Origin of the sequence: Amaricoccus tamworthensis (assembly GCF_049800875.1) — a bacterium.
GTDB lineage: Bacteria > Pseudomonadota > Alphaproteobacteria > Rhodobacterales > Rhodobacteraceae > Amaricoccus > Amaricoccus tamworthensis.
Genome location: NZ_JBNAFV010000018.1, coordinates 1 through 57,671, shown reverse-complemented (window position 1 = coordinate 57,671; position 57,671 = coordinate 1). Strand labels below are relative to the sequence as shown.

Below are 57,671 nucleotides of genomic sequence, written 5' to 3'. Positions count from 1 at the left end.
CGCACAGGTGGCGGCGGTGACGAAGTCGCTGGACATCATTCAGTCGGAGGAGGGTGCCACGCTGCGCAACCGGCTGATGTACAACATCTGCACGCTGCGCGAGCAGCTTCGTGAGCGTGGCATGGATGTCTATGGCGATCCGTCGGCCATTGTCTGCGTCAAGACGGGTGATGAGGCCCTGGCGCGCATGGCGGCGCGTGAGCTGCCCGAGCTGGGCCTGGTGGCCAATCTCGTGGAGTTCCCGGCTGTGGGCAAGGGGCTCGCCCGTTTCCGTCTTCAGGTCATGGCCGCGCATACGGAAAACGAGATCGAAGCCGCTGTTGAGCGGATCGGTACGGCCATGGAAACCGGTCGCCGTCTGCTGGAGGAGAACAACCACGTCTCCGGCGGCGTTCGGGAAATCCGGAAACTGGCCGGGTAAAATATCGCTGTTCGCCACGGCCCATCGGGGTCGTGGCGGGTCTTACGTTAACATTGCATACGGGAATTCGCTGTGTCCGGGCAAATCGACATGAATGATCAGAGGGTCATCGACCGTATTGTCGGTTGGTTTATCCCTGACGACGCGGTTCGCGGACGGACGCAGCGTGAGATGGCGCGGACCTTCGTGTTCACTCATCTGTTCGGACCGGCCATCGCTCAGCCGATGTGCCTGTATCTCTATTATGTCTCGCCGGAGATGAACTACCCTCTGGTGGTCATGCTCCTTGGCGTGTGCAGTTTCTGGCTGCTGCCGTTTGTCCTGCGCTGGACGAGCAGTATTGAGCTGGCGGCGTTTCTGTCGTTCCAGGCACTGGCGGGGACGTCGCTGTTTGGGGCGTTTCATTATGGCGGGTTTTCCTCGCCGTTTTTGCCGTGGTTTGTGGTCAGTCTTCTGCTGGGGCTGTTTTATCTGTCGAAGCGGTCATCCGCGGTGCTGGCGCTGTTTGCCTTCGACATTGCGGTGTTCCTGGCGCTGATCCTGTGGAAGGGTCTGGAACACCAGATCCCGATTGATGACCTCCAGATTATTGGCTGGCTCTCGATCACCTCCGCGACGGTCTACATGACATGGATGGCGCTCTACTATTCGCGCATTATCGGGCTGCGGTCGGAGCTTGAGGTGGAAAGCGCGCGGCAGCGGGCGACGGCGGTGGAGCTGGAAAAGGCCCGTGCGATTGCGGAGGAGATTGGCCGCAACAGGTCGCAGTTCTTCGCGAAGATGAGCCATGAGCTGCGCACGCCCCTGAACGCCATTATCGGCTATTCCGACATTCTGCTCGAGGACTGCGAGGACAGCGGTCCGGAGATGGAGCAGCGGAGCCGCGACGTGAACCGTATCAACGCGGCCGGGCGGCATCTTCTGTCGCTGGTGGCGGAAGTGCTCGATGCCAATGAGATTGAGAATGACGTGATGAGCGTCGATATCGGTCAGTTCACCATTGGGCAGCTTTGCGACGAGGTGGTCGCGACGGTTGCGCCCATGGTCGAAAAGAACGGCAACACGTTCAACTTCGTCTGCCAGAACCGCGACTACGTTCTGAATACCGACGCCAAGAAGCTGCGGCAGATCCTGCTCAACCTGCTGAGCAATGCGGGCAAGTTCACGCAGAGCGGAACCGTGCGGCTGGAGCTTTATGTGGAGTTCCATACCCATGACGATCACCTCTGTGCGGTGGTCAGTGATACGGGGATTGGCATTTCGGCGGAGGCCCTGCCGCGTCTGTTCAAGGATTACGAGCAGGCCGAACAGTCCACGTTCAACCGGTTCGGCGGCACCGGGATTGGTCTGGCGCTGAGCCGCAGGCTGGCCATTCTGCTGGGCGGCGACATCTCGGTGACGAGCCGACTGGGGCAGGGGTCGCGGTTTGCACTCTCCGTGCCGGCGCAGATCCATGAGGTGAGCGACGACGACGAGGATGACGACCCGGACGGCGAGACCGCCAAGAATACGGGCGGGATGGCAGCATGACGATTTGTTATCAAACATCCCGTATGAAGACGAACACTGTACCGCTTTGGGTAGAAGGTGGACTGAAATGATACCGAATAAAGGCACCTCTTCGGCCGAACCGGCCGCCGCTCCGACACCGGCGGGTGATGCGCAGACCAAGCCCAGGGTCCTCGTTGTGGATGACGTGTTCGACAACCGCGACATCCTGACCCGGCGGCTGGTCCGTCGTGGCTTTGACGTGGTTGAGGCCTCGGGCGGTCATGAAGCCCTGGAGAAAATTGATGCGGAGGAGTTCGATATCGTTCTTCTCGACATCATGATGCCGGACATGACCGGCAACGAGGTCCTTGAGACCGTGCGGAAGAAGAAATCCGCGCGGGATCTGCCGGTCATTATGGTTACGGCCAAGAGCCAGAGCGAGGACGTGGTGCAGAGCCTGAGCCTCGGCGCGAATGACTATGTCACCAAGCCGGTGGATTTTGTTGTTGCGCTTGCACGGATCAATGCGCAGCTTGAGAGCAAGAAGCAGGCGGACAGCGAGCGGGCCGACAGGATCAGGCTGGAGGCCGAAGCGAAAGCGCAGAAACGGGAAACCGACGAGAAGCTGCATTACCTGGCGTATCACGACGCCCTCACCGGTCTGATGAACCGCACGGCATTTCGGGAGATGATCAGTGATGCGCTGCTCGAAAGCGGCAAGCCGGATCAGGAGCCGACGGTTCTGTTTATCGACCTGGACCGCTTCAAGGCGGTCAACGACGTGCACGGGCATGAGATCGGCGACAAGCTTTTGATGGCCGTGGCCGAGCGGTTGAGCGAAACCGCCGGGACCGGTGCGAAAATCGCGCGGCTGGGTGGCGATGAGTTTGGCGCGTTTCTGTTCGAGGACAGGGTGAACAGCCCGAATGCCGGATTTGATCTGGCCGAGCGGATCGTTGAGGCCGCTACGCGTCCGTTTGTGGTGGACGGCTCACCGTTCCAGATCGGCGCAAGCTGCGGCGTGGCGCGGGCGTCGGACTGTGAGAACTCGCTTGAGCAGATGCTCAAGGGCGCGGACCTTGCGATGTACGAGGCCAAAGCGGCGGGCCGGGCGCGCCCGGTTGTGTTTGAGCCGCGGATGCTGGAGGAACAGCGCGAGCGCAACGCCCTGGAGGTGGATCTGCGCAGGGCGATCGAGACCGATGAGCTGGAGATTCACTATCAGCCGCTGGTCAACACCGAGACCAACGCGATCACGACCTTTGAGGCTTTGGTGCGCTGGAACCATCCGGAGCGGGGTCTGATCGCGCCGGACCGGTTTATCGGGATCGCGGAGGATACCGGGATCATCATTCCGCTTGGTCGGAAAATTTTGCGCATGGCCTGTACGGAGGCGCTGACCTGGCCGGAGGAGATCCGGGTGGCGGTCAACCTCTCGCCGTTGCAGTTCCGGGACCCGGAGCTGATTTCGAGCATCGAGGCCGTGCTGGAGGAAACCGGGCTTCCGGCGGAGCGTCTGGAGCTGGAGATTACGGAAACGGCGCTGCTGGAAGCGGGAGAGACCAACCTCGATATCCTGCGCAACATCCGGGGCATGGGCATTCGCGTGTCGATGGATGACTTCGGGACCGGCTATTCCTCGATGAGCTATCTGCAGAATTTTGAGTTTGACAAAATCAAGATAGATCAGCGGTTTGTCCGGGATCTCAAAAACGGTCACAACGGGGCTGCGATCATCAAGGCCATCATTGATCTCGGCGTGAATGCAGGCATAGATACCTCTGCGGAAGGCGTGGAGACCAATGACGAGGTCGAGTCGATCAAGTCACAGGGCTGCGTTGAGATGCAGGGTTATTTCTTCAGCCGACCGGTAAATTCCGCCGGGGTCGCCGGGTTTATCGAGAAGTATCTCGGCTGGGGCTGGAAACCGTCCGGTAAGGACTGACGTCACGCTCCCAGGCGGTGCCGCGTCCCGTCCGGACCGGCGCGACGCGGGGGGTGGTGCGGATGGCTGCACATTCAGGCTATGACGTGGTGATTGTCGGCGGGGCCATTATGGGCGCCTCACTGGCCTGGTTTTTGTCGGGCGATCCGGATTTTGACGGGCGTATTCTGGTCGTGGAGCGGGACCCGACCTATGCAAACTCCTCAACCATGCACACGACGAGCTGCATCCGGCAGCAGTTTTCCCATGCGCTGAACGTGCGGATTTCGCAGTTCGGGGCAGAGTTCATCACGGGTCTTCGCGGGTTCATGGGCGGGGATGAGCGGGTGCCGGAGATTGCGATCCGGAACTTCGGCTACATGTATCTGGCGGGCACGGAGGCGCGGGCGGATGAGCTGCGCCGCGACCAGGCCGTGCAGGTGGCGGCCGGGGCGGCGACGCGGCTGATGACGCCGGAGGAGATCGCGGCGGCGTATCCGTTTTACCGGGTCGATGACGTGGCGCTGGGGTCGATCAATACGGTGGATGAGGGCTACTGGGACGCGACGGCGGTGTTTGACTGGCTGCGCCGCAAGGGTCGGGAGCAGGGGGTTGAGTACCTGACCGGCGAGGTTGTGGCGATGACGCGCGGGGCCGGGGGGCGGCGGGTTGAGAGTGTGACGCTGGCCTCGGGTGAGGTGATTTCCTGCGGACAGGTGGTGAATGCCTCGGGGCCGCGCGCCGCGCGGACGGCGGCGATGGCGGGGATTGATCTGCCGGTGGAGCCGCGGAAACGCTATTCGTGGATTTTCCAGGCCGAGAAACCGCTCGACCGGGAGCTTCCGCTGACGGTGGATCTGTCCGGGGTGCATGTGCGCGAGGCCGGCGGTGGCACGTATCAGTGTGGCGGCCACGGGGCGGAGGACCCGGCGGTGGATCCGGATGATTTCACGATGGATGAGGATCTGTGGCAGGAGCATGTCTGGCCCGCTCTGGCCTGGCGGATACCGAAGTTCGAGGCGATTAAGGTGACGGCGGAATGGGCCGGGCATTACGCGTGGAACGTGCTCGACCGGAATGCGGTTCTGGGGGCGCATGATGAGGTCGGGAATTTCTGGTTCATGAACGGGTTTTCAGGGCACGGGCTGCAACAGGCCCCGGCGATGGGACGGGGCCTGGCGGAGCTTTTGGTGCATGGGGAGTTCCGGAGCCTCGATCTGTCGCCGTTTGGGTTTGGGCGGATACGCGAGGGGCGGGGGATCGTGGAGGCGGCGATTATTTGAGGGCGGACCCATTGAAACGCCTTCGCCCGGCGGCACCGCCGGGGAATGTGCGGGACGCGAGGCGCTTTCGTTCACACGGACCAAAAAAGTGTTTTTTTAAGCGCTCGGCCGGGTATTGGGCAGAGGTCCGGCAACCATCCCCGGCGTGTCGGCACGACACGCCATGCCCGACTTTCCCCCCGGGAGGGCATCCGCGACGTCGGCCCCTGCTCAATGGTTGTGGGAGTTGGGGCGACCCGCGTTGGCCGCCCGGTTCGCAGCCCTCCCAAAGTCGGGCATGGCGCGTCGTGCCTCGGGTAAGTGACTCCCCTCAGGGACGGGGCGGAACGTAAATGGGATGGCGCACGCGCTCACCGGACACCACCCATGTCAGTTTTGCCTCAGCTCTCCGGGCGCACCACGTAGACGGAGCACTCGGAGTGGCGGACGATGCGCGAGGCGTTGGGGCCGAGGAGGTAGTCCTCCAGGTCGGCCTTGTGCGCGCCCACAACGATCAGGGACGCGCCGGAGACCTCGGCGGTTTTGATGACCTCCTCATAGGCGCGGCCCGTAGAGATGACGTGGCGCACCTTCGCGTTTGCCTCCGGGCCGATGGCCTGAGTGACAAGATTGTTCAGGAGCACCTTCGCCTGGTTCACCATTTCCTCATGGTGACTTTCGGAGAAGAAGGTCGCCACGGGGCTGAGGCCGAAATCGGGAACAACCGCAATGACATCGAGCTGCACCCCGTCGAGATCCGCCAGTTTGGCGGCTCTCTGAATGGTGGGGAGATCGTCGGTGCCGTTGCTGATGTCGACGGCGCAGAGAACGGAACCGCTCATGCGGGAACCTCCTGACGGGTCATGCGGGCGCGTTGCAGCATGACGACAAGGGCAAGGGCGATCAGGGCCGGAATGAACATGAGTTCCTTGGGCATTTGATCGGCCGGGGCCTGGACCTGCGTGATCTGAACCGGCTCGTCGAGATAGAAGTCGAAGCTGCTCAGGGCGTCGGCATAGGGGGACGAGAAGGAGGGTTCATCCATCCTCATCACACCGTCCTCCGGCAGCAGGAGCAGTCCGGATGCTTCCAGGCGTTCCTCGGGCGTGGCGCCCTCGGGACGGACCACGAGGGTCGTCTCAACAATGTCGCCGGTGTCGAAATCCGGGCCGGCAATGGTCAGACGCAGGCGTCCGTCCTCCGGGGCGTTACCCAGGGCCTCGGCAAAGTTGACCGGGTCGATCTGGTCAAACGGCGGCTGGATGCGGTCCATGAAGAAATCGGGACGGAAGAGCGCGAAGGAAATCAGCACAAGTGCAACACTCTCGTAGATCCGGTTTTTCGTCAGGAACCAGCCCATTGTGCCGGCGGTGAAGATCAGAATGGCGATGGACGCGGTCACGAAGACCAAAATCCCCTGCGCCCATCCAACATTGATCAGCAGAAGATCGGTGTTGAAGATGAACACGAAGGGCAGGGCCACTGTGCGCAGCGAGTAGAAGAACGCCACGAAACCGGTCCGGATCGAGTCGCCACCGGACACGGCAGCGGCCGCGAAGGAGGCGAGACCCACGGGTGGGGTCACGTCCGCCATGATGCCGAAATAGAACACGAAGAGGTGCACGGCGATCAGCGGCACGATCAGACCGGACTGCGCGCCCAGTTCAACCACCACGCCCGCCATCAGCGACGAGACCACGATGTAGTTCGCGGTGGTGGGCAGGCCCATGCCGAGGATGAGGCTGAGAAGCCCCACCATCACGAGCATCAGGATCAGGTTGCCGCCCGAGAGGAACTCGACGAGGTCGGCCATGACCTGGCCCACGCCCGTGAGCGTCACGGTGCCCACGATCACGCCCGCCGTGGCGGTGGCAAGACCGATGCCGATCATGTTGCGCGCGCCGTCGATCAGACCCTGGATGAGGTCCAGCACACCTTCGCGGAAAGCGTTGGCGGTCTGGTTCTCACCACGGAAGATGGACTTCAGCGGCTTCTGGGTCAGCAGGATGACAAAGAGCAGCATGGTCGCCCAGAAGGCCGAGAGGCCCGGGGATTTCTGCTCGATCATCAGGAAGTAGACCAGAACCACTATGGGCAGCAGGTAGTAGAGACCGGATTTGTAGATCTCGCCCACAACCGGCAGTTCAACGTTTTCGGCGTTGGGATCATCCGGCTCCAGATCCGGCACACCGGCGGCGAGCCAGAGCAGGGCCACATAGGCCACGAAGATCAGCAGGGCCAGAACCCAGCTGGCGCTGTCGCCCACGGCGGCGGAAATCCAGCCGACCGGGTATTTGACGCCGTAGCAGAGCAGGGCAAATCCGACGAAAAACGCGGCCATGCCACCGATGGTCTTACCCATGGAAACAACGCGGTTGCCCAGCGTCGGCATGTTGTTTTTCACGGCCTCAAGATGAACGATGTAGACCAGCGCGATGTAGGAGATCGCGGCGGGCAGGAAGGCGTGGGTGATGACCTCCACATAGGAGATGCCCACATATTCCACCATGAGGAAGGCCGCGGCGCCCATCACGGGTGGCATGATCTGGCCGTTCACGGAGCTGGCCACCTCGACGGCGCCGGCTTTCTCGGAGGTAAAGCCCACACGCTTCATCAGCGGGATGGTGAAGGTACCGGTGGTCACCACGTTGGCGATGGAGGAGCCTGAGATAAGCCCGGTTGCGGCGGAGCCGACCACGGCAGCCTTGGCCGGGCCGCCCTTGAGGTGGCCGAGCGCGCCGAACGCCATCTTGATGAAGTAGTTGCCCGCGCCCGCCTTGTCGAGCAAAGCGCCGAAGAGCACGAAGAGGAACACGAAACGGGTGGACACGCCGAGCGCGATACCAAACACGCCCTCCGAGGTGATCCACATGTGGCTCATGGCCTTTTGCAGCGACGCGCCTTTCCAGCGGATCACGTCGGGCACCCAGGCGGAGGAGCCGAAGAAAACATAGCACAGGAAAATGGTCGCGATGATCGCCATGGCCGGGCCGAGCGCGCGGCGGGCGCCCTCAAAGAGCAGGATCAGGCCGGCAAGGGCGAACCATTTGTCGACATTGTCCGCAAGGCCACCGGCGGCGACGATTTTTTCGTAGAAGATAAAGCCGTAAAGCGAGACAAAGACGCCGAAAATGGCGAAGACCCAGTCCTGGATCGGAATGTAGTCGCGGGGGCTCGATTTGAGCGCGGGGTAGGCCATGAAGGCCAGGAATACAGCAAAGGCCAGGTGGAACTGGCGGGAGTTGTTGACCACGTCGCCTGGCAAAACGTAGTTCGCGAGCGGTGATGCAAGCAGCACCTGAAAAATGGACCAGACCACGGCCACGACCGCGAGCAGCAGTCCGACCGATCCGGTGGGATTACGGGAGCCGGCGTCGGAGGAGGAAACGAGCTCCTGGAGCTCCTCCTCGCTGAGCGCGCGGTTTTCCTTGTTGTTACTGGCCATGCTACCCCCTGTGGCGCCGACTGAGTTGGCCGGTGGGTTTTCCCATCCGGTGATAATTGGGAAGGAGGGGCGGTTTGGCCGCCCTCTCCCTGCGGTTATCGAACCTTATTCGATAATTCCGGCTTCCTTGTAGTACTTTGCCGCACCGTCATGCAGCGGAGCCGACAGACCGGCCGTTGCCATCTCGTTCGGGTCGAGATTTGCGAAGGCGGGGTGCAGGCCCTTGAAGTCCTCGAAATTGTCGAAGACGGATTTCACCACGGCGTAAACCGCGTCCTCGGACACGTTGGAGGAGGTCACGAAGGTTGCGCCCACACCGAAGGTGGTCACGTCCTCATCGGTGCCGCGATACATGCCGCCGGGGATGGTTGCCGTACGGTAGAACGCATTGTCGGCGATCAGCTGGTCAACCTCGGGGCCGGTGACGGAGACGAGGTGGCTGTCGCAGGCGGTGCTGGCTTCCTCGATGGAGCCGGACGGGTGGCCAACGGTGTAAACCATCGCGTCGATCTGGTTGTCGCAGAGTGCTGCGGACTGCTCGGCGGCCTTGAGCTCGGTTGCGAGTTCAAAATCGTCCGTGCTCCAGCCCTTGGCTTCGAGAAGGACTTCCATTGTGCCGCGCTGACCGGAACCGGGGTTGCCGATGTTGACGCGCTTGCCCTTGAGGTCCTCGAAAGTCTCAATCCCGGAATCCGCACGGGCCACGACCGTGAACGGCTCGGGGTGTACGGAGAACACGGCGCGAAGCTCTTCCATCGGGCCATCGGGCTCGAAGTCGGAGGTACCGTTATAGGCGTGGTACTGCCAGTCGGACTGGGCCACACCGAACTCAAGCTCACCCGCGCGGATGGTGTTGATGTTGTATACCGAGCCGCCGGTGGATTCGGCGGAGCAGCGGAAGCCGTGCTCCTTGCGGCCCTTGTTCACGAGCCGGCAGATGGCGCCGCCCGTGGGGTAGTAAACGCCGGTCACGCCGCCGGTACCGATTGTGATGAACTGTTCCTGGGCCTGTGCGAAGGGGGCCACCATGGTCCCTACGGCCAGTGCCACTGCGGACATTGTGAGTTTCGAATACATCAATAAGCTCCCATATCTGATGCGGTTGATTGTGTTTTCAGCCTTCCCAGACCTCGCTGAGACTGCGGTTTCGATCCTCGACCTCCCGTATCCGTCTTCGGGCGGGTGGTCCCGCCCGACCCGCCAGCATCCCGATAATGATCTCACACAGTACCAGTGTCGAGGCGTAAGACGAGAAGAAATGTCGACTGTCCGTGGGCACGACGAAACTTGCGCTGGCATGGGCCAGCGCGGGGCACGACCAGGTGTCCGTCAGAACCAGCACATATGCTCCCGCCGCCTGGGCCTCGCGCGCGGCACGGATGGCCCGGCTCGCGAAGGGAGGCTTGGTGATGACGATGAGAACGTCCGTGCCGGACATGCCGACGAGTTTGCTGGCCAGTGATGCGCCGGTGGGATTTGCCATCGACCATTTTTCCGTAAGGAAACTGGCCATGTAGACAAGGTATTCGGCAACGCCGGTGGACCCGAGCGCACCAAAGACAAGCACGCGACGGGCCCGGTGCAGGCGGTCGACGCAGGCCTCGAGCCGGTTGGGGTCGATGCTGCGCTCCATGAGCTGCACGTTGGTCGAGCAGTCATGGACATGCCGGGTCAGGAACCCGGTATCGCCTTCGTCGTGGTCCTCCTGAAGCGCCTCCATCCGGTCGGAAAAGGAGTTGACGCGGTGCTCCACGCTGCGGCGAAGGGTATCGCGCAGTTCCTCGTAACTGTCGTAGCCAAGGGCCGTGGACATGCGGGAAAACGTGGCGGGGGAGAGGTTTGCGTCCTTTGAGACGGCCCGAAGGCTGCGGGTTGCGACGTCAACAGGGTGTTCGAGAACGAATTCCGCCGCTTCGCGAAGTTTGGTGCTGAGACCGGAATACTTTGTCGAAAGCTGCTGTTCAAACGAACGCTGCAAACATCTGCCCTCCCCAAGGCGTTCAGTACGGCAAAAAGTGTTTCATCTGTTTCAAGCCTAGTCAACCGGAGAATCGTATGTTTCAATAAGGGCATATGGGGCGGCATAAGGACGGGGTTGATGTCTCACGTATTTCCCAGACACACCAAAGCGGTATTGCCCGAAGTGGCCCGCGGTGAGGGTGTCTATCTGTTTGATACCGATGGTAAATCCTATTTCGACGGATCGGGCGGGGCGGCCGTGTCCTGTCTGGGTCACGGGGACGCGGACGTGATTGCGGCGATCAAGGACCAGCTCGATTCCATCGCCTATGCCCATACCAGTTTTTTCACGTCGAAACCGGCGGAGAGGCTTGCGGACATGCTGGTGGCGCTGGCTCCGGAGGGAATCGACCGGGTTTATCCGGTGTCGGGCGGATCGGAGGCCGTGGAGGCCGCCCTGAAACTGGCGCGGCAGTATTTCGTGGAGATCGGCAAGCCACAGAGGCGGCATGTGATCGCCCGGCGCCAGAGCTATCACGGCAATACGCTTGGCGCCCTGGCCACCGGCGGGAACGAGTGGCGGCGGGCGCCGTTTGCGCCGCTGATGGTGGAGACCACGCATATCTCGCCCTGCTACGAGTACCGGGGACGGCGCGATGATGAAACGCCTGCGGAGTACGGTCTGCGGGTTGCGAACGAGCTGGAGGAGGAGATCCTAAGGCTCGGCGGCGACACGGTTTTTGCCTTTGTGGCCGAGCCGGTGGTGGGTGCCACGGCCGGGGCGGTGCCTCCGGTGGAGGGGTATTTCAAACGCGTCCGCGAAATCTGTGACAAATATGGTGTTCTGCTGATCCTCGATGAGGTCATGTGCGGCATGGGCCGGACCGGGACGCTGTTTGCCTGTGAGCGGGACGGGATTTCGCCTGACATCGTGACCATCGCCAAGGGTCTGGGCGCGGGGTATCAGCCGATTGGGGCGATGCTGTGTTCCGGGAAGATCTATGAGGCCATTGAGAACGGAAGCGGATTTTTCCAGCACGGGCACACCTATATCGGGCACCCGACCGCCTGTGCCGCCGCGCTTGCCGTGCTGGGCAAGCTGACGGATGGCGGTCTGGTCGAACGCTCGGCCATGATGGGCGAGCGGTTGCAGTCGGCTCTGGAGGAGGCGTTTGGGCAGCATCCGCATGTGGGTGACATTCGCGGACGGGGTCTGTTCCGGGGTATTGAACTTGTCGAGGACCGGGAGACGAAGAAGCCGTTCGATCCCTCAAGAGGTGTCAACAAAGCCCTGAAAAAGAAGTGTTTTGAGGCCGGGCTGATCTGTTACCCGATGGGCGGCACGATTGACGGGAAGGAGGGCGACCACATCCTTCTTGCCCCGCCGTTCATCCTAACGGACGACCATGTGGGCGAGATCGTGGACAAATTGTCGGTGGCGTTTGACGCGGTTTTGTGAGGGTCGGGGGGCCTTAGCCTTGCAACCGTCCCGCCCGACGGCGACGTCGGGCAGCGCCGAACCTCCCCCAGGAGGCGCTATCGCGCCACCAGGTTCACCGCTGCCCTCAGAGGAAGGGCGGAAAGCTCAGTCCAGACCCGACGCCAGATCCGCGACCAGGGTGCTGATGCGGGTCAGGCGGGCGCCCGGGGGGCGGCCGTGGCGGGTGATTGACCAGAGCTCGTGGTAGCGCGGGGCGGGCAGGGTGGCGATGCGCACCTGTTCCGACCCTGGAAAGGCGGCGAGGCCGCTGCGGGGCAGCAGGGTGTAGCCCACACCAGCGGCGACCGGAGCGGGGATCTGGCCGATCTGGTTGACATGGGAGCGGACGCGCAGGCGGTCGGCGCCGGTGAAGGCATCGGGAAAGTTGCGCGGAAACAGGTCGTCGGCGTAGCTCCAGACATCCGGGTGGGCGATGAGGCCGAGACTTTCAAGGTCATCGAACCGCACCGGGTCGGGCTGGCCGGCTGGGAGGACGAGGCAGAGTTCCTCCTGACCGATATGCCGCGCGGTGATGCGGGGGTGGCGCGGGTCATCCGCGATGATGCCAAGGTCGAAACGGCCCTCCAGCACGCCGGTCAGAACCTGAGCCTGGGGCGCGGCCTCCACATGGATCGAGAGGTGTCGATGCGCGCGCATCAGGGCGATGGCGCGGGGATAGAAGAGCATCGCGAAACTGCCTGAACAGGCGACGCGAACCTCGCCCGCATCCGGGTCGTCGCGGCCAATGGCGTCGCGCAGGGCGCGTTCCTCGGCACGGCGGGAGAGCCCGAGGTCACGCACGGTCTCGCCAGCCTCGGTCAGGGAGAAGGTTTTGCCGTCCTGGACGATGAGTTTCTGACCAAGCTGCCGTTCCAGTTTGCGCAGATGCTGGGACACGCCGGGCTGGGTCATGTTGAGACGCCCGGCGGCGCGGGTGAAGTGCCGCTCCTCGGCCAGCGTGGTGAAGGTTTCGAGCCAGGTGGCGTTCAGCATCATAACGTATCGTTCTCATTTATATGATACATGATAATTTCACATTCGGGTCCGGACTGTCCATATCTCCCTCAAGACAAACGCAAAGGAGATCGAGATGACACCGACACCGCGCACCTTTTCCCATATTGGCCTGTCCGTTCCGGATCTGGACGAGGCCGTGAAGTTTTACTCCGAAGTCATGGGTTTTTATGTACTTATGCAGCCCAGCGAGGTCGTTGAGGATGACAGCGCCATTGGCGTGATGTGTACCGACGTGTTCGGACCGGGCTGGAAGCATCTGCGCATTGCGCATCTGTCCACCGGGGACGGTATCGGCATTGAACTGTTTGAATTTGCGGGCAACCACCCGCCGGAGAACAACTTCGAGTACCGCCGCCATGGCACGTTCCATTTTGCGATCCAGGACCCGGATCTGGAGGGACTGCTGGCGAGGATCGTTGCGGCGGGCGGCAGGCAGCGGATGCCGGTACGGGAATACTTCCCCGGCGAGAAGCCCTACCGGATGGTTTATGTCGAGGATCCGTTTGGCAACATCTTCGAGCTTTACAGCCACAGCTATGAGCTGACCTACTCGGCAGGCGCGTATTCCTGAAGGACCGGACGGCGGGGACTGTCAGAACCGCAATGAGTAAAGGGCTGCCATGGCGGGATCATGGCGGCCTTTTTGCATCTGATAATTCCGGATGTGCGGCAGGGGTCCGCAGGATGGAAAAAATGCTGTCGATACCGCAAGCCACTCGCCCGGAACGGGAATTTTCGCCCGTGGCCATGTAATGGGTTGCCAAGGTGTATTCGTGCGGTAACACTCGACATGACGGTTGTGTGAAAGCGGGCTTGAAGGCGTCGGATTAATCGTGTTGTTCTCAGTTAGCGCGTCCGGGCGGGACAGAATACAGGGGTTTGGCCCGGGTGCCGATCTGATGGAGTACCAAAGTATATGACACCTTTCGCGATTGCCGGCATTCAGATGCATGTGGGCGCTCTGGAATCCAATGTGGACGGGATGCTGCACCGGCTGGACATTCTGATGGCCAGATTCCCCTGGACGCAGATGGTTCTGTTCAGTGAGCTGGCCCCGTATGGGCCGCTGCACAAGTTTGCAATGCCGTTTGAGAACGATGCGCTGAACCGGTTTCGGGATGCCGCGCGGCGGCACGGGATCTGGCTGATCCCCGGCTCGATGTTCGAGCGGGCGGAGGACGGCCGGATTTTCAACACATCGCATGTGATCAATCCGGATGGTGACCTGGTCAACAGCTACCGCAAGATGTTCCCGTTCCGGCCATATGAGGCTGAAATCTCCGCCGGGACCGAATTCTGTATCTTCGATGTGCCGGATGTGGGACGCTTTGGCCTGTCGATCTGTTACGACATCTGGTTCCCCGAAACCACGCGGCATCTGACCTCCCAGGGGGTCGAGGTTCTGCTGCATCCGGTTTTGACGGGAACCACCGACCGGGATGCGGAACTGGCCATAGCACGGGCAACCGCGGCACAGTTCCAGTGTTTCGTGTTCGACGTGAACGGCCTTGGCGCGGGCGGCAACGGCCGGTCCTGCGTGGTCGATCCGGCGGGCATGGTTCTGCACCAGTCCGCGGGACAGGAGGACATGTTCCCGATCGAGATTGACCTGAGCCAGGTTCGGCGTCAGCGGGAAACCGGGCTCAAGGGCCTCGGTCAGGTTCTCAAGAGCTTCCGCGACCGGGAGGCCGAGTTCCCCGTGTACGACCGCGCCAGCGGGGCCGACGCGTATCTGCATACGCTTGGGCCGCTGGAACTGCCGCAGCAGGGATCGCGGGCCGGGTTGCATATCGACGTGCCGGCGGACACGCTTGCGGGGGCAACACAGGATACGGGGCCGGTCCATTTCGTGCCAAAAGGCCACGTGAAGACTTTGACGGGATAACCCCGGAGACTGCTGCTGGCGTCAGCGCCAGCAGCGTCAACGTCCGGGATACGGGGGAGGGACAGTATCATGCAGGACGTGAGTGACTACTACTCGGCGATCCAGCTGCGCGCGGATCGCTGGAGCAGTCTGCGCGAGAGGACAAGGAGCTTTGCGCGCAATCCGCAGGGCAAACGCGCCGCACAGGTGAAACAGGAAATCCATGACCTGTTCGAGTCCCTGGAGGTGATTGAACCCTACTGGGCGTTTCCAGGCATGCAGGCCTTCGACCACATCCGGCGGCAGTTCGATCACGGCAGCTATGACGATGTGGCCTATGCAGTGCACCGGGCCACGCGCGGTCTGACCACCGGCGCCTACCGGCGGCGGCACATTCCGCTCGACCGGGACGGGGCCGACAGTGAGGACCATGACGATGAGGCGATGCAGTCGCTCGAAAGCCGGGCCCTTCAGAAACCCTACTTTGAGGTTCTGATCGTCGATGACGTGAACGAGCACCAGGAACGCTGGATCCGCAACAACATCACCTCCATGCGCCGTGCAGAGGACGCGTTCACCTATGAGCCGGTGGTGGTGCCGAGTTTGCAGGACGCGCTGATCGCGGTTCTGTTTAACCACAACATTCAGGCAATCATCGTGCGGCCGGGCCTGCGGATGGAATCGAAATTCGATCTGCCGCTGCTGCACCGCTACATCAACCAGGCCGGATCGGATGAGGATCTGGACGCGATGGAGCCGGAGAATTACGGGCCGGAGCTTTGCCGCCTTGTGGCCAAGGTGCGCCCGGAACTGGACGCCTATCTGGTGACGGAGCGGTCGGTTGAGGCGATTGCGGGCATGGACCTCGGCATCTGTCGCCGGGTGTTCTACAACCAGGAGGATTTCCTGGAACTGCACCTGAATATCCTGCGCGGGGTTCAGGCCAGGTTCAAGACGCCTTTCTTTACCGCACTCAAGGAATACTCGAAACAGCCGACAGGCGTGTTTCACGCCATGCCGATCAGCCGGGGCAAGTCGATCTCGCGGTCGCACTGGATCCAGGACATGGGCGCGTTTTACGGGCCGAACATCTTCCTGGCGGAGACCTCGGCCACGTCGGGCGGGCTCGACAGTCTGCTGGAGCCGCACGGGCCGATCAAGGAGGCGCAGGAACTTGCCAGCCGGGCCTTCGGCTCGCGGCAGACGTTTTTTGCCACCAACGGCACCTCGACCTGTAACAAGATCGTGGTGCAGGCGCTGGTCCGGCCTGGGGATATCGTGCTGGTGGACCGGGACTGCCACAAGTCGCACCATTACGGCATGGTGCTGGCCGGGGCGCAGGTGCGTTACATCGACAGCTATCCGCTCAACGAATACTCGATGTATGGCGCGGTGCCGCTGTCGGAGATCAAGGAAAAGCTGCTGAAGCTGAAGGCCGCGGGCAAGCTTGACCAGGTGCGGATGCTTCTGCTGACCAACTGCACGTTTGACGGCATCGTCTACAACGTTGAGCGGGTCATGGAGGAATGTCTGGCGATCAAGCCGGATCTGATCTTTCTCTGGGATGAGGCCTGGTTTGCCTTCGCCCGCTTCGGTCCGGTCTATCGCCAGCGCACGGGCATGAACGCGGCCAACGTGCTGCGCGCGCGACTGAAATCCGAGGCCCATGCGAAAGCCTGGGAGGCGCAGCAGGCGGAACTGGACGGCGCGGATCACGAGACGCTCATCAACACCCGGCTGATCCCGCCGCCCGATGCGCGGGTGCGGGTCTACACGACGCAGTCCACACACAAGACGCTGACATCCCTGCGGCAGGGATCGATGATCCATGTGAACGACCAGGACTTTAAGGGCGAAGTGGAGCAGAGCTTCCACGAGGCCTACATGACGCACACGTCGACCTCGCCGAACTATCAGATTATCGCGTCGCTCGATGTGGGGCGGCGTCAGGTTGAACTGGAAGGGTTTGAGTTCGTCCAGCGTCAGCTTGAGGCGGCCATGTCCATGCGGCGGGCGATTGCGACCCATCCGCTGCTCGCGAAATACTTCAAGGTTCTGACCTCGGGCGACATGATCCCCGAGGCCCATCGCGAGACCGGGGTGGAGAGCTATTACAGCCAGGAGCAGGGCTGGACCGATTATTTCGAGTGCTGGGAGAAGGACGAGTTTGTGCTTGATCCCACGCGGGTGACGCTGGCGGTCGGGGGCACCGGCTGGGACGGTGACACGTTCAAGACCAAGATCCTGATGGATCGCTACGGCATCCAGATCAACAAAACCTCGCGGAACACCGTTCTGTTCATGACTAATATCGGTACGACGCGGTCATCGGTGGCGTATCTGATCGAGGTTCTGGTGGAGATCGCGAAGTCGCTCGACGAACTGGACGGTGACGCCTCGCTGATGGAGAAACGCGCCTTCGAGAACCGGGTCAAGAACCTGATGCACGACCTGCCGCCCCTGCCGGATTTCAGCCGGTTCCATCCGGCGTTCGAGGCCGATCCGGTCACCGGCGAGGGCGACATCCGGTCGGCGTTCTTCCTCAGCTATGATGAGGCGAACTGCGACTACCTTGAACTGAACGGTTCGGTCCGGCAGGCGATGGAGAGCGGGCGCGAGGTTGTGTCGGCGTCCTTCATCATTCCCTACCCGCCGGGCTTCCCGATCCTGGTGCCAGGCCAGGTCGTGAGCGAGGAGATTCTGGCGTTCATGCGCGCGCTGGACGTGAACGAGATCCACGGCTACCGGCCCGATCTGGGGCTGCGCGTGTTTACTACCGAGGCCCTGAACGGGCTCGTCGAAAAGAAAACTGCACAGACAGCAAGCTAGCAACACGGAGGGGTCGGAATGCCCAAAAAGGTACTCAGAAACATCTCGGAGATCCGTCGGTATTTTCATACCAACTCTGATCCGATCTATTTTATTTCCGCGACCAACTTCAATCTCCTTGGCCTTGACGAGTGGGCCAAGAACTTCAAGTACATCTGCTATATCGACTGCTATGACGGTCGGCATCCGAACACGTTCTGCCCGTCCGAGCAGCCCCATGCCGAATTCCAGTCGATCGAGGACATCAACAACTATCTGCTCCAGCACAAGGAGGTCATCGACCTCATCAAGCGGCGCGGCGGCAAGCCGAAATTTGTGTTCCTGATGTTCGACGAGGAGACCGAGCGGCTGTCGAAGGAACTGGGCGCAGAGGTCTGGTTCCCGAAGGCGAAACTGCGCACGAGCATGGACAACAAGATCGAGACCGTGCGGATCGGCAACAAGGCGGGCGTGCCGTCGGTGCCGAACGTGCTGGCCGAGGTCAAGGATTACGAGGATCTGCGCGCGACCTGCGAGAAGGCCGGGATCGGCCACGACCTGGTGTTGCAGTCGGCGTTTGGCGACAGCGGCCACACCACGTTCTTCATCAAGTCGGAGGCGGATTTCCGGCGGCATGAGCATGAGATCGTCGGAGAGGGCGAGATCAAGATCATGAAGCGGATCGACTGCCGCGGATCGGCCATTGAGGCCTGCGCCACCAAGGAGGGCACGATCGTTGGCCCGCTGATGACGGAGCTGGTGGGTTTCAACGAACTGACACCCTATCGCGGCGGCTGGTGCGGCAACGAGATTTTCTCCACCGCCTTCCCGCCGAAGACCCGTGCGAAGGCCCGTGAACTGACCTTCAAATTCGGTGAGCAGCTGCGCAAGGAGGGGTATCGTGGCTATTTCGAGCTCGACTTCCTCATTGAGAAGAAATCCGGCGAAATCTGGCTCGGAGAGCTGAACCCGCGCATCACGGGCGCGTCCTCCATGACCAACCATGCGGCCTTTGCCCATGCGGATGCGCCGCTGTTCCTGTTCCATCTGCTGGAATTCTCGAAGAAGCCGTTCAACCTCGATGTGGAGGAGCTGAACGCCCGCTGGTCCGACCCGGAGATGATCGACGGCTGGTCGCAGATGGTGATCAAGCACACCGAGGACAACGTGGATATTGTCACCGATGCGCCGGAGACCGGCATCTACAAGATGCTGGAGGATGGCCGCGTGGTGTTCGACCGCTTCGACTATCACCGCCGTGCGGTTGAGAGCGAGAACGAGGCGTTTTTCCTGCGCATTCTGGCACCGGGCGATTACCGGTATGAGGGCGCGGATCTCGGTATTCTCGTGACGCGGGGCCGGTCCATGACGCCGGGCTTCAAGCTCAACGAGCGGGCGAAACGCTGGATTCACGGCATCAAGCAGAGCTTCTCCGCGAAGCCGTTGCCGGTGGCTGAGGCCGGTCCTGCGGTGGCTGATCCCGCCTTCAAGATCATGTAGGGCGCAACAACCGGACGCGAGACATGGAAGTTTTGTGGCGGGCCGTAAGCGAGGCGGAGCCTGGTCCCAAATGGGCCGGGCTTTTCCAAGGTCTGTGGCCGGCCTATCACCGCTGGTGGCTGCGGAAGGGCGAACATGCGCGCGCGACCTACTGGGAAAGCATCAAGGCGCTCAAGCAGTACATGCCGGAGCTTGTGCCGCTGCATGAGCAGCTGTCGGATCTGGCGGGCGGAAGTGACCATGCCGCCCGGTTTCTGAGTTTCTACTGTCCGCCGCCATACCTGTCGGGCTGTTCCCAGGGGATCTGGCCGGGGGCGAAACCCGTGCTGGTGCGCAACTATGATTACGACGCGCGGGCCTTTGACAGCATCCTGCTCCACACCGCCTGGCAGGGCCGCAAGGTCATGGGCACGAGTGACGGCATGTGGGGGCTGGTCGATGGCATGAACGATGCCGGGCTGGCGGTCTCCCTGACCTTTGGCGGGCGGCAGATCGTGGGCGACGGGTTCGGCGTGCCGCTGATCCTGCGCTATGTTTTGCAGACCTGCGAGACCACGGCGGAAGCCGAAAAGGTGCTGGTGCGGGTGCCCACGCACATGAGCTACAACGTGACGGTGGTGGACAAACGGCGGCGGTATCTGACGGCCTACATGGCGCCGGACCGGCCGACCGAAATCACCCATGCCGCCGTGGCCACCAACCACCAGAGCCGGGTGGAATGGTCGGCCCATGCCCGCATGACCGCGACGGTGGAGCGCGAGCGGTTTCTGCTGCAGCGGCTGACGCTGCACGTGGAGCCGGAAGAGAAGTTTATCGGCGCGTTTCTGAAACCGCCGCTCTATTCCACGGCGTTTGACCGGGGTTTCGGCACGCTGTTCACCGCCGTGTACCGCCCGTCGAAGGGCGAAATGGAGTTGCGCTGGCCCAAGGCGGTGTGGCCGTTCCATATCGACAATTTCGTCGAGGACATGAGGGTGATCCACACCCCGGATGTGGTACGGCGCAAGGGTGCCTGATTTCCTTCGAGCGGGAACCCCCCGCACGGCTCACCGCGAGCGGTAGAAAAACCGTGGGCCTTTCCCAACGTTTAATAACATAACCGGCGTTATAGGTGAAAAGAACTTCCTACGTCCCCTGTACCGGGTCCGGGCGGGCGTTGGACTGGTCGTAGAGGGTGTTGCTGCGCGTGAGGTGGCGGATCATGGCCTCCTTGGCGGCGCGGGCGTCGCGGTCGCGGATGGCGGCGAAGATGATGTCATGTTCTTCAAGGGTCAGGTCCTCAAGCCCAGGGCGGCGGACGCTGCCCACATGGAACACGGCAAGCCAGCCGAAGATGGCGCTGCTGACCGCGGCATAGAGCGGGTTGCCGGGGATGCCAGCGATGACCTCGTGGACTCTGCCGTCTAATTTCATGAACTCCGCGGGGATGTCACGGGCCGCGCGCTGCTGGTCCATGGCCTCGCGCAATGTGACCAGATCGGCCTCCGAGCGTTCAAGGGCGGCGCGGCCGACGAGATAGGTCTCGAAGGTCAGGCGCGCCTCCTTGAGCTGTTCAAGCGTGGCGCCGGAATGGGACAGGATGTGCTTCATGGACAGGTTCATCTGTTCGAGAACCCCGTCCATTGACGCCTCGGCCACACGGGGCCTTTCGCCGTGGCGCACCTCGATCAGACCGCTGCCCTGGAGCGCCTGCATCGCCTCGCGGATGGCCGGGCGGCCGACGCCGTAGAGGCTCATCAACTCACGCTCGGATGGCAGGATGTCGCCAGGTCCCAGGGCATCGCGCTGGATGGTTTCAAGGATGCGTTCCTTGACCTCATCACTGAGTTTGCGGCGTTTGATCGGGAGCGGTGGCGTCGACACGTTTGGAGCCTTCCTGAAACAGCTCTGATCCGGTTACTGTATTACCCGACCTCCCGGCCCCGAACAAATCGCAAAAGGTAATTTTTCAGCGACCCTCGGGCGGAAGGCGGACAGGAAGTGGTATACTGTCATAATGACCTGATTTCCACAGAATTTGTGTAACAATTCCGGTTGGACGGTCAGGCCCCTGCGCTGGAGCCGCGAATGATCAGGTTTACGTCGCGCCGGGTCTCCGGTGGCGGAGCCGTGCCGTTTTCGAGCCAGGCCAGCACGGTATCGGCAATTTCACGGCCAAACGCGGCCACGTCGCAGCGGACGGTGGACAGTGTCGGCCAGGAATGGGCGCTTTCCTCGATGTCGTCGAAGCCAACGATGCGGAACCCCGTGCCGACGTCGATCCGCTTCTCGTTGCACCTGGCGATCATACCGAGCGCCACGAGATCATTGAAGCAGAGCGCCGCGTCGCAGTCGGGGTACTGGTCCTGAAGCCTGTCGAAGGCATCGAGGCCGAACTGTCGCGTGGAGCGGCCGTTCAAAACGATGGGCTCAATGCCTGCTTCCGCCAGGACGGCGCAGTAGCCCTCCATGCGCTCGCGGGTAACGTCCCGGCCCTCCAGACCGCCAACAAAGGCGATGCGGCGGGCGCCGGCCTCCAGCAGGTGCCGGGTCGCGGCACGGCCACCCTCGGAATAGTTCGGCGCGGCGAAGGGAAAGAGATCGGTGCGCGGCTCCACCTGGCGCAGAACCTGCATGGTGGGCACGCCTGACCGGGCGACAGGCTCAAAACTGCGCTCCACGTCACCATAGGCAGGGGAAATGATCAGCGCGGCGACACCGTGCTCAATCATCGCGCCGACGACCTGGGCCTGAAGCGCCGGGTCCTCGTCGGTATTGGCGACCACGGCGGCATAGCCGTTGGCGGCGAGTGCCATCTGCAGGGAGGTGGCGAACTCGGTGAAAAACGGGTTGCGCAGATCGTTGATGACCAGTCCAACCAGACCGGTATTGGCGCTGCGCATGGTGGCGGCGGCGCGGTTGTAGACGTAGCCGATCGCCTCCATCGCCTCACGCACCTGCACGCGGGTTTCCTCGCGGACGGCGGGGCTGTTGCGCAGAACGAGGCTGACGGTGGATTTGGACACCCCGGCCTTTTTGGCGACGTCGATGATGGTCGGTCTGCGCTCCATGACCTTTAGCCCTCTCCGCCCTGCCCTTCGACCGGAAGGTCAAACACCAGAATGCCGTCGATGCCACCGACCGCGTTTTCCACGAGACGCGCGCCGAGGCGTTTGTGGTCGGGGTGGACCTGGTAGGCCTCCAGCGCGTCCCAGTCGGTGAAGTCGACCACGAAGCCGTGCATGTAGCCGCGTTCGATCTTTTCCGGGCTTTCGCTTTTGCCGGAGGTGATCGAGAGCACTCCGGGAACCTCGGAGCGGATCGCGTGAAGCTGCGTCCAGATGTCGGCGATTTCGCTGTCCTCAAGCTCCGGTTTAAACCGGATCAGAACGATGTGGCGGATCATGCGCTGGCTCCCGTGCCGTTGTCGGCCCTGATCAAGTCGGCGCCCTTTTCGCCAATCATCATCGCGGCCGCGTTGGTGTTGGAGGACACGACACGGGGCATGATCGAGTTGTCGACAATGCGCAAGCCCTCGATGCCCTTGAAGCGCAGGCGCTCGTCCACCACGGCCTCATCATCCGGTCCCATGCGGCAGGTGCCGGCGGCGTGGTGGGCGGTTTTGGAGTGCTGGCAGATGTAGTCAAAATAGTCGTCGTCGGTTTTCACGTCCGGACCCGGCAGACGCTCGGCCAGGATGTAGGGTTTAAGCGCATCCTGGGAGAGAATTTTCTGCGTCAGTTTCACGCCCTCGATGGACAGTTCCCGGTCGCGCGGGTCGGAGAGGTAGTTCGGGTCAATCAACGGGGCGCTGGCCGGATCGGCGCTTTGCAGCCGCACGGTGCCGCGCGAGCGGGGCCGCAGGTAGCAGGAGTTCAGCGTCACGCCACCCTGGGCCATGGCGGCAACCCCGTGTTCGATACCGGTGCCAAGACCGAGATGCATCTGCAGATCCGGGGACCGGGCGTCCTGATCGGCGTACCAGAACCCGCCGGTTTCAAACAGCGAGGACGCGACCGGCCCCTTGCGGGTGAGGAGATACTGCAAACCGGCGAGTGCGGCCCAGTGGGGTTTGGCGTAACGGTCGTAGCTGTAGGGGCCTTTCAGTTCGCAGATACAGTAGAGGTCCAGGTGGTCCTGGAGGTTCTCACCGATCTGGGCCTTGTCGAAGACCACATCAATGCCTAGCCCGTCCAGGTGTTCTGCGGGGCCGATGCCCGAGAGTTGCAGCAGACGCGGTGAACCGATGGCGCCGGAACTGAGCACGACCTCCTGCCCTGCGGTGATTTTCTCGCCATCCATCATTTCGACACCGGTGGCGCGGCCCTTTTCGACCACCAGCCTGCGCACCTGGGCCTCCGTACGGACGGTCAGGTTGGGCCGGTTGCTGTTGGGCGCGAGGAAGGCCATGGCGGCGGAGGAGCGACGCGCGTTGCGCTGGGTCAGCTGGTAGAAGGTGACGCCGTCCTGTTTCACGCCGTTGATGTCGTGGTTGCGGGGGATGCCGAGCTGACCCGCCGCCTCGAAAAACGCATCGCAAATCGGCAGGGGCGCGGAGGGGCGGCTGACACCGACCGGGCCACCCTTGCCGTGGTATTCATTCTCAAACGTGTCGTTGTCCTCGCTCTTGCGGAAATACGGCAGAACGTCGGCGTAGCTCCAGCCGGTGCAGCCCATCTGGCGCCATTCGTCGTAGTCGAGCGCGTTGCCACGGGTATAGACCTGCGCGTTGATCGCGGAGCCGCCGCCGATCACCTTGGCCTGGGTGAAGCGGAACACCTTTTCGCGCATGTGCCGCTGCGGCACGGTTTCCCAGCCCCAGCTTCCAATGCCCTTGGTCATCTTCGCAAAGCCCGCCGGCAGGTGGTAGAAGGGATGCCGGTCGCGCCCGCCCGCCTCCAGCAGCAGGACGTTGACGGCGGGATCCTCGGTGAGCCTGGCGGCGACAATCGATCCGGCGGAGCCTCCTCCGATTACGATAAAATCGTATGATTTCTGCATGGCTGACCTCTTCAGAGCCTTGGTATGGACAGACCGCCATCGACCGGGATGACGGCACCGGTGGCAAACGCCATTTCGCCTTTGGCCAGGGGCACGGCGATCTGGCCGATATCCATCGGCTGGCCCCAGCGCATGGCGGGAACGAGACCGTCCTCGATGCGGGCGGTATATTTGTCGCCGACAACGGCGGTCATGTCGGTAGCGATGATGCCGGGGCGCAGCTCGTAGACACCGATGCCAAGCGGCGCGAGACGGACGCTGAACAGGCGGGCCATCATGGCGGCCCCTGCCTTCGACAGGCAGTATTCCGAACGCTCAATGGAGACCATTTCGGCGTTCACGGAGGTGATGAAAACGATTGAGCGGTAGTCGCCGGTCTCCATGTCCTGCATCCGGCGCGCGACCTCCTGGGCCAGGAAGAACGCGCCGCGCAGGTTCACGCCCATGACGAAATCGAAATTCTCCGGCACGAGGTCGAGCATGTCGCCCCGGATACGGCAGGAGACACCGGCGTTGCAGACGAAGGTCGTGACCGGCCCCAGTTCGGCCTCAACCGTATCGAGAAGCGCGGCGGCGCGGTCCACCTGGGCGACGTCATGCTGAAAGTATCGGGCGTTCGGGCCCAGTTCCTCAAGCGCCCCGGCCACCGCCGGATCGTCGGCGGGCGGCAGGGAGGCGATGGCCACGCTGAAGCCCTCGGCGGCGAGGGAACGGGCGATGCCAAAGCCAATGCCGCTTTGACCGCCGGTGATGAGTGCGGTTCGTGTCATGTGGCAAAATCCTTTTCCAGGATATGGTCCGCCATGCGCAGGGACAGGGCCGCGACGGTGAGTGCGGGATTGACCGCTGCGGAGGTCGGCAATGTGGAGGCGTCGGCGATGAACAGGTTCGGGTGGTCATGGGACCGGCCGAACGGGTCAACGACGCTGGCGCGGGGATCATGCCCCATACGGGCCGTGCCGCACTGGTGCGAGGGCGTGCGGCGGTCGAACGGGCGCGACAGAACAATTGGATAGCCCGCCTGGCGCAGCAGTTTCTTCAGCCTCACGACCAGCGCGTTATGCGCGGCAAAATTCGACTGTTTCCAGTCCAGCACGATCCGCCCGTCGCGCAGGGTCACGCGGCTTTCGGGGTTGGGCAGATCCTCGGACATGGCGTAGAGGTCAATCGACCGGTCAGTGATCCAGCGCACCAGCGGCCGGGGAAGATTTGTGTTGGCCGCGAGGATCGGTTCGGTGATTTTGCCCAGAAGCTGGATGTTGCCCATGGGCCGGTCATCCGGGCCGCCGCGCAGGTAGAAATCGTTGACCATCAGGGTCTTCTGATAGACCGACGTGTTTTTGCGCAGCGGACGGATGGCGATCACGGCTGAAGTGTTGTGGTTCATGAAATTGCGCCCGACCTGGTCGGACGAATTGGCAAGACCGTTGGGATTGTTCGCGTCCTGTGAGGCGAGCAGCAGCGCGGCGGACTGTACCGCCCCGGCGGACAGAACCGTGATGCCGGCCTCAATGGTCTCGGCCTGACCGTTGCGATCGATCTCAACGCCGGCGATTTTCCCCGCCTCATCCGCGACGATGCGTCTAACCAGGCTTCCGGTCTGCAGGGTTACGTTGGGGTACTGCAGCGCCTCATTCAGGGAGACCGTTTCCGCGTCCATCTTGCCGCCGCAGGTGTCCGGGTAGGCGTCCCAGGTGGTCAGGCCGTGGGCGAGCCAGTGGTCGATATCGACACCAAGCGGCAGGGAGGATGGGTGCAGACCCACCCCACTCAGCCTGGCGCGCAGGTCCGCAATGGTCGGCTCGTCCGGCACGGGCGGGAACGGGTATGTGCCGGAATGTGGCGGCTCCGTGGGATCCTCACCGAGGGCGCCACGTATGCGGTAGTGATCCTCGGCCTTCTGGTAGAAGGGTTCCAGCTCGTCATAGGAAAACGGCCAGCCAGGGGTCGCGCCCTCCACATGCTGAAGCGGCTCAAAGTCCTCAGCCCGGTAGCGCAGCATAACCGCACCAAAGAATTTCGAGTTGCCCCCGGCATAGTAGTAATTGCCGGGGTTGAAGGGCTTGCCACTGCCGTCGAGCCACTGCTCATCCGGGCGGAAGCAGCCATCGATGAAAATGGATGTCGCATCGCGGTCCCGTGGCGAGGGCTCCAGCCGTTCGCCACGTTCCAGGATCAGAATGTTCCGACCCGAAGGGGCCAGGGCGGCGGCCAGTGTGGCCCCGCCCATACCCGAACCGATAATGAGGACATCCGGTTTCGTCACGGCTCGATGCGCTCTTCCGTTTTGGGATCGAAGGCCACGGCCTTCTCCATGTTGACGGCAAAGCCAAAGGTGTCCCCTGCCCGCACGGTAACGTCGGCGCGCATCCGGGCGATGGCGTCCTTACCGCCGAGGGTCATGGTAACGAAGGTATCCGACCCGGCCGGTTCCGTGACGCCAACCCGGTTTTCCAGCGGCACCACATTCGACGACTTGCGATCCGCTCCATCCGGGTCGGTGATGGCCTCCGGACGAATGCCGAGCAGGATGTCCTGGCCGTCACGGGATGCCAGGTTGGCTTGGCTGAATGGCAGGAGCTGCTCATTGCCATCCGCATCGCGCACAACGGCGTTCGGGACCCCGTCGCGCACGGCCACGCGGGCGGGCAGGACGTTCATCGCGGGGCTGCCCATGAAGGTTGCCACGAAGACGTTGGCGGGGGTGTCGTAGATCTCCTTCGGCGTGCCGAGCTGCTGCACGTAGCCCTGGTTCATCACCGCGATGCGGGTCGACAGGGTCAGCGCCTCGATCTGGTCGTGGGTCACGTAGACGATGGTGGTTTTCAGCTTCTCATGCAGCTTCTTGATCTCGGTCCGCATGTCGACGCGCAGTTTTGCGTCGAGGTTCGACAGCGGCTCGTCGAAGAGGAACACGTCCGGATCGCGCACCAGCGCCCGGCCCATCGCGACGCGCTGGCGCTGGCCGCCGGAAAGCTGGCTTGGCTTGCGGTCGAGAAGCTGCTCGATCTGCAACAGGGCAGCGACCTCTTTCAGGGCCCTGTCCCGCTCGGGTTTTGGCACGCCGTGCATCTCAAGCCCGAAGGTCATGTTCTGCCCGACCGTCATGTTCGGGTAGAGGGCGTAGCTTTGGAACACCATCGCGATGTTGCGCTTCGAGGGATGCACGCCATTGACCACGCGGCCCTTGATGGAGACCTCGCCGGAGGTGATGTTCTCCAGCCCCGCGATCATGTTCAGCAGCGTCGATTTGCCGCAGCCCGACGGGCCTACGAGGACCAGGAACTCGCCCTCCTCAATCGAGATGTCCACGCGGTGGAGAACTTCGACGGTTCCGTAGGACTTGGTGACGTTCGAGATGTCGAGAAAACCCATTTACCTGTCTCCATCCGTGTTGCCGGTGGCTGTGATATTGTTGTGCATCGCCCTACCCTTTCACGCTGCCGGCCATCAGTCCGCGCACGAAGTAGCGGCCCGCGACGATGTAAACGAGCAGTGTTGGCAGAGCCGCGAGGATCGCGCCCGCGAAGTGGACGTTGTATTCCTTCACGCCCGTTGATGACTGAACGAGGTTGTTCAGCGCCACGGTCATCGGCTGGCTCTGGCCGCCGAAGGAGGCGCCGAACAGGAAGTCGTTCCAGATGTTGGTGAACTGCCAGATGACGGAAACCACCGTGATCGGCCCTGAGACCGGCAGCATGATGCGCCAGAAGATGCGGAAGAACCCCGCCCCATCGATCATCGCCGCCCGCACCAGTTCAGTCGGGAACGCGGCATAGTAGTTGCGGTAGTAGAGCGTTGTGAACCCGACGCCATAGACCACATGCACGAGGACGAGCCCGGGGATCGACCCCGCCAGTCCCAGCTTGCCGAGGATCATGGCCATCGGGATCAGAACGATCTGGAAGGGAATGAAGCAGGAAAACAGCATCAGGCCAAACAGGATCGAGTCGCCCCGGAACCGCCACTTGGTCAGCACGTAGCCATTGAGTGCGCCCAGCACGGTCGAGATTGCCACGGCGGGCACGACCATCAGGACGGAGTTGAGGAAGTAGGGTTTGAGACCCGTGGGCTCCACACCTATCTGGGCCGAGGACCAGGCCTGCAGCCAGGGCTCAATTGTCCAGTCCTGCGGCAGCGCCATCATGTTGCCGCCGGTAATCTCCGGCAGGGGCTTGAGCGAGTTCGCCACCATTACGAAGAGCGGCATCAGATAGAACAGCGCGAAGAGCAGCAGCAGAAGGTAGATGAAAGTGCGGGTGATGCGGCCGGTGGAAACGGCGGTATCCTGGGTTGCCACGGACATCAGGTTTTCTCCTTCAGTTCGGCATAGAGATACGGCGTCATGATGGCCGCGATGGTCATGAGCATGATCACGGCACTCGCCGCACCGATCCCCATGGAGTTTCGCGTGAAGGTGTAGGAGTACATGAACGTCGCGGGCAGTTCCGTCGCGCGGCCTGGTCCGCCGCCGGTCAGCGCGATGATGAGGTCATAGGACTTCACCGCGAGGTGGCTGAGGATCACGAAGGCCGACAGGAACGCGGGTCGCAGAAGCGGGATGACGATGCGGCGGTAGAGATTCCAGTTGGAGGCGCCGTCGATCTGGGCGGCCTTGAGGATCTCATTGTCGATGCCGCGCAAACCGGCCAGAAACATCGCCATGACGAAGCCGCTGGTTTGCCAGACGGCGGCGATGACGACGGTATAGATCGCCATGTCGCGGTCCTTGATCCAGCCAAACTCGAAGCTTTCCCAGCCCCAGAGATGCATGGTGTTCTCAATGCCAATGCCTGGATCCATGATCCATTTCCAGGCGGTGCCGGTCACGATGAAACTCAGCGCCATGGGGTAGAGATAGATGGGACGCAGCATCCCCTCGCCGCGGATTTTCTGGTCGAGGAAAATGGCCAGGCCGAGGCCAATGATGGTGCAGATGGTGATGTAGAGAAATGCGAAAATGCCGAGATTGGTGATTGCGGTCCACCAATGGGACAGGCCCCAGAGCCTCGCGTAGTTCTCGAAACCGATCCAGTCGTATTTCGGCAGCATCTTTGAGCCGGTGAAGCTCAGATAGACCGTGAAGGCGATGAACCCGTAGACGAAGACGAGCATCGCCGCGAGCGAAGGGGACAGCACCAGTTTTGGGATCCAGTCCTGAAGCCGGGTCCGGAAATCCGCCTGCGTGTTGCTGTTGGCCATGACTTCTCCTTTCCCGCAAATGCGGGTTGTTCAATCCATAGGGACTGGAGCCGTTGCGGAGTGTGGGGAGGCGGTCATTGCCGCCTCCCCGCCGATGGACGGATTACATGGCGCCTTCGACGGCGTTTGCCAGTTCCTCGGCAGCCGTTTCGGCATCATACTCGCCGTTGAAATGCGCGGTCACAACGTCGTAGATCGCGTTTTTCACGGCAGCGCGGTTGGCGTGGCCATGAGCCATGGAGCCCATGAGCGTGCCGGCCTCTGCGGCCTCGGCCAGTTCAACCATGCCTTTTTTGCCGCAGTCGTCGAAATCCGTGTCCGGCACGTCGGTGCGGGCCGGAACGGAGCCCTTGACCACGTTGAAGGCGGACTGGAAGGTCGGCGACATGATGGACGCGGCCATCGCGGCCTGGGCGGCTTTTGCATCGTCGTCGGAGACGTCGAACATCGCGAACTGGTCGGAGTTGAAGGTTACGGAACCCTCGGTTCCCGGCATGCGGAAGCAGAGGAAGTCCTCACCGGGAACCTTGCCCGCGTTCAGGAACTCGCCCTTGGCCCAGTCACCCATCAGCTGGAACGCCGCCTCGCCGTTGATGACCATGGCGGAGGCCAGGTTCCAGTCACGGCCGGAGAAGTTGTCGTCCACGAAGCCGCGCAGGGTGTCCATGCGGTTGAAGGCCTCAACCATGGTCTCGGAGCCGAGAGCGTCGATGTCGAGATCGATGAACGCCTGTTTGTAGAATTCCGGGCCTCCGGCCGTGATGACAACTCCGTCAAAGATGGTGGCGTCCTGCCAGGCCTGGCCGCCATGTCCGAGCGCAACCTTGCCGGAATCCTGGACGGTCTGAAGGGCCGCCACGAACTCGTCCCAGGTGGTGGGCTGCTCAATGCCAAGCTCATCGAGGATGGCCTTGTTGGCCCAGACCCAGTTGGTGGAGTGTACGTTCACCGGCGCGGCGATCCAGTTGCCGTCATATTTGGAGAACGCCTGGAGCGCTTCCGGCACCACGTCGGCCCAGCCTTCGGCTTCGGCCACGTCGTTGAGGTTGCCAAGTGTGCCCTGCTCGGCCCAGTCCTGGATGTCGAAGCCCAGCATCTGCACGGCGGTCGGCGGGTCACCTGCGGTGACGCGGGCGCGCAGGGTGGTCATTGCGGCCTCACCGCCGCCACCGGCCACGGGCATGTCGACCCAGCCGATATCCTGCGACGCAAGGTCCTCCTTCAGCACGTTGAGCGCGGCGGCCTCACCACCGGATGTCCACCAGTGCAGCACCTCCACATCCGCGGCGTGCACCACGGAACCTGTCGACATCAGCACGGCGAACGCCGTGGCAATCCCTGTTGTTTTATTGATCATTTTTTCTCTCCCATTTTGATTTTAGCTACGTCCCGACCCGTTGTGTCAGGACGCATTCACCCAAGGCTCCCGTGTGCGGCCAATCCGCATGACGAGGGATTTGACCCCAAGGAATTCCTCGAAACCGTAACGGCCGATTTCGCGTCCCTGCCCTGATTGCCGCATCCCGCCGAAGGCAATTTCAGGGAAACCATCCATCCATGTGTTTGTCCATACCGTTCCCGCATGGGCGCGTCGGGCGAAATCGAGGCAGGTGTGGGTGTTTTCGCTCCAGACGCCCGCAGAAAGCCCGTAGGTCGCGTCGTTGGTAATCCGCACGGCCTCCTCAAACTCACGGAAGGTCAGGACGGACAGAACGGGCCCAAACACCTCGTCGCGGGCGATGGCCATGTCCGGTGTCACGCCACGGATCACCGTGGGCTGGTAGAACTGGTTCCCGAGGCCCGGCACGTCGAGCGGCCCACCGCCCAGGACGACCTCGGCTCCGGCTTCCACCGCGGCCTTCACGCTCGCGTCGATTTTGGCGTTGTGTTCCGGTGTGACAATCGCACCGACCTGGGTGTCGGGGTTCATCGGGTCGCCGAACACGACTTTTTTCGACAGTTCCACCACCCGCGCGACGAAGTCGTCGGCAATGTCCTCATGCACGATGATGCGGCTTGAGGAATTGCAGCACTGGCCCACGTTGAAATAGACCCCGAACGTCACGGCATCGGCCGCGCTCTCAATGTCCGCATCCGGGAAAATCACCTGCGGGTTTTTGCCGCCCAGTTCGAGCGCCACCTTTTTCAGGGTATCCGCCGCCGTCTCCGAGATCAGTTTCCCGACCGCCGTGGACCCGGTGAAGGTTACCATGTCGACGTCAGGGTGGGAGGACATCAGGCTGCCGACCGGCTGGCCGTAGCCCAGAACGATGTTGCAGACCCCTGCGGGCAGACCGGCCTCGATCAGCAGGTCGGCCAGCATCGCGGTCGTCGACGGCGTGAACTCCGAGGGCTTCACGACACAGGTGCAGCCGGCCGCGAGTGCGAAGGGCAGTTTCTGGCTCAGGATCCAGAACGGGAAATTCCACGGCGTAATCATCGACACGACGCCGATGGGCTCCTTCAGCACCACGCCCAGTATGTCCTCGCCAAGGGAGTTGTGACTGTCCCCATGGCTTGTCCGCGCGAGCGATGCGGCATAGCGCCACAGATCCGCGGCCCCGCCGACCTCACCGCGCGACTGGGAAATCGGCTTGCCGGATTCGAGCGTCTCGATCCGGGCGAAGCGTTCGACGTTCTTCTCAATCAGATCCGCGACGCGCAAGAGAACCGTGGCGCGGGCCTTGCCGGAAGTCCGGCTCCAGCGGCCATCGTCGAAGGCGGCCCGGGCCGCGGCAATCGCCGCTTCGGTTTCGGCCTCCCCGCCCCTGGCCGAGCGGCTGACCACAACGCCGTGCGACGGTGACACGCGTTCGGTGGTGGAGCCATCCGCACTGTCGACGAAGTTTCCGTCGATAAAATGGCGGGTGACCACCGGCTCCAGCGGGGCATCGCTTTCCGCGCCGCTCATCACGTTGAAATCCAGCACGGGTTACTCTCCTCCGAATTCCGGTTTGCGTTTTTCGCGGAAGGCGGCAACGCCCTCATCGCGGTCCGCCGTGGCCGCAATCGCCGCCGCCCCCAGCGCCTCGGTCATTGCGGCGCGGTCCTCATTGGCGGCGGCATTGATCATATTTTTGGCGATCTCCGCGGCGCGAGGCGAGAGTTTCGCCACACCTTCGGCAATGGAGCGCGCCTTCTCGCGGGCGTCCTCGGCGATCTCGGCCACGAAGCCGCAGGCCTGCGCGCGGTCGGCGGAGATCCGGCGGCCGAACAGGGCCATTTCCCGCACCATCGGCTCGGGCATGATCCGGGCCAACCGCTGGGTTCCGGACCAGCCAGGCACAATGCCCACCCGCGCCTCCGGCAGGGCGAGCGCAGCACCCTTGGCCATGACACGGATGTCGCAGGCCGCCGCCAGTTCCAGCCCGCCGCCAAAGGCGTAGCCGTTCAGCGCCGCAATGGTCGGCTTCGACAGCCGCGCCAGACGGTCAAAAATCCGGTGCCCGTCACGTACCCAGAACCGGGCGAACTCGGCCGGGCTGAGATCGCCCCAGCCGTTGATGTCGGCCCCGGTGCAAAACGCCCGCTCGCCCTCGGCCACCAGAACCACGCAGCGCACGGAGGCGTCGCGGTCCAGCCGGTCGAGATGCCCTGCCAGCGCGTCGAGCATGTCGAGCGTGAAGGCGTTCATCTTGTCGGGATTGTTCAGGCAAAGCTCGGCAATGCCGTCCTCGATCGTCAGGTCAACGCTGCTCACTGGTTCCACTCCATCGGTTTTTCCGCCAGCAGGGACAGCGGCATCGCAACCGCGTCATCCGCCACGCTCACCCGACCACCGGACGCGTCGATGATGTCCTTCTGCGGGTCAATGCCGGGCATGATCTCCGTCGCCACCAGGCCGTTCTCCCCAAGTCGCATCACGCAACGCTCGGTGATGTAGAGCACGTCCTGGCCAAGCTCGCGCGCACGTTTGCCGGAGAAGGTCACATGCTCAACCGCACTCACCATCTTGGTGAACTTGCCCGGCGTCTCGACCCGTATGCCGGTTTCGCTCAGCGCCATCTTCGCGCCCGCCTCGAACCAGCCGGAGAATACGATCTTGCGGGCCTGGGAGGTGATGTCCACGAAGCCGCCGCATCCGGCGGTGAGATAAGGCTTCTTGCCAAGTTTCGAGACGTTGACGTTTCCTTCCACATCCACCTCCAGGAAGGACAGGAACGACACGTCAAAACCCGCGCCCTGGAAGAAAATAAACTGCTGCGGCGAGGGCACGAAGGCGTCAGCATTCGAGGCGCAGCCAAAGGCGAAATCGGTCAGCGGCATGCCGCCCACCGCGCCCTGCTCGATGGCCCAGGTCACGGCCTCCGGGTGGCCGGCTTCCAGCAGGATACGCGGCACCATCGCCGAGACACCGAAGCCCAGGTTGGCGGTCATGCCGGTTTTCAGCTCCATCGCCGCCCGCCGCGCAATGACCTTCTCGATGTTGTGCTCCGGCGTGGTGAAGCTGTCCCAGGGGCGCATCACCTGGCCGGAAATGGCCGGATCGTAAGGGGTTTCGCAGGTCTGTTTCTGGTCCGGGTCGATCACCACCAGATCCACCAGATGCCCCGGCACCCGCACGTCATGGGGCCGCAGACTGCCGCGCATGGTGGTGCGGCTGACCTGGGCAATCACCAGACCGCCATGGTTTTTTACACAGATCGCCTGCTCCAGACCGCCCAGGTATGCGCCCTCATGCTCATAGGTCAGGTTGCCATGTTCGTCCGCCGTGGTCGCACGGATGACGCAGACATCCGGCACGATGTTGGGGTAGTGCAGCCAGGTGTCACCGTCGAACTCGACCCGCTTCACGATCGGTTCCGCCTCGGCCAGCTCATTCATGGCGCAGCCCTCGCGGACCGGATCGGCAAAGGTTTCCAGACCGATTTTGGTCAGAACCCCCGGTCGCCGCGCCGCCGCCTCGCGGTGCATGTCGAACATGATACCGGACGGCACATTATAGGCCGCGATGCGGTTTTCCACGACCATCTTCCAGATTTCGGGCATGGGCAGGCTGGACGGACCGGAGGGATATGACCCCGCCAGAACCTTCTTCAGCAGGCCATCCTTCGCGATATGGTCAATGCCCTTCACGCCATACATGTCGCCCGCCGCAATCGGATGCAGCGTGGTCAGGTCACGGGGATGGCCCTCCGCGTCGAACCGCTCACCGATGGCTTTCAGGACCAGATCCGGACATCCGAGCGAGGAGGACGAGGACACGGTGACAACCGCGCCGTCGTCAATGCGGGCAACGGCCTTGGCCGGGCTGACGATCTTGCTCATGGGGCAACTCCATAATCCACGGTCTGCGACGTGCCGGACTGCGCGGCCTCACGAACGGCAAGCGCGACAGCGAGGGATTTCACGCCGTCCCATCCATCCGCTGCGGGACGCCCGCCGCCATGAACCGCACCCATAAAATCGGCGAGTCCCTGGGCATAGAGGTTGTGGCCGGAGAACGGCACATCCTCCTCACCGGCTTCGGTCACCAGGGTGATTTTTCCGACCGGCTGCTGCGTCATCACACCGCGCGCGAAGATCGAACCTTTGGTGCCGTGAACCTCCAGGCCCGAACCGGCGAAGGGATGGGTGAAGCTCTCATGGCTCATCACCATCGCACCGGAGGGCATGTTCCAGACGGACATGGCGGAGTCCTCGACCCCCTGCCCCATGCCGGACACCGCCATTTTTGCGACGACACTCACCGGATCCTCACCGAGCAGGAACCGCACCACATCGGCATCGTGAACGGTAATGTCCGGGATAACCCCGCCACCGGCCTCGGCCGAATTGATGCGCCAGCCCTGAAGATGGCCAGGCAGATGGACCGCATGAAAAACCCGCACCGACAGCACGTCGCCGATGCGGCCCTCCTTAATGAGCGCGCGCATTTTGCGGTGACTGCCGGAGCAGCGCAGGTGGTGGTTGGTGGCAAACACCACACCGGCTTTTTCCGCCGCCGCGACCATGCCAGCGGCCTCTTCGACCGTCATGGCCAGCGGCTTCTCGCAGAGCACGTGCCTGCCGGCCTCGACCGCCGCCATGGCCTGGGCAAAATGCTTCTCGTTGGTGGTGGAGATGTAAACCGCATCCACGCTGGCATCGGACACGGCCTCCTCAACGCTGGTGCCGGACGCGGGAATGTCATGGGTACGGGCATACTCCGCGCCACGCTCCGGCGATCCGCTGACCACCCGGACAATCTCGCCACCCTCCGTCGAACGAATGGCGCCGATCACGTGTTCGGACGCAATTGTGCTGGCACCGATCAATGCCCAACGCATCGCAGTTCCCCCCCAATGTAAGTTTCGTTATCGATCTGGAACGTTCCAAGTCCGTTATGCGGTTTGTATTTTGGAACGTTCCATCCTGTCAACAAATTTTATCAGACGGGCCGCGTCGTCCCCCGGAAAACCGGGACCAGATTCTGGTCGCAGGTCCGGTTTGGCACGCTCATGTCGGCCATCCGCTCCCGCAGGAGGCGCATGGCAATGGCGGTCTGCTCCTCCAGGTCCTGACGGATCGTGGTGAGGTCATAGGCGCCCCAGGCGGCCTGCTCTATGTCGTCAAACCCGACCACCTGAATATCCTGAGGCACCCGAAGGCCCAGATCAATGCGCAGACCATCGAGTGCCCCAAACGCCATCAGATCCGTGGAGCAGAACAGACCGTCGATCTGCGACATCCGCTCCCGTCCCGCCTCCACCACGGCCCGGCGGGCGTCGCCATAGGCCTGGTCATCAGCCTGAATGCAGCGGCATGTACGGCCAAGCCCCTGGACCGCCTCAACAAACGCCTTGGCCCGCCCGGTCACCGACCAGGTTTCCCTGACCGGCATCAGACAGCCAAAGCGCCCCGCGCCCGTCTTTTGCAGCATGTCGAGCGCCAGGGTGCCGCCCGCGTCGATATCCGCAACGACCCGGTCGCCCCAGTCGCTCACACCCGCCCGGTTGATCAGAACCACGGGCAGTTGCAGGCGGCCGCAGTCCTCGATCAGCGCCCGTGGCGGGGTATCGGAGGTAATGATCATGCCCGCGACGCTGTAGCCCAGCAGCATGTCAATCAGACCCGCCACGTCATCCGGCTGCTCCGCCGTGAGCAGCATGGGCTGAAACCCCGCGCGGATCAGCGCCTCGCTCAGAAGCCGCACCTGCCGCGACCGCAGCGGTGTGTCGAGCCGCGAGGCCACCAGGCCAACGATTCCCGAATGGCTCTGCTGCAGACCGCGCGCCAGGTTGTTGACGCGGTAGCCCAGCTTCTTCGCCGCCTTCGTGACCTTCTCCCGCGTCTCCGGCGCGATGTTGGCCCCCGGCGTAAAAGCCCGCGACACCGCCGAGCGGGAAACACCGGCAAGGCGCGCCACGTCGAATGAGGTGGGCTTTCTGTGCGGTGGTTCAGCCATGTACGAAGGCCCGCGCGTGTCGGGAAAACGCAAATGGCTGGTCGAGATTGAACAGATCCGGTCGCATGGCGAGCATCCTGTCATACACCGCCGGATCAGCGCCGTTATAGGCGATCATGCTGCGCACCGCACCGCCCCGCAGGGACGCCACTTCCAACGGCTCATGATTGGGCAGAAACTCCAGAATATCCGCGTCATAATCCTCGAGCGCCTCGCGCAGGGTCGGATAGTCCTGCCGCCGCGCCATGATGCGGGCCTCGGGACTTAGTCGGCGAAGCTCCTGAAGAAACTCCCGGTTGAACGACCAGAAAAACACCTGATCGAGCAGGCCCGCCTCCTCCACCTGTCGCAGCACCAGGGCCGGTGGCGCGGATTTCAGTTCCAGATACGCCCCTCCCCCGTATTTGCGGAGAAGCGACAGAACATCACCCAGCGACGGCAGACCGGTGCCCGCGAAGTACGGATCAAACCACTCCCCCGCATCAAGACGGCGCAGCGACTCCATCGACTGTTCCCAAACCGTTCCGGTGCCACTGGTCGTGCGGTCGAGCGTGTCGTCATGCATCACGACAATCTGCTCATCGGCTGTGACATGCAGATCGAGTTCTATGAAATCAAATCCGGCGGCGAGCGCGCATTCAAAGGCGGGAAGCGTATTTTCCGGCGCGATACCGTTCGCGCCCCGGTGACAGACGATGCCAAAGGGATACTCCGATGGCGGCACAAACGGATTGACCAGTTCGGGCATGTCCGAGCAGATCCCGGTGACCGGTTTCGTGCGAATATCCGCCATCCGGTCCGGGTCCTCCTCATGCCACAGTACAACCCGTTGCCCCCTTGCGAAGGCCTGCTCAAACAGGTCCTGGGTCAGGGTGTCCTGCGGCCTGTCCATCCGTTCCCAGCACAGGTGGATGACATCGGCCTCCCCCGCATGGTCAAACGGATCCGCCCCGAGCGGCACCAGTCCCGAGACCGGATAGCGACTGCCAGCCTCGCGCAGCGTATCAACCACACTGACATCGAACGCGCCCAGAACCACCGGTTCAATTTCGGCTTCCTCGAGCAGACGCAGTGTCGGAACAGTGGCGCTCAAATCCTTGATGTCAGCATAAATCCCCGCGCCGAGTTCCGCGGCCAGCGCGACCATTTCCGCAACCGTGGGACAGTCCGGCAGAGCCTCCAGCAGCTCCGCCCGCGACAGGTCCGCAACCGCCCGGCCATCGGGAACCGTGGCGTCGTGATAGACCACCGCGACGCCATCCGCCGTGCTGCGGATATCCGCCTCCCACATGTCCGCGCCAAGCTCCGCCGCCTTGCGGAACGCGGCCAGCGTGTTCTCCGGCGCATAGGCCGACGCGCCACGGTGCGCGATGGACCAGGGGCGGGGCGGAACCGGAGCCGCGATCACAGGCGCGCCCCGTCCTGCGAGAAAGCCAGAATGCGGTCGGTGGCCACGCCCCAGTTCACATGCTGTCCCGTTTTCAGTGGATCACCCACCGGCAGGATCGCACGCACTTCCTGACCATTCGCCAGCCTTACATCCACCAGTTCCTCGCGGCCCTGGGGTTCGACAAAGGAAATCACACCTTCCAGACCGGTACCGTATTGCGGCCCGAAATGCTCGGGCCGGATGCCGATGACAATGTCGCCGGACGCCTCCAGACCCTGCGGCCGTGCGAGCGTCAGACCCTCACCCAGGCTGAGGGTGTCACCCGCTGTCACGGACAGGAACGAAATCGGTGGATTGCCCAGGAACCCGGCCACGAACTGCGTTTTGGGATTGCGGTACATGCCCTCCGGCGTATCAAGCTGCACGATTTTTCCGTCCCGCATCAGGGCAATACGGTCACACATTGACATGGCCTCAACCTGGTCATGGGTCACCAGGATCGCCGTGATGCCGGTCTCCTTCTGAATGCGCCGAATCTCGGAGCGCATCTCAAGGCGCAGTTTCGCATCCAGGTTCGCCAGCGGCTCATCGAGCAGCAGCACATCCGGCTTGCGCACCATCGCACGGGCCAGCGCCACCCTCTGCTGCTGCCCGCCGGACAGCTGCGCGGGACGGCGGTCTAGCAGATTGGAGATCTGAACCAGTTCGGCCATCTGACCGACCTCGCTGGCAATTTCCGCTTTTGCCTTACGCTGGACCTTGAGCGGGAAGCCGATGTTTTCCCGCACGGTCATATGGGGATAGAGAGCGTAATTCTGGAACACCACACCCACCGACCGGCGCTGCGCGGGCACGGTCGTCACGTCCTGCCCACCGAACAGAAGCCGGCCGCCATTCATGCGGTGAATGCCGCAGATCGCAAATAGCGTCGTGGACTTGCCGCATCCGGACGGCCCAAGCAGGGCCATCATCTCGCCGCTGTTCACGGTCAGGTCCATGCTGTCGATGACGGTGGTCGTACCGAAACGTTTGGTGAATTTTTCGAGTTTCAGTTCCATCAGCCTTTGGTGCCTCCACCGTAGATATTCATAAGCTGCTTCTGGAAGATCAGGTACACCAGGATCACCGGCAGCGAGTAGAACATGCCAATCGCCTTGAAGAGGCCGAAGTCGAGCTTGGCGTCGTCCTGGATCACCGAATACATGTAGGTGGCCAGAACCTGGGTCTCCGACCCCGGCGCCAGAACCAGCGGCAAAACAAATTCCGACCAGCCCTGGAGAAACGAGATGATCCCAAGTGCCGCCAGGCCCGGCTTGACCTGCGGCAGGACCAGTTCCCACCAAACGCGGAACCGGCTCGCGCCGTCCTGGACGCCCGCCATCTCGATCTCCCAGGGCACGGTGTCGTAAAAGCCCTTCATGATCCAGATGCCGAAGGGCAGTTCCAGAGCCGCCTTCACGAGGATTACGCCGAGCAGCGTGTCGAACAGACCGAGGTACTGCAGCACGATGAAAATCGCGATGATCAGGGTGATCGTCGGGAAGGCGTGCAGAATGATCAGCCCGCCCAGGAAATACGGCCGCCCCGGCAGGTTCAGCCGCGACAGGGCATACCCCGCCGTAGACGACAGCGCACAGACCGCCAGGGCAATCGTCGTGGCGAAGATGAAGGTGTTGATCGTGGCGGTCCAGATCGACGGCCGCCCCCGGTCAAGCTCCTGCCAGAGGAAGCGCCAGTTGTGGAAATTGATCTCGCCCGGCATGAGCGTGCCCGGCTGCGGCTGGGCCACGCTCTCGATCACCTGGAAAACATACATGATGATCAGCGGCGACGACAGAATGCCGAGCAACAGCACGATCGGCCATATGCGAAGGTTCCCGGTCACTGTTCGATCCTCGGTTTGGCCACGAGTTCCTTAAAGTTGAAGAACCGCAGGTAAAGCACTGAAAGGATGATCCCAATGATCACGAGCACCAGGGCATAGGCCGCCCCAAACCCGTATTCCAGGTTGCCCCCGTAATTGCGCAGAGCGGTGGTATAGGCCGCCAGCGCCCAGGTCGTTGTGGACCCGCCTGGCCCACCTTCGGTGGACAGCAGGATGTATTCAAACGAGGTCAGAAGGCTCAGCGTCTGATAGGATGTCATGAACAGAACCGGCCAGCGCAGCTGTGGCAGAATAATGTAACGGATCTGATCCCAGCGGTAGGCCCCGTCGACCTCGGAGGCATAGAGCATCGAGAGCGGTATGGCCTTGATGGCCGATGAAAACAGGATCATGCCGAGCGACGCGCCAACAAAGCCGTTAATCAGCACCACCACCGTCCAGGCATTCAGCGCGCTTTCGGTCATCCAGTTGATCGGCGTCACGCCAAACACGCTCAGAACGGTTGAGATAAATCCGGTATCCCAGGTGAACCACTTCCACATCAGAACATACATCACCGGCGGCAAAATGCGCGGCAGGAACCAGATCGTGCGGAAGGTGTTGGCCAGATGCTGCGGCAGGTAGAAGGTCGAGATCGCCAGGAACAGCCCGAAGCCCACATTGAACGCCAGCGTAAAGACCACATAGATCGCCGTGTTCATCGCGTAGCGCAGCGTGGCGGGCAGCTCAAAGAGCAGTTTGAAATTGTCGGTGGTCCAGGTCCAGCCTGTATAGGCGGTTTTCACCAGGGCGTCGTGATCGGCGGGATCGATGCCGCTTTCGGTCAGGGCGTCGCGAAACGCGGGCTCCGTAGGGAACCGCTCGTCCAGGATCGTCACCGCGAAGAGATCGGCCGCCGCCTTGCGGTCCCGTGTACGGCGGATCGGGTCGTCGTTGAGGTTGCGCAAAACGCGTTCGAGATCACGGCGGGCGGTGAAGCTCTCGCCCATGTAATCCTCGCGCAGTTCGTCGGCCCGGTCCTCCCCGAACTCCTCGGCCAGCGCCGCGAGCCCCTGTTCGGTGATCTGGTAGCCTGCGGATTCCAGCCGCTCGACCGTCTCGGCGCTCACACCCTCGGCCTCAAGCTGGCGCAGCCGCGATTTGGACAGGAGGTATTCGCCCCCGGTAATCCCGGTCGCCGTGGTCATGTTGGTGAAGGAGAACATCACCGTCATGACAACGGGCAGCAGGAAGAAAAACAGAACGGCAACCAGGGCGGGTGCCAAAAAACCAACGCCAAGCCAGCGCGAACTCATGATGCCACCCTCCCCTTACTGGTGGGCGGGACGCGGCCACACCGCATCCCGCAATCGCATTTAGCGGACAATCAGCGCGTCACCGATGGTGGTGGTCAGCTGGGCCTCAACCTCGGCCACGGCATCCTCGACCGACTGCGACCCGGTCCAGGCCGCCTCAAGACCACGGTACATCGCTTCCGAGAAAGCACCGTAGTTCAGGTGGTTGGGCTGCGAGTTGGCCGACCCGAGCAGAACCTCGGTTGCCTCGGACGCCCAGCGGCTGCTGCGGTAGAGGTCGATATCGGCCTGGGACTCCGCCACGGCCAGGTGGTTCGACTGGATCGCGTGGAGCGTGTTGATGCGCGGCTCGGTCGCGATGGCCACCAGCTGCGCGGCCACTTCCTCAATCCGGTCATCCTCCTGATCCATCACCAGGTAAACCAGCGGGTGCGTGATCGTATTCGGGCGACCATTTTCGTTGCCCTGCGGGATCAGCGAGAACTGGATGGTGCCCCAGAAATCGTCGTTTCCTTCCGTCTCGTAGCGGCCGTAGTGCCAAGTTCCGCCGTGCCAGAACGCGGCCTTGCCGTTGGCAACCTCGCGATACCACTGGTTGCCGTCCATGCCGAGATGCGTGCGGCGCACCACACCGGCCTCGGCGGCATCGACGAAGAACTGGTAGAAATCCGTCATCGCCTGGCGGTCGAAGATCAGCTTTCCGCTTTCCGGATCAATGAGTTCCCCACCGAAGCTCTGATAGAACTGCGCATAGTCGGGACCGTTGTTGTTGCGAGGATAAAACCCGTAACCTTCCTCGACGATCCCTTCCTCAACCGCGCGTGTCGCGTCGGCGAGCATGTCGGCAAGGGTGTATTCGCCGGCCGCAACCTTTTCGGGAAGCGCATCGATGTCATCCTCCGAATAGCCGAGTTTTTCCAGGGTCTCACGCCAGTAGAAGAACGGACGCGATTCCGCATCCTGCGGGATGCCCCACTGAATTCCGTCGAAAGACGCGATCTCCATCAGGTTCGGATAAACATCCGTCAGCGGCCAGGCGTCGAGGTCCACATAATCCTCAACCGGCACGATGTAGCCCGCCTGGCTCCAGGGCGCGATGTCGAGATGCGAGGTCACGACGATGGTCGGCGCCGTTCCGGCCTCGGACGCGAGCGTAACGCTCTGCTTGAACTCTTCCCAGCCGGAAAAGTCGCGGCGGCCCTCAACGGTGATGTTCAGTTCCTCGCCAAGGATGGCGGCCTCACGCTCCAGAATGTCGGCGGCCATGGCGATGGCATCGATCCGGTAGCTGTCACTGTCGTTGGAGCCCCCGGCCCAGACCGTGACGGAAATGTCCTCAGCAAGCGCCGGACCCGTCAGCGCGGCAAGCACGCCCACCAAAGCCGTGCAGCGTTTCAAAACAGTCATAATTCCCTCCCGTACGGGTGTGATGCGCAACCGTTGCACACGTGTGCACAATGATTAACGCCTCATGCCCCATTTGGAAGAATTTTTTTGCGAAACGTTTGTGACACGCTGCAGCAAACCGCTCTGGCTATGGTCGGGCTTTTCGCTGAAAAACCAGCCGTTGCCGCCATGCTGCGCCGCGAAGGAGGGCCGTCAAAAAAGCCGAAAACGCTTGCCGGTCAGGGGTGGCCTCCACCCTTTGAGGCCTGAAAATCCCTGAACTCCTCCGGCACCGGAATGCCGAATCGTTCACACAGAAGCGACACGTCATGCCAGTCGTTGCAGTCCAGCTCATACCCAGAGTGAAACCGCACCAGCCATTCCGGCGTGATACAGCGCACCTCCACCCCAAGCACCGCTCCCCGCCCAAGAAGCTGCTCACGGATATAGGGCACACCGCCCGCACTGCGCCCGTCCGCATCAATCACATGCGAATGCACGTCGATCTCATTGCCGTCCCCGTCGCGCAGGACGAAGTTGTGCTCCCAGCTGTCATCTTTGGGGATCTCCGCAAACCCACGCTCCGCGAGAGCCGCCCGCAGCGCCGGCACATGAACGGCCGGCAGGGCAACATCCAGATCACCATGCGCCCGCGTCTGACGCCCCAGCAGGGCATCCACCGCCCAGCCACCGTCGAGACAGACCTCAAACCCGTGGTCCTCAAACAGACGCCAGAGGCTCACAACCGTTTCGGCCCTCACTCCACACTGTCCTTCCGCCCGACCAGCGCCTCAAACCCCGACCGCAGCCGCAGGTCACGCTGGGGGAAGGGAATTTCGATATCGTTGGCCTGAAACCGCTTCCAGATCTGAAGGTAAACCTCACTGGAAATATTCGCGACACCGCCATCCGGATCGACGATCCAGAACCGCACCTCCAGGTCCACCGAACTGTCGCCAAACCCACGCATCAGGCATTTCGGCTCCGGATCGCGCAGCACACGCGGACAGGCCAGCGCCGCCTCAACACACAGCTCCATCGCCCGCTCCACATCCGAGTCATAGGCCACGCCAACCGGGATGCCACGCCGGACTTTTGTGTTTGAAAACGACCAGTTGGTGACCGGATTTGAGATGAGAATTTCATTGGGAATAAGCGTTTCGGTCCCCGACCGGGTCAGCACCGAGGCATAACGCGCATTCAGTTTTTTCACCGTCCCGTAGGTCGGCCCGTCGCCCGTCTCGATCTCGATTACATCCCCCGGTTTGATCGACTTGTCCGCCAGCATCGAGAAGCCCGCCACCAGGTTTCCCACGATCCGCTGCATGCCCAGACCGATACCGATACCCACCGCACCGGAAAATACCGCCAGCGCTGTCAGGTCGATCCCGATGCCGCGCAGACCGATTATCACCGCAATGAGAAACAACCCGATGCGCAGCAGCTTCCCGATCAGAACCTGCATCGACGGGCTGAGCGTCCGGGTCCGCTCCAGCTGCGCCTCAAGGCTCTTCGAGAGCCAATAGGCGGCCCAAACGAGCCCGCCGACGAGGATGGCCCCCTTCGCCACCGTCCACAGCGAAATCCGCAGCTCACCCATCGACAGCGACTGCATGTCCAGCCAGTCAATTGTGGGGTACAGAAGCCCCACCGCATTCAGCGCCGCAACCGACCAGGCACACCACGAGAACACCGCCGACCATCGGTTGCTGGGGATGAACACGGTCGCCAGACGGATCAGAACCCAGGCACTGATCAGACTGTAGACCAGCCGCATCAGAACGATGGGCTCCCCCATCGCCACCAGAACCGATGCCGACAGCCACAGACCCAGCAGCCAGATGATCGGCTGCGAGATTGACGCCACAGTCCGGGCCACGCGGTATTTTATGAATGGGCGCTGGTTCTCGCTGACACGGGTGACGAAGCGGCGGAAGGGCTTTGCCACGGCCAGAGCGATCATCAGCGCGCCCATGATGGCGGCGAGCTGCGCCAGGCTCGCGGTGGACAGGATTACCGCGTCAAACCAGTCATGCGCCCGGTCAACCCAGGCCCAGACCGGCTCCAGCAGATCCGAGACTGGCTCCACCAGTTCCGCAACATCCGGAACCGCCTCCAGCGCCTCATCCGGTTCCGGCAGTTCCTCTTCCATGTCCCGTGAATTCCCTCCCGGCGCTTATGCCACCGCTTACGATGCCTCAGGCCTCAGGGAAATGCCAGCACAACCACAGGGATCAGGTCTTCCCGCTCCGATGGCCGATCCAGCGGGCATAGGGACTGGCCGAAACCCCGTGCAGCACAATCGAAAATCCGACCGTCAGCGAGACACAGGCCAGCAGCTCATCCTGGTTCGGCAGGTCAAAATCATCGAGCATCAGCAGCGTGAACAGGATGGACGCGAGCCCCCGCGGCCCAAACCAGCCGAGGAACAGCTTCTCACGCGGCGGCAAACCCGACCCCCACAGGGAAAGATAGATCGGCAACATCCTGATAACGGTCATGAAAAGCACCGCGATCAACACGGTCGTAAAGCTCACATGGCTCAAGCCAACCGGCATCAGGAACGCGCCGAGAAGAAGGAACGCCGACATGGTCAGAAGCTGCCCCGCGCCCTCCATAAACTCCGAGATAAACCGGATGTCGTTGCGGAAGCTGTTGCCGAAGGTCATGCCGGAAATAAACGCCGCGATGAACCCGTTCCCGCCGACTGCGTGGGAGAAGTAATAGGCCACGAAGGCAGTGCAGAGGAATATCACCGCCGCGCCCGGATCGTCGGTCATGTCGCGTTTCTGCACCCATTCCAGCAGCCGCGCGACGCTCCAGCCGATGGCAATTCCAACACCCACGCCGAGCCCCACCTCGATCACCGCCGACATGAAGAGCCCCCGCCCGCCGGATTCCAGCATGGTTCCCGACGCCAGCACCGCACCCATCAGCACGAATGGCAGAACCAGGCCGTCGTTCAACCCGCTCTCTACGTTAACCGACTGCGACAGGTGCTTGGGAACAAACGGACTTGAGACCACCGACTGCCCCAGCGCCGCATCCGTGGGCGTCAGCAGCGACGCGGTCAACAGCGCCATGGCAATCCCCGCCGTCGGGTTGAGCCAGGCCACCGCCAGCGTCCCCAGCAGAATGGTCAGTGGCATTCCGATCACCAGCATCCGCGCCGGGATTTTCCACGACTGTCTAAGGTTCGAAAACCGCACGTGGCTCGCGTCCGAGAACAGCACGAGCACCAGCGTAATCTCCGCCAGAAGCCGCCGGCCCTCATAGACCAGAACCTGTTCCGGCAGGTCATTGAGCGGCCGGGACAGGAAAAAACCAAACAGGGTGAAGAGAATGGGCAGGGTCAGAAACCCGTGCCCGATGCGTTTGCTGAACGCCGAATAGAGAATGAATGCCACGAGGATTGCAATTGTCAGTCCCGTGGTCACCATATCCCTGCTCCCGTCACGTTCCGCAGAATGTCACATAAGGCCCGAAGCCGTCCGGCGCCGGCCCCGCCAGATCGCTGAACCCCTCCCGCTCCCGGTAAGGATCGGACAGGGCATCCAACAGGCGGTCAAAAGGAGCCATATCCCCGTTTTCCGCCGCCTGCAACGCGCCCTCCACCAGGTGGTTGCGCGGGATGTAGACCGGATTGACCGCATTCATCGCAGCCGCCCGCGACCCGTCGTCCATATCCCCGGCACGCAACCGGTCGCGATACCGCTCGAACCAGGGCGCAAACTCCGCACCGACATTGGGCACGCCGATGTCCACAGCTTCGGTTCCCGTCTGAGAAACCCGGCTTAGTGACCTGAAAAACAGCGTGAAATCCACATCATTGTCGGCCATCAGAGCCAGCAGGTCGTTGACCAGTTCCAGATCCCCGTCCCGCGCCGCACCGAGCCCCAGCTTGGCCCGCATACCGCCCAGCCATTCCTCCTGGTACACCGCCGGGAAGCCGTTGATTTCCTCCGTCGCCTGGCGCACGGCATCATCCGGGTCGTCGGCGTCGATCAGGTCCAAAATCGCCTCGGCAAACCGCGCCAGGTTCCACTGCGCAATCGTCGGCTGATTGCCATAGGCATAGCGCCCGAACTGGTCGATCGAGGAAAACACCGCCTTCGGGTCAAACGCGTCCATAAAGGCGCACGGCCCGTAGTCAATCGTCTCGCCCGAAATCGTCATGTTGTCGGTGTTCATCACGCCATGGACAAACCCCACCTGCATCCACTTCGCGATCAGCGCCGCCTGCCGGTCCCGCACCTGGCGGAGCAGCAGGATGTAACGGTCGCTCTGCCCCGCCAACTCGGGGTAATGCCGTTCAATCGCATAATCCGCCAGTTGCCGGATTTTGTCCGTTTCGCGCCGTGCCGCGAAGAACTGGAACGTGCCCACCCGCAGATGCGAGGACGCCACCCGTGCCAGAACCGCACCGGGCTTAGGCCCTTCGCGCATGATGTCCTCACCGGTCGTGACCGCCGCCAGCGCGCGTGTGGTCGGAATGCCAAGCCCGTGCATCGCCTCCCCGATCAGGTATTCGCGCAGCACCGGTCCCAGGACCGCCTTGCCGTCACCGCCACGGGAAAACGGCGTCCGCCCCGAGCCCTTGAGGTGGATGTCGCGCCGCTGGCCCTCCGCATCGAACACCTCCCCGATCAGAAGCGCCCGGCCGTCGCCAAGCTGCGGCGAGAACCCCCCGAACTGATGCCCCGCATAGGCCATTGCCAGCGGGGCCGCCCCATCGGGCTGCACGGCACCGGCGAGGATCGCCGCCCCGGCCGCACTGTCGAGCGCATCGGCATCCAGGCCCAGTTCCCCGGCCAGATCCCGGTTCAGCCGCAATATCTTCGGCGCTGGCACCTCGTCGCCCTTCCACGGCACGAAGAAGCCTTCGAGCGACCGGGCATAGCTGTTGTCAAACCTGAATGTCGGCTCACCCATTGGTCCGCCTTTCTCCACCATTCAAAAACAAAATGGCGCCATGATCCCTCATGACGCCAGAATACCGGAATGTGCGCCGGGGTCTACTCGGCTGCACTGCGTTTCGGCAAAACCCAGTCCGGACGCGGAAAATGGCAGGTATATCCGTTGGGTATCCGCTCCAGATAATCCTGATGCTCCGGTTCCGCTTCCCAGAAATCACCGACCGGCTTCACCTCGGTCACCACCCGTCCGGGCCAGATTCCGGACGCGTCCACATCGGCAATCGTATCCTCGGCGATGCGCTTCTGCTCCGCATCCACGTAGTAGATGCCCGAGCGGTAGCTCATGCCCACATCGTTGCCCTGCCGGTTCACGGTGGTCGGATCATGAATCTGGAAGAAGAATTCCAGAATTTCCCGGTAGCTGATGCGGTCGGGATCGAACATGATCTCGATACCTTCCGCATGGGTACCGTGATTGCGGTAGGTCGCGTTCGGCACGTCCCCCCCGGTATAGCCCACGCGGGTTCCCTCAACTCCGGGCAGTTTGCGGATCAGATCCTGCATTCCCCAGAAGCAGCCCCCCGCCAGTACAGCGCGCTCAGTCATGCCCGTTCCTCCACCTGATCAAGATATTCCCCATAGCCCTCAGACTCCATTTCCTCTTTCGGAACAAAGCGTAAGGACGCCGAATTAATGCAGTAGCGCAGCCCGCCCATCTCGGCGGGTCCGTCGTTGAAAACATGTCCCAGATGGCTGTCTCCATGTGTCGAGCGAACTTCCGTGCGGACCATCCCCAGCGACGCGTCGCGCAGCTCCGTCACATTCTCATGGACAATCGGCTTCGAAAACGACGGCCAGCCGCAGCCCGAATGGAACTTCGACGCCGACGCGAAGAGGGGCTCGCCCGAGACGATATCCACGTAAATGCCCGGCTCAAAATGTTCGTCGTATTCCCCGGTATAGGGCCGCTCCGTGCCATTCTGCTGGGTCACCCGGTACTGCTCACGCGACAGGCGGGCGATGGCTTCCTCGGATTTGGTGTATTTCATGTGCTCTCTCCCACCGTGGTTGTTTCGCCCTACATGGTGCCCCGCCACGAAAAAATCCAGTGAGCGCGAGGGGACACCGCTTCACAACCCCTCGACCCTATTCCGCCGTCACGGTCAACGGCACGGCCCCCAAAACCCGCCTGTCCTGGTTCATCACATAGCGGATTTCATATTCGCCCGGTTCCTCCGGCACATCGATCCGCGGCGGGTCGTCCCGGCCCACATAGACATAGGTGACGTATTTCTCCGCCCCGACCGGGGCGATGGACAGGTAGTCGTTGTGGTATTCCGGCCCGTCATGCCCGACCTCGATCTCACTGCCCGCAACCGCCGTGTCGGGCGCGGTCAGGCTGACAGTCACATCCGCGACCTCCACCGTCACCCGCGACAGGATCCGGCTGTCCTGGTTCATGTAATACCGCACCTCATAGCTGCCAGGCTCGGACGGCATCAGAAGTTCAAGCGGCGCGCCCTCCCTGGTGTAGGTATAGTTCACGTACCGGTCCTCATCCGGCTCCGCCACGCCAATATAGTCGTTCCCGTAATCCGGTCCGGTCCAGGCGACCTCGAGCGTCTCACCGACATTTGCGGCGGACGGCACGGTGAGTGTGGCCTCCACCTCCTCAACCGTGATCGGCACGGAGGCCAGCACCTCACTCCCCTGCCCGATCTGGTAGCGCAGTTCATACTCACCCGACTCCGACGGCATCTGCAGATCAAGCGGCGATCCCTCGCGGGTATAGGTGTAGTTGACGTAGCGGTCCTCATCCGGACGGGCCACCGAGATGAAATCGTTCTGATAGTCCGGCCCGGTCCAGGTCACCGAAACATCCGCGCCCGCCACCGCCGTCGCCGGGGCCTCCAGGTCTGCGCCCACCTCCGTCACCGTGATCGGCACCGCCGCCAGAACCGTCCGGTCCTGCCCGACATAGTAGCGCAGCTCATACTCCCCCGACTCCGTCGGCAGGGTCAGGTCGAGCGGCGATCCCTCACGTGTATAGGTGTAGGCCTCATACCCGTCCCCATCCGGCACCGAGACACCGATATAGTCGTTCCTGTAATCCGGCCCTTCCCAGGCGACCTCAATATCCGACCCGGCCACCGCTTCCGCCGGTGCGGTCAGGCGGGCCGACACATCTGTCAGCTCAATCACCTCCCGCGCGATCACCACCCGGTCCTGACCCAGAACGTAGCGCACCTCATAGGTTCCCGGCTCCGTTGGCAGCGTCAGATCGAGCGGCGTCCCCTCCCGGGTATAGGTGTAGCCCTCATAGCCGTCGTCATCCGGCACCGAGACCGCGATATAGTCATTCGCGTAATCCGGCCCCTCCCACGCCACCTCGATATCCGAGCCCACCGAGGCTTCCGCAGGCACCACGAGCCGCGCCTCAACCGGTGTCACCGTGATCGGCACGGTCGCCAGAACCCTGCGGTCCTGATCGACCACATAGCTGATTTCATACTCCCCCGGCTCCGGCGGCATCAACAGATCCGCCGGTTGCCCGTCGCGGGTATAGGCATAGTTGATCGACCGGTCGTCACCGATAAGGTTCACCGTCAGAAAATCGTTCTGATAGTCCGGCCCGTCCCAGGCGACCTCAACCGTTGATCCCGCCACTGCGGTCTCCGGCGCGGTGAGCGTCGCGGGCACATCCGTCACCTCAATGGGCCGCGTCGCGATCACTTCCCGGTCCTGCTGCATGACGTAACGCAGCTCATACGACCCCGGCTCGACAGGCATCACCAGGTCGAGCGGGCTGCCCTCCCGCGTCAGGGCGTAGTTGATATGCGTGGGCTCCCCCGGCTCGGAGACCGCAATATAGTCGGGCCGGTAATCCGGACCTTCCCAGGCCACCTCAACCGTATCGCCAGCAATCGCCGTATCGGGCGCAACCAGCGTCGCCTCCGCCGGTGTTACCGTCAGCATCCGCGTCTCCGGCAGCACCTCACCATTCGCGGCGAGATAGCGCAGCTCATATTCCCCAGCCTGCGACGGCACGCGCAGACGCGCGGGCGCGGAGCCTTCCAGGTTGATGCGGGTTTTATACGTTCCCCGCCCCGGATTGCCGGAGACAATGGCATCGCCTTCCTCACCCGGTCCCTCCCAGGCGATCTCCAGCGTCGACCCCGCCACCGCCGTCTCCGGCGCGATCAGCGTCGCGGTCGGCATCGACGCATCAAACACCAACGCCACCACGCGCGACGCCGACCCCAGAACCGAGATGTCCTCCGTCACCACCTGTCCGGTTTCCGCCCATGTGGCGGCAGCCGTATACGCCCCGGCCTCCAGATCAAAATTCAGGGTACTCTCCCCAAACGCACTCACCTCGCCATCCGGCGGCGGCGTCACCGACCACGACAGACCCTCCGTGATGCGGGGACCGTCCTCGCCAATCGTCGCCATGAACGTCACCGGCGTCAGTTCCGGCTCAGGCTCCGGTTCCGGCACGTTCACCGCTACTTCCGTCAAGGCCGCCGTCAACTCATCCGCGTTCGACGCCGACAGAAACGCTCCCCCGGTTTCCTCCGCCAGGCACTGCAACTGACCAATGGCCTCCTCATCCGTGACATCGAAGCCCACCACATGCACCGTGAAATCCGCCCCGGCCTCCTCCAGCGCCCGCGCCGCGGCACAGGGGTCCGGGTTGCAGGTCTCGATCCCGTCCGAGACCAGAATGACGCTCGCCGGATTTTCCGTGTAGCCCAGCACCTCCGCCGCGGCCGCCACCGCATCGGTCATCGGCGTCCTGCCGCGTGGATTGATCCCGTTGACCGCGTCGATGATCGACTGCGCGGTATCCGGCCCCGGCTCCACAATGGTCTGAATGTCGGAACAGTCACCCTCGGTCCGGTGCCCGTACACCGTCAGGCCCAGGTTCCTGTCATCGGGAAAATCCGCCAGCAGATCCGCCACCACCTCGCGGGCAATGACGATCTTGTTCACCCCGTCGATCTGCCCCCACATCGACCCCGAGCCGTCCAGCACCAGGATCGAATTCGACCTCTCCTGACCCGACGCCGCGACAGGCAACATCAACGCGGCAAGAAGAACGGCGGTACGGCTCATGACTTTTCCTCCCAACAGTCCCGCAGATCAAACCACAGGACCGGTCAGGTTGGAAAGACCGTTGAGCCCCCTCCCTCAGCCGGTCAGGTTCTGCGCCAGCATCAGCGCATTGTTGTCCGGATCGTAGAACGTGGCGAGTTTCACCATGCCCTCGATCTCCATCGTGTCGCCGTCAAACCGCACACCCGCCGCCTCCAGGCCGGACCGTGCCGCATCAATATCGGCAACCCCAAACACCGGCACCGAATTGCCCGGCGCCGGTTCCTCATGTTCACCAAGCCCCAGGGTCACGCCGTCGGTTTTGGTTTTCAGCTCGCTCCAGCCGACCTCGTCGCCATGATACAGCAGCTCAAAGCCCAGATGCTCGCCATACCACGCTGCGCTTGCGTGACGGTCACGGACGGAGATTGCGAGGGTAATGGTGTTATCAAGTGTCACGGTCGGCATTTGCACTGTCCTTTGACCAGAAAATATATATACTATACTTTATGGACACAAACACACTTGTCAAGCTGACCTCCCGCGCCTGGTCCCTCGACATTCTGGCCCATCTGCACGAGGGCATACCCGGCCGCCAGGCCGCGCTGCTCACGGCCACCGGCGCGGGCCGCACCGCCCTGTCCCAAAGCCTGCATCATCTGATTGACCTGGGCCTGCTCGAACGCAATCCCGGCCATGGCCATCCCCTGCGTCCCGAATTCCGCCTGACCGCGAAGGGCGAGGCCATGGCCGCCATCGCCCGCAAAATAATCCGCCTCACCCCGGATGAGACCGAACGCTGCCTGATCCGCCGCTCCTGGACCGTCCCGGTTCTCGCCCTCAGCCGCGAACCGCGCCAGTTCTCCACCCTGCGCCGCGACCTGCCGCCCATCACCGACCGCGCCCTGTCGCAGTCGCTCAAAAACCTCCAGGGCAGCAACTGGCTCACCCGCCATATCGACCCGGCCGGGCACCCGCCCCGCCCCCTCTACCAGGCCACGGGCCGGGGTCTCGAGATCGGCCAGGCGATCGGGATCTAAAACCCGCTCAGATTGAGGCGAACGCCCCCGTCGGCGCCATGGTACCCGAACTCCGCAACCGGACGGGTCTCACCATCCCGGGCAATCCATTGCACCGTGGCCCGGTGACTGCGCACCTCATGCATCACCGCGTCATAGTTCAGAACGAGGTGCGCATTACCGCCCGCGCCTCCCGCCACGTTCCACTCACTGACAACCAGCAAAAAATGCCCCAAATGATCGTGATATGCAGGCTGAACCATCGCACCGGCGAGCGTCAGGGGCAGCACCCCATCCGCCCCGGTTAGTTCCATGTGTTCCAGAAGATACCCGCCAAAGCGTTCCGCCATCTCCTGCGGCAACGGATCACCCGGCGTCACCTCCTCCAGCACGGCAAGCTCCGGCGCGGCAATCACCAGATCCTCCAGCGGAAACCGGATCGTAAGCCGCAAGCCGTCCTCCTGCTGGCGCAGTAGGAGCACACTCCCCGGCAGCGCATGGGCCAGAACACCCCCGGCACTCCCCACCAGCACCGCGAGCGCGAGCAGGACCGGTCGCCAGGGAAATCCCTGCCTCATTCCGTCTGACCGCCGTAATCGTCGGTCCGGTCACGCCAGACCGAATGCGGATGGTTGCCCACCTTGTCGGTGGACTTGTTCGACTGAAGCGAAAACTCGATCCAGAGCGACGGCCCGTGCACCCGGACGTAATCATCCTCCGCGCTCATCTGCGGCGTACCGGAATAGCCCAGATACGTGTCGGGCAGCTCGGCCACATATTTCTCCATATAGGCCGCCGCCTCCGCCCCGGAGATGTCCCCCACATAGGTCTCAATCGCCGCGACCAGCAGATCGGTCTGGCCCCCTTCCAGGTCCGAAACCGGCAGACCTTCATACGCGTCAGGGATCGCATCATCCGCCTGCGGTCCCGCCAGGATGTCCCGATAGGTACCTTCCAGTTGGGCCACCTCCCGCTGCTCCTCCGACAGGGCACTGAGCAGCGTGGCAAACGCATCGCGCTCCTGCGTCAGCGGCTGGTTCACCCGGCCATTCATCTCGAAATACGGAAAGGGTTCGACACCCCGGAACGACGGCGTCGCCCCGGCCAGTTTGCCATCCACATAGGTATTGGCAAACGCCATATGGTGCCCGCCGTAATACAGCTCCCAGGTGCCGGTCGGACCCGGCGTGCCGAGGAATGCGAACTTGGTGTTGTACGACGAATACCCGGCCTTGTAGTCCGTGCTGGCCGTGTTGATGTAGTCATCCGCGTTCAGGGTCTGGACCATCTCGTCAAACCCCTCATCCACATCGCGGCTGCTCGCTTCCGCCATAATCGCTTTGACAAGCCCGCGCTGTTTGATGTTCAGCTCCCCCAGCAAAACACCCGGCCGTTTCGGAAAGGCCCCCGCGGGCAGGTTGCTCCAGTACTCCGCCTCCGTGCGCGAATACTCCAGTTGCAGATTTTCAAGGATGTCGTCCGATACATCCGCCTTCAGCAGGTCAATCAGGCACAGCATCCGGTCATACCCCGGCGCATCCCCGCATTCGGCCGCGCTCTCAGGGATCGGTACGCTCTCCATCAGCGTGCTGGTATCACCCATCCGCGCCTGAAGCGCCTCGCTCAGCGCCTGATCCTCCTCCGACATCGGCGGCGGCCCTCCATCCCCTGGCGGTGGACCGTCGTGACCCTGGGCCAGGGCGGATGACGTCAGAAACGCGGCAAGCGCCACGCCTCCACTGAGTTCACAAAATCGGGGCATCGCTGATCCTTTTTTGAGGACTGTTTCCGGATCTCCAAAATCGTCGCAACTGCCAGGAATGAAAACAGCAATCACCCCGCGTCAGCCTGCCGCATCCCCGGCCTGCCTGAACCGGTCCCAGATGGCCTGGGCGACCGTGCCGTGGGTCACGTCCCGCCGCCGCATCGCATAGTGCAGAATCTGTGTCGGCGGATACCCTTCCGCGCGCAGCGGCACCAGGGTTCCGGCCTCCAGCTCCTGGCGGATCATATGTTCCGGCATCCCGCCCCAGCCCATATTGGCCAGCAGGATCTCCTTTTTGGTGGCGAAATCCGACACCGTCCAGCGCAGCCCCCCAGGCACGATCCCCCGGTCCTGCCTGTCGCCGCGAGCGCTGTCCGCAACCACCACCTGGATATGCGTCTGCATCTCGGCGTCCGTCTTCATCCGGTCGTCCCGCGCCGGCACAAAATCCGGATGGCTCACCGGGATCATCATCACAGGCAACACCGGGACAAATTCAACCCGGTCGAGCGGCACGCCATCCAGCGTGGAGATCGCCACCTCCACATCTCCGTCCAGCAGTTTCTCCAGAGACCCGCCCATGTTCTCGCGGGACATTTTAATATGCGTGGCCTGAAACCGCGCCGTCATCTCGCTGACCAGCGACAGCACGGGGGTCAGCGGATAGGTCGCCGTCACTGACAGCGCCACCTCCGCCTCCTGCTCCGTTCGCAGGGTGGCCGTGATCGACCGCAGCTCCCGCATCCGCTGCAATACCCGCGTGGCGTGCCGGTAAAACACCTGCCCCCGCTCCGTCAGCGTGGGCCGGTACGCCTCCCGCGACAGCAGCTCAAACCCGACCTCATCCTCAAGTTTTCGGATCGCGTGGCTGACCGCGGACTGCGCCTTGTTCAGATGATCCGCCGCCGCCCGAAACGTGCCCTGCTCCACAATCGCGTTCAATGCGACCAGCTGTTCCAGGGTCATCGGCCACGCCTCCATCATGATCTACAGAATAGATCGTTATTATGAAAACTCGATATTATCAATTGCTCGCCATCCGCCCTAAATATCTTCCAGACACAGCCGGCGATCCATCGTCACAGACCCCCCCGGCCCGGAACAACGCAGCACATAAGATACGGAGACCATCCATGAAAATTCTGGCTTTCGGTGCAAGCAACACCAAAAACTCCATCAACAAGGCTCTTGCGAGCTTCACCGCAACCCTCGTCCCGAATGGCGAGATCGAGGTGCTGGAACTGGACAAAATCGACCTGCCCCTGTTCAGCACCGATCTGGAGAAAGAAATCGGCCAGCCCCAGGCCGCGCGCGATTTCTTCGACAAAATCGGCTCCGCGGATGCCGTGATCGTGTCCTTCGCCGAGCATAACGGCTCCTATTCCGCCGCCTACAAAAACCTCTTTGACTGGGCGAGCCGCATTGACCAGAAGGTCTACCAGGGCAAACCCACGGTCTACCTCTCGACCTCCCCCGGACCCGGCGGCGCGGGCAGCGTTCTGGCCGCCGCCAAGGGCTCAGCCCCGTTCTTCGGCGTGGACCTGCGGGCCGCCGTGTCCGTCGCCAATTTCCACGACGTCTACGACGCGGAAACCGGCAGCATCACCGAGCCGAAAACCCTCGCGGATCTGACCGCCGCCGCCGAGGCCCTCGCCGCAAAACAGGCCGCCTGACCCCCGGCCATCCGCGACAAGCCGAGCCTGCGTCGGTCCGGGGGCCGACGCCCCAATCGACTGAGCGACGCAATTTTATGGCGTCCTGTACCTCGTCGCGGCGAACGAAGAGCCAACCCCAACAATGCGTCGGCCCAATGGGCCGGACCGACGCAGGCACGGCGGGGTTTCACCCCTCTGTTCCGTGCCGGGGGTCGCGCCGTCCACTCATCAGCGCAGAATCCACGAATTCACCGGCGAAAACCAAACCATTCACCAAACGCACGGCCCTTCGCGACAAGCCGTGCCTGCGGCGGTCCGGGGGACGACGCCCCACACACCCGTGCGACGCAATTTCATGGCGTCCTGTACCTCGTCGCTGCGATCCAGGCGCCAACTCCAAACATGCGTCGGCCCTGTCTATCGTGAATGTGGTATGCCTGGGACCGGCGGCGAGCCCGTGCGTCGGCCTGGGGGGATTGACCCCGGCCATGGGATTGGGCCGCCGCCGGTTGGTCTGACCAGCCTGAACAGTTGCATGTGCCGCATGAGCACGAAGACATGGACAGGAACCCAGGATGACACGGATCTTTGTTGGCGTCGACCTTTCGAAGGACTGGCTCGACATTTTCGACCCGCGCCGCGGCAACATCCGCCGTGCGAACACCCCGGCAGGGGTGAAACGCTTTCTGTCGGAACTCGACCGCGGAGACATGGTGGTCTTCGAGGCCACGAGCGGCTGCGACGGGCTTCTGCTGCGCTCCGCCCTGGGGGCGGGAATTCCCTTCCACAGGGTCAACCCGCTGCACGCCTGGCACTTCGCCCGCTCGCTCAACCTCCCAAAAACCGACCGTGTTGACGCCCGCATGCTGGCGCGGATGGGGGCGGAACGCGCGTTTGGGCCCTCTCCGGTTTTCCTGCCCGAACGGGCGGAACTGGCGGAGCTCTCCGGACGCAGGGACCAGCTCAAACGCATGGAAACGCAGGAAAGAAACCGGCTTGCCAAAGCCTCCACCGCCGCGATCCGCGCCGACATCACGGCCTCTCTCAGGGCGATCGCCCGTCGCATTCGCAAAATCGAGGCCGCCATCGACGCCTTCGTCGCCGCACACCCGCGTCTTGCGAGGCAGCTCGACCTGCTCGAGACCGTGCCCGGCATCGCGCGGGTGACCTCCGTCACGCTCCTGTCGCACATGCCCGAGCTGGGCACGCTCGACCGCCACACGGTCGCCTCACTGGGAGGCCTCGCACCACGGGCGCGGGAAAGTGGACGCTGGCGTGGACAACGGTTCACCGGCGACGGCAGGCGACAGATCCGGCGCGGGCTCTACATGGCAGCGGTCAGCGCCATGAGCCACCGCAGGCTTTGCCCGGCTTTCGTGGAACGCCTGCGCGCGAAGGGAAAGCCGGGCAAGGTGATCGCCGTGGCCGTCGCCCGAAAGCTGCTCACCATCGCCAACGCCGTCCTGCGCGACCAGAAACCCTGGCAGCCCGCCACCTGACACCACGCTCAAACGATACAGTTGCC

At 62.7% G+C, this 57,671-nt stretch carries 49 protein-coding genes (1 of these 49 running past the window's edge); 13 read left to right on the top strand and 36 right to left on the bottom strand.

Annotated features, from left to right (window positions below):
- From ACP15P_RS19990 to ACP15P_RS19975, 4 genes are all read left to right on the top strand, one after another.
- A protein-coding gene (locus ACP15P_RS19990; RefSeq protein ID WP_424930248.1) for an aminotransferase class I/II-fold pyridoxal phosphate-dependent enzyme crosses the window boundary here: on the top strand, window positions 1-421 show its end. It extends 932 nt beyond the left edge of the window; 421 of the gene's 1,353 nt are visible here — the last part of the coding sequence; its start codon lies off the left edge, out of view; it ends in the stop codon at window positions 419-421.
- A gap of 90 nt (window positions 422-511) precedes the next feature.
- Window positions 512-1,951 (top strand): sensor histidine kinase, encoded by a 1,440-nt coding sequence (locus tag ACP15P_RS19985; protein ID WP_424930247.1) that lies wholly within the window; start codon window positions 512-514, stop codon window positions 1,949-1,951.
- 67 nt (window positions 1,952-2,018) lie between these two features.
- Window positions 2,019-3,857, top strand: coding sequence for a putative bifunctional diguanylate cyclase/phosphodiesterase (locus tag ACP15P_RS19980; RefSeq protein WP_424930246.1), 1,839 nt, complete (start codon window positions 2,019-2,021; stop codon window positions 3,855-3,857).
- A gap of 62 nt (window positions 3,858-3,919) precedes the next feature.
- Window positions 3,920-5,119: an NAD(P)/FAD-dependent oxidoreductase gene (locus ACP15P_RS19975; protein WP_424930245.1), complete on the top strand. Its 1,200-nt coding sequence runs from the start codon at window positions 3,920-3,922 to the stop codon at window positions 5,117-5,119.
- Between the two features lie 380 nt (window positions 5,120-5,499).
- Here ACP15P_RS19975 and ACP15P_RS19970 read toward each other — a convergent pair whose 3' ends face one another.
- The 4 genes from ACP15P_RS19970 to ACP15P_RS19955 form a co-directional block, all read right to left on the bottom strand.
- Window positions 5,500-5,940 carry a universal stress protein gene (locus ACP15P_RS19970; RefSeq protein WP_424930244.1) on the bottom strand — a complete coding sequence of 147 codons (441 nt, stop codon included), beginning with the start codon at window positions 5,938-5,940 and terminating at the stop codon, window positions 5,500-5,502.
- Window positions 5,937-8,543, bottom strand: a complete 2,607-nt coding sequence (locus ACP15P_RS19965) for a TRAP transporter permease (RefSeq protein WP_424930243.1) — start codon at window positions 8,541-8,543, stop codon at window positions 5,937-5,939. The genes ACP15P_RS19970 and ACP15P_RS19965 overlap by 4 nt, the downstream gene beginning before the upstream one ends.
- Window positions 8,544-8,648: 105 nt before the next feature.
- Window positions 8,649-9,620, bottom strand: a complete 972-nt coding sequence (locus ACP15P_RS19960; RefSeq protein ID WP_424930242.1) for a TAXI family TRAP transporter solute-binding subunit — start codon at window positions 9,618-9,620, stop codon at window positions 8,649-8,651.
- Window positions 9,621-9,657: 37 nt separating this feature from the next.
- A complete protein-coding gene (locus tag ACP15P_RS19955) occupies window positions 9,658-10,521 on the bottom strand; it encodes a MurR/RpiR family transcriptional regulator (RefSeq protein WP_424930241.1) in 864 nt (287 codons plus the stop codon).
- A 120-nt stretch (window positions 10,522-10,641) separates the two neighbouring features.
- On the opposite strand from ACP15P_RS19955, the gene ACP15P_RS19950 reads away from it, so the two are divergent.
- Complete coding sequence (locus tag ACP15P_RS19950) at window positions 10,642-11,961, top strand: aspartate aminotransferase family protein (protein WP_424930240.1); 1,320 nt, start codon at window positions 10,642-10,644, stop codon at window positions 11,959-11,961.
- Between the two features lie 126 nt (window positions 11,962-12,087).
- Here the strand turns inward: ACP15P_RS19950 and ACP15P_RS19945 are convergent, their stop codons facing one another.
- Window positions 12,088-12,975 carry a LysR family transcriptional regulator gene (locus ACP15P_RS19945; protein ID WP_424930277.1) on the bottom strand — a complete coding sequence of 296 codons (888 nt, stop codon included), beginning with the start codon at window positions 12,973-12,975 and terminating at the stop codon, window positions 12,088-12,090.
- Window positions 12,976-13,072: 97 nt separating this feature from the next.
- Between ACP15P_RS19945 and ACP15P_RS19940 the strand changes: the two genes are divergently transcribed.
- The 5 genes from ACP15P_RS19940 to ACP15P_RS19920 all read left to right on the top strand — a co-directional run bounded on the left by ACP15P_RS19940 (window position 13,073) and on the right by ACP15P_RS19920 (window position 20,187).
- Window positions 13,073-13,570 (top strand): lactoylglutathione lyase family protein, encoded by a 498-nt coding sequence (locus ACP15P_RS19940; protein ID WP_424930239.1) that lies wholly within the window; start codon window positions 13,073-13,075, stop codon window positions 13,568-13,570.
- A 345-nt stretch (window positions 13,571-13,915) separates the two neighbouring features.
- On the top strand, window positions 13,916-14,884 hold the full coding sequence (locus ACP15P_RS19935) for a carbon-nitrogen hydrolase family protein (protein WP_424930238.1): 969 nt from the start codon (window positions 13,916-13,918) through the stop codon (window positions 14,882-14,884).
- A gap of 69 nt (window positions 14,885-14,953) precedes the next feature.
- Entirely contained in the window at window positions 14,954-17,692 is a 2,739-nt protein-coding gene (locus tag ACP15P_RS19930; RefSeq protein WP_424930237.1) for an aminotransferase class I/II-fold pyridoxal phosphate-dependent enzyme, read from the top strand.
- Between the two features lie 18 nt (window positions 17,693-17,710).
- Window positions 17,711-19,171, top strand: coding sequence for a biotin carboxylase (locus ACP15P_RS19925; protein ID WP_424930236.1), 1,461 nt, complete (start codon window positions 17,711-17,713; stop codon window positions 19,169-19,171).
- A gap of 23 nt (window positions 19,172-19,194) precedes the next feature.
- Entirely contained in the window at window positions 19,195-20,187 is a 993-nt protein-coding gene (locus tag ACP15P_RS19920; protein WP_424930235.1) for a C45 family autoproteolytic acyltransferase/hydrolase, read from the top strand.
- 109 nt (window positions 20,188-20,296) lie between these two features.
- On the opposite strand, the gene nanR is transcribed toward ACP15P_RS19920, so the two are convergent.
- The 28 genes from nanR to ACP15P_RS19780 form a co-directional block, all read right to left on the bottom strand.
- On the bottom strand, window positions 20,297-21,034 hold the full coding sequence (gene nanR / locus ACP15P_RS19915) for a transcriptional regulator NanR (protein ID WP_424930234.1): 738 nt from the start codon (window positions 21,032-21,034) through the stop codon (window positions 20,297-20,299).
- 179 nt (window positions 21,035-21,213) lie between these two features.
- Window positions 21,214-22,221, bottom strand: a complete 1,008-nt coding sequence (locus tag ACP15P_RS19910) for a LacI family DNA-binding transcriptional regulator (protein ID WP_424930233.1) — start codon at window positions 22,219-22,221, stop codon at window positions 21,214-21,216.
- 5 nt (window positions 22,222-22,226) lie between these two features.
- Window positions 22,227-22,556 carry a Dabb family protein gene (locus tag ACP15P_RS19905; protein WP_424930232.1) on the bottom strand — a complete coding sequence of 110 codons (330 nt, stop codon included), beginning with the start codon at window positions 22,554-22,556 and terminating at the stop codon, window positions 22,227-22,229.
- Window positions 22,553-24,151, bottom strand: coding sequence for a GMC family oxidoreductase (locus ACP15P_RS19900; protein WP_424930231.1), 1,599 nt, complete (start codon window positions 24,149-24,151; stop codon window positions 22,553-22,555). The genes ACP15P_RS19905 and ACP15P_RS19900 overlap by 4 nt, the downstream gene beginning before the upstream one ends.
- A gap of 11 nt (window positions 24,152-24,162) precedes the next feature.
- Window positions 24,163-24,921 carry a 3-ketoacyl-ACP reductase gene (locus ACP15P_RS19895; RefSeq protein ID WP_424930230.1) on the bottom strand — a complete coding sequence of 253 codons (759 nt, stop codon included), beginning with the start codon at window positions 24,919-24,921 and terminating at the stop codon, window positions 24,163-24,165.
- Window positions 24,918-26,417 carry a GMC oxidoreductase gene (locus tag ACP15P_RS19890; protein ID WP_424930229.1) on the bottom strand — a complete coding sequence of 500 codons (1,500 nt, stop codon included), beginning with the start codon at window positions 26,415-26,417 and terminating at the stop codon, window positions 24,918-24,920. The genes ACP15P_RS19895 and ACP15P_RS19890 overlap by 4 nt, the downstream gene beginning before the upstream one ends.
- Complete coding sequence (locus ACP15P_RS19885) at window positions 26,414-27,526, bottom strand: ABC transporter ATP-binding protein (protein WP_424930228.1); 1,113 nt, start codon at window positions 27,524-27,526, stop codon at window positions 26,414-26,416. Before ACP15P_RS19885 ends, ACP15P_RS19890 begins: the two co-directional genes overlap by 4 nt.
- A 52-nt stretch (window positions 27,527-27,578) precedes the next feature.
- Window positions 27,579-28,457 (bottom strand): carbohydrate ABC transporter permease, encoded by an 879-nt coding sequence (locus tag ACP15P_RS19880; RefSeq protein ID WP_424930227.1) that lies wholly within the window; start codon window positions 28,455-28,457, stop codon window positions 27,579-27,581.
- Complete coding sequence (locus ACP15P_RS19875) at window positions 28,457-29,353, bottom strand: carbohydrate ABC transporter permease (protein ID WP_424930226.1); 897 nt, start codon at window positions 29,351-29,353, stop codon at window positions 28,457-28,459. Before ACP15P_RS19875 ends, ACP15P_RS19880 begins: the two co-directional genes overlap by 1 nt.
- Before the next feature lie 103 nt (window positions 29,354-29,456).
- The gene (locus ACP15P_RS19870; protein WP_424930276.1) at window positions 29,457-30,665 is read right to left on the bottom strand and encodes an ABC transporter substrate-binding protein; all 1,209 of its coding nucleotides are present in this window, start codon (window positions 30,663-30,665) and stop codon (window positions 29,457-29,459) included.
- Between the two features lie 90 nt (window positions 30,666-30,755).
- Window positions 30,756-32,282 carry an aldehyde dehydrogenase family protein gene (locus tag ACP15P_RS19865; RefSeq protein WP_424930225.1) on the bottom strand — a complete coding sequence of 509 codons (1,527 nt, stop codon included), beginning with the start codon at window positions 32,280-32,282 and terminating at the stop codon, window positions 30,756-30,758.
- Window positions 32,283-32,285: 3 nt separating this feature from the next.
- Entirely contained in the window at window positions 32,286-33,053 is a 768-nt protein-coding gene (locus ACP15P_RS19860; protein WP_424930224.1) for an enoyl-CoA hydratase/isomerase family protein, read from the bottom strand.
- On the bottom strand, window positions 33,050-34,621 hold the full coding sequence (locus ACP15P_RS19855) for an acyl CoA:acetate/3-ketoacid CoA transferase (protein ID WP_424930223.1): 1,572 nt from the start codon (window positions 34,619-34,621) through the stop codon (window positions 33,050-33,052). The genes ACP15P_RS19860 and ACP15P_RS19855 overlap by 4 nt, the downstream gene beginning before the upstream one ends.
- On the bottom strand, window positions 34,618-35,622 hold the full coding sequence (locus ACP15P_RS19850; RefSeq protein ID WP_424930222.1) for a Gfo/Idh/MocA family protein: 1,005 nt from the start codon (window positions 35,620-35,622) through the stop codon (window positions 34,618-34,620). The genes ACP15P_RS19855 and ACP15P_RS19850 overlap by 4 nt, the downstream gene beginning before the upstream one ends.
- 101 nt (window positions 35,623-35,723) lie before the next feature.
- Window positions 35,724-36,740 carry a LacI family DNA-binding transcriptional regulator gene (locus ACP15P_RS19845; RefSeq protein ID WP_424930221.1) on the bottom strand — a complete coding sequence of 339 codons (1,017 nt, stop codon included), beginning with the start codon at window positions 36,738-36,740 and terminating at the stop codon, window positions 35,724-35,726.
- Entirely contained in the window at window positions 36,733-38,148 is a 1,416-nt protein-coding gene (locus ACP15P_RS19840; protein ID WP_424930220.1) for a glycerophosphodiester phosphodiesterase, read from the bottom strand. Before ACP15P_RS19840 ends, ACP15P_RS19845 begins: the two co-directional genes overlap by 8 nt.
- A complete protein-coding gene (locus ACP15P_RS19835) occupies window positions 38,145-39,188 on the bottom strand; it encodes an ABC transporter ATP-binding protein (RefSeq protein ID WP_424930219.1) in 1,044 nt (347 codons plus the stop codon). Before ACP15P_RS19835 ends, ACP15P_RS19840 begins: the two co-directional genes overlap by 4 nt.
- Window positions 39,188-40,015: a carbohydrate ABC transporter permease gene (locus ACP15P_RS19830; RefSeq protein ID WP_424930218.1), complete on the bottom strand. Its 828-nt coding sequence runs from the start codon at window positions 40,013-40,015 to the stop codon at window positions 39,188-39,190. The genes ACP15P_RS19835 and ACP15P_RS19830 overlap by 1 nt, the downstream gene beginning before the upstream one ends.
- The gene (locus ACP15P_RS19825) at window positions 40,012-41,310 is read right to left on the bottom strand and encodes a carbohydrate ABC transporter permease (RefSeq protein WP_424930217.1); all 1,299 of its coding nucleotides are present in this window, start codon (window positions 41,308-41,310) and stop codon (window positions 40,012-40,014) included. The genes ACP15P_RS19830 and ACP15P_RS19825 overlap by 4 nt, the downstream gene beginning before the upstream one ends.
- A gap of 60 nt (window positions 41,311-41,370) precedes the next feature.
- The gene (locus ACP15P_RS19820; protein ID WP_424930216.1) at window positions 41,371-42,717 is read right to left on the bottom strand and encodes an ABC transporter substrate-binding protein; all 1,347 of its coding nucleotides are present in this window, start codon (window positions 42,715-42,717) and stop codon (window positions 41,371-41,373) included.
- Window positions 42,718-42,935: 218 nt separating this feature from the next.
- On the bottom strand, window positions 42,936-43,457 hold the full coding sequence (locus ACP15P_RS19815; protein WP_424930215.1) for a nucleotidyltransferase domain-containing protein: 522 nt from the start codon (window positions 43,455-43,457) through the stop codon (window positions 42,936-42,938).
- On the bottom strand, window positions 43,454-44,848 hold the full coding sequence (locus ACP15P_RS19810; RefSeq protein WP_424930214.1) for a mechanosensitive ion channel family protein: 1,395 nt from the start codon (window positions 44,846-44,848) through the stop codon (window positions 43,454-43,456). The genes ACP15P_RS19815 and ACP15P_RS19810 overlap by 4 nt, the downstream gene beginning before the upstream one ends.
- A gap of 82 nt (window positions 44,849-44,930) precedes the next feature.
- On the bottom strand, window positions 44,931-46,136 hold the full coding sequence (locus ACP15P_RS19805; RefSeq protein ID WP_424930213.1) for a cation:proton antiporter: 1,206 nt from the start codon (window positions 46,134-46,136) through the stop codon (window positions 44,931-44,933).
- A 13-nt stretch (window positions 46,137-46,149) separates the two neighbouring features.
- The gene (locus ACP15P_RS19800; RefSeq protein ID WP_424930212.1) at window positions 46,150-47,628 is read right to left on the bottom strand and encodes a protein adenylyltransferase SelO; all 1,479 of its coding nucleotides are present in this window, start codon (window positions 47,626-47,628) and stop codon (window positions 46,150-46,152) included.
- An 83-nt stretch (window positions 47,629-47,711) separates the two neighbouring features.
- Window positions 47,712-48,218: a peptide-methionine (S)-S-oxide reductase MsrA gene (msrA, locus tag ACP15P_RS19795; RefSeq protein WP_424930211.1), complete on the bottom strand. Its 507-nt coding sequence runs from the start codon at window positions 48,216-48,218 to the stop codon at window positions 47,712-47,714.
- Window positions 48,215-48,661, bottom strand: a complete 447-nt coding sequence (gene msrB / locus ACP15P_RS19790; RefSeq protein ID WP_424930210.1) for a peptide-methionine (R)-S-oxide reductase MsrB — start codon at window positions 48,659-48,661, stop codon at window positions 48,215-48,217. Before msrB ends, msrA begins: the two co-directional genes overlap by 4 nt.
- A 97-nt stretch (window positions 48,662-48,758) precedes the next feature.
- Entirely contained in the window at window positions 48,759-51,728 is a 2,970-nt protein-coding gene (locus tag ACP15P_RS19785) for a vWA domain-containing protein (protein WP_424930209.1), read from the bottom strand.
- Window positions 51,729-51,803: 75 nt separating this feature from the next.
- Window positions 51,804-52,175: a VOC family protein gene (locus ACP15P_RS19780; protein ID WP_424930208.1), complete on the bottom strand. Its 372-nt coding sequence runs from the start codon at window positions 52,173-52,175 to the stop codon at window positions 51,804-51,806.
- Between the two features lie 41 nt (window positions 52,176-52,216).
- Between ACP15P_RS19780 and ACP15P_RS19775 the strand changes: the two genes are divergently transcribed.
- Window positions 52,217-52,747 carry a winged helix-turn-helix transcriptional regulator gene (locus tag ACP15P_RS19775; RefSeq protein ID WP_424930207.1) on the top strand — a complete coding sequence of 177 codons (531 nt, stop codon included), beginning with the start codon at window positions 52,217-52,219 and terminating at the stop codon, window positions 52,745-52,747.
- On the opposite strand, the gene ACP15P_RS19770 is transcribed toward ACP15P_RS19775, so the two are convergent.
- From ACP15P_RS19770 to ACP15P_RS19760, 3 genes are all read right to left on the bottom strand, one after another.
- Window positions 52,744-53,304, bottom strand: a complete 561-nt coding sequence (locus ACP15P_RS19770; protein ID WP_424930206.1) for a hypothetical protein — start codon at window positions 53,302-53,304, stop codon at window positions 52,744-52,746. The genes ACP15P_RS19775 and ACP15P_RS19770 overlap by 4 nt on opposite strands.
- Window positions 53,301-54,488: a DUF3500 domain-containing protein gene (locus tag ACP15P_RS19765; protein ID WP_424930205.1), complete on the bottom strand. Its 1,188-nt coding sequence runs from the start codon at window positions 54,486-54,488 to the stop codon at window positions 53,301-53,303. Before ACP15P_RS19765 ends, ACP15P_RS19770 begins: the two co-directional genes overlap by 4 nt.
- Window positions 54,489-54,569: 81 nt before the next feature.
- Complete coding sequence (locus ACP15P_RS19760; RefSeq protein WP_424930204.1) at window positions 54,570-55,457, bottom strand: LysR family transcriptional regulator; 888 nt, start codon at window positions 55,455-55,457, stop codon at window positions 54,570-54,572.
- 167 nt (window positions 55,458-55,624) lie between these two features.
- On the opposite strand from ACP15P_RS19760, the gene ACP15P_RS19755 reads away from it, so the two are divergent.
- Both ACP15P_RS19755 and ACP15P_RS19750 read left to right on the top strand, forming a co-directional pair.
- The gene (locus ACP15P_RS19755; protein WP_424930203.1) at window positions 55,625-56,164 is read left to right on the top strand and encodes an NADPH-dependent FMN reductase; all 540 of its coding nucleotides are present in this window, start codon (window positions 55,625-55,627) and stop codon (window positions 56,162-56,164) included.
- A 557-nt stretch (window positions 56,165-56,721) separates the two neighbouring features.
- Entirely contained in the window at window positions 56,722-57,645 is a 924-nt protein-coding gene (locus tag ACP15P_RS19750; RefSeq protein ID WP_424928833.1) for an IS110 family RNA-guided transposase, read from the top strand.
- Window positions 57,646-57,671: the final 26 nt, after the last annotated feature.

Coding starts and splice junctions, on each gene's coding strand:
- ACP15P_RS19880 (WP_424930227.1), bottom strand. CDS start 28,457: ATGTCCGTGGCAACCCAGGATACCGCCGTTTCCACCGGCCGCATCACC.
- ACP15P_RS19820 (WP_424930216.1), bottom strand. CDS start 42,717: ATGACTGTTTTGAAACGCTGCACGGCTTTGGTGGGCGTGCTTGCCGCG.
- ACP15P_RS19950 (WP_424930240.1), top strand. CDS start 10,642: ATGTCTCACGTATTTCCCAGACACACCAAAGCGGTATTGCCCGAAGTG.
- ACP15P_RS19910 (WP_424930233.1), bottom strand. CDS start 22,221: ATGGAGCGCAGACCGACCATCATCGACGTCGCCAAAAAGGCCGGGGTG.
- ACP15P_RS19985 (WP_424930247.1), top strand. CDS start 512: ATGAATGATCAGAGGGTCATCGACCGTATTGTCGGTTGGTTTATCCCT.
- ACP15P_RS19945 (WP_424930277.1), bottom strand. CDS start 12,975: ATGCTGAACGCCACCTGGCTCGAAACCTTCACCACGCTGGCCGAGGAG.
- ACP15P_RS19825 (WP_424930217.1), bottom strand. CDS start 41,310: ATGAGTTCGCGCTGGCTTGGCGTTGGTTTTTTGGCACCCGCCCTGGTT.
- ACP15P_RS19925 (WP_424930236.1), top strand. CDS start 17,711: ATGCCCAAAAAGGTACTCAGAAACATCTCGGAGATCCGTCGGTATTTT.
- ACP15P_RS19755 (WP_424930203.1), top strand. CDS start 55,625: ATGAAAATTCTGGCTTTCGGTGCAAGCAACACCAAAAACTCCATCAAC.
- ACP15P_RS19940 (WP_424930239.1), top strand. CDS start 13,073: ATGACACCGACACCGCGCACCTTTTCCCATATTGGCCTGTCCGTTCCG.
- msrB (WP_424930210.1), bottom strand. CDS start 48,661: ATGAAATACACCAAATCCGAGGAAGCCATCGCCCGCCTGTCGCGTGAG.
- ACP15P_RS19885 (WP_424930228.1), bottom strand. CDS start 27,526: ATGGGTTTTCTCGACATCTCGAACGTCACCAAGTCCTACGGAACCGTC.
- ACP15P_RS19920 (WP_424930235.1), top strand. CDS start 19,195: ATGGAAGTTTTGTGGCGGGCCGTAAGCGAGGCGGAGCCTGGTCCCAAA.
- ACP15P_RS19800 (WP_424930212.1), bottom strand. CDS start 47,628: ATGGGTGAGCCGACATTCAGGTTTGACAACAGCTATGCCCGGTCGCTC.
- ACP15P_RS19835 (WP_424930219.1), bottom strand. CDS start 39,188: ATGGAACTGAAACTCGAAAAATTCACCAAACGTTTCGGTACGACCACC.
- ACP15P_RS19850 (WP_424930222.1), bottom strand. CDS start 35,622: ATGCGTTGGGCATTGATCGGTGCCAGCACAATTGCGTCCGAACACGTG.
- ACP15P_RS19965 (WP_424930243.1), bottom strand. CDS start 8,543: ATGGCCAGTAACAACAAGGAAAACCGCGCGCTCAGCGAGGAGGAGCTC.
- ACP15P_RS19760 (WP_424930204.1), bottom strand. CDS start 55,457: ATGACCCTGGAACAGCTGGTCGCATTGAACGCGATTGTGGAGCAGGGC.
- ACP15P_RS19905 (WP_424930232.1), bottom strand. CDS start 22,556: ATGATCCGCCACATCGTTCTGATCCGGTTTAAACCGGAGCTTGAGGAC.
- ACP15P_RS19875 (WP_424930226.1), bottom strand. CDS start 29,353: ATGGCCAACAGCAACACGCAGGCGGATTTCCGGACCCGGCTTCAGGAC.
- ACP15P_RS19855 (WP_424930223.1), bottom strand. CDS start 34,621: ATGAGCAAGATCGTCAGCCCGGCCAAGGCCGTTGCCCGCATTGACGAC.
- ACP15P_RS19765 (WP_424930205.1), bottom strand. CDS start 54,488: ATGCCCCGATTTTGTGAACTCAGTGGAGGCGTGGCGCTTGCCGCGTTT.
- msrA (WP_424930211.1), bottom strand. CDS start 48,218: ATGACTGAGCGCGCTGTACTGGCGGGGGGCTGCTTCTGGGGAATGCAG.
- ACP15P_RS19980 (WP_424930246.1), top strand. CDS start 2,019: ATGATACCGAATAAAGGCACCTCTTCGGCCGAACCGGCCGCCGCTCCG.
- ACP15P_RS19935 (WP_424930238.1), top strand. CDS start 13,916: ATGACACCTTTCGCGATTGCCGGCATTCAGATGCATGTGGGCGCTCTG.
- ACP15P_RS19900 (WP_424930231.1), bottom strand. CDS start 24,151: ATGCAGAAATCATACGATTTTATCGTAATCGGAGGAGGCTCCGCCGGA.
- ACP15P_RS19750 (WP_424928833.1), top strand. CDS start 56,722: ATGACACGGATCTTTGTTGGCGTCGACCTTTCGAAGGACTGGCTCGAC.
- ACP15P_RS19870 (WP_424930276.1), bottom strand. CDS start 30,665: ATGTCGACAGGTTCCGTGGTGCACGCCGCGGATGTGGAGGTGCTGCAC.
- ACP15P_RS19845 (WP_424930221.1), bottom strand. CDS start 36,740: ATGGCTGAACCACCGCACAGAAAGCCCACCTCATTCGACGTGGCGCGC.
- ACP15P_RS19810 (WP_424930214.1), bottom strand. CDS start 44,848: ATGGAAGAGGAACTGCCGGAACCGGATGAGGCGCTGGAGGCGGTTCCG.
- ACP15P_RS19895 (WP_424930230.1), bottom strand. CDS start 24,921: ATGACACGAACCGCACTCATCACCGGCGGTCAAAGCGGCATTGGCTTT.
- ACP15P_RS19780 (WP_424930208.1), bottom strand. CDS start 52,175: ATGCCGACCGTGACACTTGATAACACCATTACCCTCGCAATCTCCGTC.
- ACP15P_RS19975 (WP_424930245.1), top strand. CDS start 3,920: ATGGCTGCACATTCAGGCTATGACGTGGTGATTGTCGGCGGGGCCATT.
- ACP15P_RS19970 (WP_424930244.1), bottom strand. CDS start 5,940: ATGAGCGGTTCCGTTCTCTGCGCCGTCGACATCAGCAACGGCACCGAC.
- ACP15P_RS19805 (WP_424930213.1), bottom strand. CDS start 46,136: ATGGTGACCACGGGACTGACAATTGCAATCCTCGTGGCATTCATTCTC.
- ACP15P_RS19930 (WP_424930237.1), top strand. CDS start 14,954: ATGCAGGACGTGAGTGACTACTACTCGGCGATCCAGCTGCGCGCGGAT.
- ACP15P_RS19960 (WP_424930242.1), bottom strand. CDS start 9,620: ATGTATTCGAAACTCACAATGTCCGCAGTGGCACTGGCCGTAGGGACC.
- ACP15P_RS19775 (WP_424930207.1), top strand. CDS start 52,217: ATGGACACAAACACACTTGTCAAGCTGACCTCCCGCGCCTGGTCCCTC.
- ACP15P_RS19785 (WP_424930209.1), bottom strand. CDS start 51,728: ATGAGCCGTACCGCCGTTCTTCTTGCCGCGTTGATGTTGCCTGTCGCG.
- ACP15P_RS19770 (WP_424930206.1), bottom strand. CDS start 53,304: ATGAGGCAGGGATTTCCCTGGCGACCGGTCCTGCTCGCGCTCGCGGTG.